The sequence below is a fragment of the Klebsiella sp. TF21-TM genome, from assembly GCF_019753495.1.
GTDB classification, from domain to species: Bacteria; Pseudomonadota; Gammaproteobacteria; order Enterobacterales; family Enterobacteriaceae; genus Klebsiella; species Klebsiella quasipneumoniae.
Map to the genome: position 1 here is coordinate 1 of NZ_JAIJYL010000015.1, position 57,671 is coordinate 57,671.

Below are 57,671 nucleotides of genomic sequence, written 5' to 3' on the forward strand. Positions count from 1 at the left end.
GCGGCGATTTTGCTGGCCGGAGCCCGGGGGTACAGGGGGCGGCGGCGACTGGCCGCCCCCTGTGCGCTCCCTGCGCCGTAAGAGACATAACGCAGAAAATTAACCGGGAGCGCAATGTGCGCTGAAGCCACAGATAACATAAATGACCACACGGCGTTGCTTCCCCTCACCCTGGCCCTCTCCCCAAGGGAGACGGAACTGTCCGGCCATCGTTTCCGTGGCCAACATATTGCCGGGTGGCGGCTGCGCCTGACCCGGCCTACGGAGTCTGAAAACGTGGTAAACCGATAACAGTCTCCACCGCCGCCAGGCAATACATCAGGCTCCGTGCCCAATATGTTGCCGGGTGGCGCTTCGCTTACCCGGCCTACATAACCATTTAATTTCAGAAGGTTAACCATCACCGTAGGCCCGCGCAAGCGCAGCGCCGCCGGGCAAAAAAGCAGCCCCAGACGCAGACAGCAGACGAAAAAAAGCCGGAGGTTTCCCTCCGGCTTTTCTCATTCACATCACGCTACGCCTTACGCCACGTCTTCGTACTGCGGCACCGGGTTGCGGAAGCTTTTGGTCACGCAGGCCAGATAGACCAGACCGATACCGGCCCAGATCAGGCCCAGAATCATCGAGCTCTCTTCCAGGTTGACCCACAGCGCGCCGACGGTCAGGGCGCCGCACATCGGCAGGAACAGATACTGGAAGTGGTCTTTCAGCGTCTTGTTGCGTTTCTCACGGATCCAGAACTGCGAAATCACCGACAGGTTAACGAAGGTAAACGCCACCAGCGCACCAAAGTTAATCAGCGCCGTCGCCATCACCAGGTCGAAGTTAATCGCCAGCAGGGCGATAGCGCCGACCAGGATGATGTTCATCGCCGGGGTGCGCCAGGTCGGGTGCACATAGCCGAAGAAGCTTTTCGGGAACACGCCGTCACGGCCCATCACGTACATCAGACGCGCCACGCCAGCGTGCGCCGCCATACCGGACGCCAGTACGGTAATGGTGGAGAAGATCAGCGCGCCAACCTGGAAGGCTTTACCTGCCACGTAGAGCATAATTTCCGGCTGTGACGCATCCGGATCTTTAAAGCGCGAGATATCCGGGAAGTACAGCTGCAGGAAGTAGGTGGCAAAGATGAAGATCAGGCCGCCGATCAGCGCGGTCAGGAAGATCGCGCGCGGAATGACGCGCTCTGCATCTTTGGTCTCTTCAGACAGGTTGCTGATGCCGTCGAAGCCGGTAAACGAGAAGCACAGGATTGTCGCCCCGGTAATCATCGGGATCACGTGCGCGTCACCGGACCAGAACGGACGGCTGCTGGTCAGCGTACCGGCGCCTTCGCCGCCAAACACGCCATAAATCACCATGCCGAGGATAACGGCAATCAGCACCACCTGCAGCACCACGATCACGGTGTTGAAGTTGGCCACGGATTTAATGCTGCGCAGGTTAAAGGCGGTCATAAAGGCGACGAGCGCGATAACAAACACCCACGACGGAATCGAAGGCACCAGCGCTTCAAAATAGATTTTCGCCAGCAGAATGTTGATCATCGGCGCGAACAGGTAGTCGAGCAGCGAGGACCAACCCACCATAAAGCCAACGGTCGGGCTGATGGATTTCTGCGCATAGGTATACGCCGAGCCGGCGGACGGGTAACGACGTACCAGCTTGCCATAGCTCAGGGCAGTAAACAGGATAGCGATTAACGCAAAGGCGTAGGCCGTCGGCACGTGACCGTCGGTCATACCAGAGACGATACCAAACGTATCGAACAGCGTCATCGGCTGCATATAGGCCAGGCCCATCATTACAACCGGAACTAACGTAAGTGTTTTACGTAATTCCACGCGAGAGGTATTTGGAGTAGCGTTATGCGACATAGTTATCCCCTTTTACGGTGAACGCCAGCGCGTAAGCAAAAAATTGCCCCATTTCTTTCTATTCCTCAGCGACAACGACTGTCGGTTTTTAGTAAATATCTATCCGGTACGAAGCCCGGCCTCTTGGTATTGAATGATGTGTCTTTCGACCAAAAAAATAACCGACACTTTAAAAAAAGCGTCGGCTAGTCTCTGGTTTTCAGGCCGCATATTTTGCAACAATATCAACGGCGTTGACAAGATGTTATGAAGTTCATTGCGTGAGCATAATTTTTAAGATGCTAATATCTATACGATTTCCGTATGATAAATTGTAAAAATAGCACTATTTGCTAATAGCGCTTCGCGCCACCATTTCCCGGCCAAACCGCAGGCGGCGTCATTCCAGGCGATCCACGCGCGCTGACGAGGCGACAGCCCGCGCACGGCCAGGCTGACCAGCTCGCCGCTCTCCAGCAGCCCCTGCACCTGATAACGCGGCAGGCAACCCCACCCCAGCCCCATGCGCAGCAGCGCCAGCTGCCCCGCGGCGTCACACACCGTCAGGGTCTCCTGATCGGCGAACAGCGCCCCACCCTCGCCGGTGGCCACCGCGCGGTAACGCCGCAGGGTTCGCCAGCTCAACGGGGCGCGGCGCGCCGCCAGAGGATGCTGCGGGGAGACCACCAGCAGCAGCTCCAGCTCGCCAAGGGGAAGATAATCATAGCCGCTCAGCGGCGGCGGCTCGCCGAGCGCCCCCAGCAAGAGATCGGCCTGCCCTTCCGTCAAGGGCCGCCAGTCCAGCAGCGAGGGGGTCAGCGTGAAGCGCAGCCGGGTGAGCGGCTGCTGTTGATAAAAGGCGGCGATCAGCGGCGAGAGTTGCGCCACGGGAAAGGTGCTGTCCACCGCCAGGCGGAGGGTATGTTCCCACCCCTGCTGCAGCTTAACCGCCCGGATCTCCAGTTCGCGGGCGATGTGCAACACTTCCCGCCCTTTCTCCAGCAGCATCTGTCCGGTGGGGGTAAAGCGCGCACGGTGGCCGCTGCGGTCGAGCAGCTGAATATTGAGATCGCTTTCCAGCCGGTGAATGGTGTAGCTCAGCGCCGAGGGCGTTTTAAAGAGCTTTGCCGACGCCGCGGCAAAGCTCCCCTCTTTTTCCAGCGCGTCGAGGATCACGAGGACATCCAGCAGTGGTTTCATCGCTACCCCCTTACGGTATGCGAATCACCGCTGGCGGATCACTCCATCGGCATCACCAGCGGATCGGGGTACTGGTACTCAAACCCCAGCTCATTGCAGATACGATTGCCATCCACAATCTTGCCCTGGCCGCCGTCCGGGCTGTCGCTGAAGACCGGCGGCGGCAGCCCCAGCTCGCGGGCCATCTGCGGATAAAAGAGGCCGCGCGCCGGATGGCGGGGCGCACATAGATTATAGATGTGCCCGCCCTTCGGAGCCTGCAGCAGCAGTTCGATGGCGGCCACCACATCCTGCAAATGCACCAGGTTGACCACGTGCTGGCCATCCGGCGCCGACTTGCCGGCGAAAAAACGCCCCGGATGGCGGGACGGCCCCACCAGCCCGGCCAGGCGCAGAATATCCACCGAGGTCCCCGGCAGATTGTGCAGCCAGTCCTCCAGCTCCTTGAGCACCTGCCCGCTGGCGGTTTGCGGCAGGCGCGGGGAGTTCTCTTTCACCGTACCGTTGGCGTTGCCATACACCGAGGTGGAGCTGGTGAAGACGATCCGCGGAATATGGTACGCCAGCGCGGTATCGACGATCTCCTGCACCGCCTGCAGATAAAACCCTTCCCCCGCCCCGGTCCGCCGGGCCGGCAGCGTGATCACCAGCGCATCGACGTTCATCAGCGCGTCGAGGTCCTCGGTATCACAGACCAGCTGCGGCTCCAGGCGCAGCGGATAGCTGTCGATCCCGCACATCCGCGCCGCCTCCACGCCATCCTGCGTGGTTTTACTGCCGGTGACCTGCCAGCCTCGCGCCGTCAACGACAGCGCCAGCGGCATCCCCAGCCATCCCAAACCGACTATCGCGACCTTTTTCATCCCAGGCTCCTGACTCTTTCGCTGTGCTGATTACAGGCTACGCCAGCCAGCGGCAACTGACAATTTCTTCGCTCAATGTGAAATGAATTAATGATAGAAAAAAGCCCTTGCTTTCTGCGGCGAAAGTGGTTTAGGTTAAAGGACATCAAATGCATAGTCATTCACAGAGAATTTTTATGAACCGCGTTCAATTTAAACACCACCATCATCACCATCATCCTGACTAGTCTTTCAGGCGATGTGTGCTGGAAGACATTTGGATCTTCCAGTGGTGCATGAACGCGCAGAGAGCCCTCGGAAGATTCACTTCCGGGGGCTTTTTTTTGGACCAAATTCGGACAGATTCAGACAGGTATTCAGAGGAAAAGAACAATGTTAGACAACACCCGTTTACGCATAGCTATTCAGAAATCAGGCCGTTTAAGCGAAGATTCACGCGAATTACTCAGCCGCTGCGGCATTAAAGTCAATTTGCACACCCAGCGTCTGATTGCGCTGGCGGAAAATATGCCAATCGACATTCTGCGCGTGCGTGATGACGATATCCCGGGCCTGGTGATGGACGGTGTTGTCGACCTCGGCATTATCGGCGAAAACGTGCTGGAAGAAGAGCTGCTCAGCCGCCGCGCCCAGGGCGAAGACCCGCGCTATTTCACCCTGCGTCGCCTGGACTTCGGCGGGTGCCGCCTGTCGCTGGCGACCCCGGTGGATGAAGCCTGGAACGGCCCGGCGGCGCTGGACGGCAAACGTATCGCCACCTCTTACCCGCACCTGCTGAAGCGTTACCTCGATCAAAAAGGTATCTCCTTTAAATCCTGTCTGCTGAACGGCTCCGTGGAAGTGGCGCCGCGCGCCGGCCTCGCCGACGCCATCTGCGACCTCGTCTCCACCGGCGCCACCCTGGAAGCCAACGGCCTGCGCGAAGTGGAAGTGATCTACCGCTCCAAAGCCTGCCTGATCCAGCGCGACGGCGAAATGGACGACGCCAAACAGCAGCTGATTGACCGCCTGCTGACCCGTATTCAGGGCGTGATCCAGGCCCGCGAGTCGAAATACATCATGATGCACGCCCCGACCGAACGTCTGGAAGAAGTGGTTGCCCTGCTGCCGGGCGCCGAACGGCCAACCATTCTGCCGCTGGCGGGCGACAAGCAGCGCGTGGCGATGCACATGGTCAGCAGCGAAACCCTGTTCTGGGAGACCATGGAAAAACTGAAGGCGCTGGGCGCCAGCTCCATTCTGGTGCTGCCGATTGAGAAGATGATGGAGTAATCGGCCAGCCGGTCACGGGACACACAGGGGAAAACAATCATGAGCTTCAACACAATCATCGACTGGAACGGCTGTAGCGCAGACCAACAGCAACAACTCTTAACGCGCCCGGCGATTTCCGCCTCCGACAGCATCAGTAAAACGGTGGCGGCGATCCTCGATAACGTCAAAGCCAACGGCGACGCGGCGCTGCGCGAATACAGCGCGAAGTTTGATAAAACCACCGTCGCCGCGCTGCAGGTGAGCGAGGCGGAGATCGCCGCCGCCGGCGAGCGCCTCAGCGACGAGCTGAAGCAGGCGATGGCGGTGGCGGTGCAAAACATCGAGACCTTCCACAACGCGCAACAGCTGCAGGCGGTGGATGTCGAAACGCTGCCGGGGGTGCGCTGCCAGCAGGTGACCCGCCCTATCGCCTCCGTCGGGCTGTATATTCCGGGCGGCTCGGCGCCGCTGTTCTCCACGGTGCTGATGCTGGCGACGCCGGCGCGCATCGCCGGCTGTCAGCAGGTGGTGCTCTGCTCGCCGCCGCCGATCGCCGATGAGATCCTCTACGCCGCGCAGCTGTGCGGCGTGAAAACCATCTTTAACGTCGGCGGCGCGCAGGCCATCGCCGCCCTCGCCCTCGGTACCGAGTCGGTGCCGAAGGTGGATAAAATCTTTGGCCCGGGTAACGCTTACGTCACGGAAGCCAAACGCCAGGTCAGCCAGCGTCTGGACGGCGCGGCCATCGACATGCCGGCCGGCCCGTCGGAAGTGCTGGTGATCGCCGACAGCGGCGCCAACCCGGACTTTGTCGCCTCTGACCTGCTGTCCCAAGCGGAACACGGCCCGGACTCGCAGGTGATCCTCCTGACCCCGGACGCCGGGATGGGCAGCCGCGTCGCCGAGGCCGTGGAGCGCCAGCTGGCCGCCCTGCCTCGCGCCGAAACCGCCCGCGTGGCGCTCTCCGCCAGCCGGATCATCGTGGCCCGCGACCTGGCGCAGTGCGTGGCTATCTCCAACCAGTACGGCCCGGAGCACCTGATCATTCAGACCCGCCAGGCCCGTGAGCTGGTGGACAGCATCACCAGCGCCGGTTCGGTTTTCCTTGGCGACTGGTCGCCAGAATCCGCGGGCGACTACGCCTCGGGCACCAACCACGTTCTGCCGACCTATGGCTATACCGCCACCTGCTCAAGCCTCGGCCTGGCCGACTTCCAGAAGCGGATGACCGTGCAGGAGCTGTCGCGCGACGGCTTTGCCGCCCTCGCCTCAACGATTGAGATCCTGGCCGCCGCCGAGCGCCTTGACGCCCACAAAAACGCCGTAACGCTGCGCGTTGCCGCCCTGAAGGAGCAAGCATGAGCATTGAAGATTTAGCCCGCGCCAACGTCCGTGCGCTGACCCCGTATCAATCCGCTCGCCGTCTGGGCGGCAAAGGCGACGTCTGGCTGAACGCCAACGAATTCCCGACCGCCGTGGCTTTCCAGCTGACCGAGCAAACGATGAACCGCTATCCGGAGCCGCAGCCGAAGGCGGTGATTGAGAACTACGCCCGCTACGCCGGGGTTAAACCGGAGCAGGTGCTGGTCAGCCGCGGCGCCGACGAAGGCATTGAGCTGCTGATCCGCGCCTTCTGCGAGCCAGGCGAAGACGCGGTGCTCTACTGCCCGCCCACCTACGGCATGTACAGCGTCAGCGCCGAGACCATCGGCGTCGAATGCCGCACCGTGCCGACGCTGGCCGACTGGCAGCTCGACCTGCCGGGCATTGAGGCAAAGCTGGACGGGGTGAAAGTGGTCTTCGTCTGCAGCCCGAACAACCCGACCGGGCAGATTATCGACCCGCAGTCGATGCGCGACCTGCTGGAGATGACCCGCGGCAAAGCCATCGTGGTGGCCGACGAAGCCTATATTGAATTCTGCCCGCAGGCGACGCTCGCCGGCTGGCTCAGCGACTACCCGCACCTGGTGGTGCTGCGCACGCTGTCCAAAGCCTTTGCCCTCGCCGGCCTGCGCTGCGGCTTCACCCTCGCCAACGCCGAGGTGATTAACGTGCTGCTGAAAGTGATCGCGCCGTACCCGCTCTCCACGCCGGTGGCCGATATCGCCGCCCAGGCGCTGAGCGCGGAAGGGATCGCCGCGATGCGTCAGCGCGTGGCGCAGATCCTCGACGAGCGCCGCTACCTGGTGGAACAGCTGCGCGGCATCGCCTGCGTGGAGCAGGTCTTCGATTCCGAGACCAACTACGTCCTGGCGCGGATAACCGCCTCCAGCGCAGTGTTTAAATCTTTGTGGGATCAGGGCATTATCTTACGTGACCAGAATAAACAACCTTCATTGAGCGGCTGTTTGCGTATCACTATCGGTACCCGTGCCGAGAGCCAGCGCGTGATTGACGCCTTGACTGCGGAGAATGTATGACCCAGAAGTATCTCTTTATTGACCGTGACGGCACCCTGATTTCCGAACCGCCGGTAGATTTCCAGGTGGACCGTTTCGACAAGCTGGCGTTCGAGCCGCAGGTGATCCCGGCGCTGCTGAAGCTGCAGCAGGAAGGCTATAAGCTGGTGATGATCACCAACCAGGACGGTCTGGGTACCGACAGCCTGCCGCAGGAGGCGTTTGATGGCCCACACAACCTGATGATGCAGATCTTCGCCTCGCAGGGCGTTAACTTTGAGGAAGTGCTGATTTGTCCGCACTTCCCGGGCGACAACTGCGCCTGCCGCAAGCCGAAAACCCAGCTGGTACTGCCGTGGCTGGAAGAAGGCGTGCTGGATAAAGCCCACAGCTACGTGATTGGCGACCGGGCCACCGACCTTGAGCTGGCGGATAACATGGGGATTATCGGTCTGCGCTATGACCGCGAGACCCTGAACTGGCCGACCATCTGCGAGCAGCTGACCCGCCGCGACCGCTATGCCCACGTCGAGCGCATCACCAAAGAGACCCAGGTGGATGTGAAAGTGTGGCTGGACCGCGAAGGCGGCAGCAAGATCCACACCGGCGTCGGCTTTTTTGACCATATGCTCGACCAAATCGCCACCCATGGCGGCTTCCGCATGGAGGTCAACGTCGGCGGCGATCTGTACATCGACGATCACCACACGGTGGAAGATACCGGCCTGGCCCTCGGCGAAGCCCTGAAGCTGGCGCTCGGCGACAAGCGCGGCATCAACCGCTTCGGCTTCGTGCTGCCGATGGACGAGTGTCTCGCCCGCTGCGCGCTGGATATCTCCGGCCGTCCGCACCTGGAGTATAAGGCGGACTTCACCTACCAGCGCGTCGGCGATCTGAGCACCGAGATGGTGGAACACTTCTTCCGCTCGCTCTCTTACACCATGGCGGTGACGCTGCACCTGAAAACCAAGGGCAAGAACGATCACCACCGCGTGGAGAGCCTGTTCAAAGCCTTTGGCCGTACGCTGCGCCAGGCGATCCGCGTCCAGGGCGATGCCCTGCCGTCTTCCAAAGGGGTGCTGTAATGAATGTGGTGATCCTTGATACCGGGTGCGCCAACCTCAATTCGGTGAAATCGGCGATTGGCCGCCACGGCTATGAGCCGGTGGTCAGCCGCGATCCGGAGGTGGTATTGCGTGCCGATAAACTGTTTCTTCCCGGCGTCGGCACCGCCCAGGCGGCGATGGATCAGCTGCGCGACCGCGAGCTGATCGACCTGATCAAAGCCTGTACCCAGCCGGTGCTGGGTATCTGCCTGGGCATGCAGCTGCTCGGCAAGCGCAGCGAAGAGAACAACGGCGTCGATCTGCTGGGCATTATCGAGGAAGAGGTGCCGAAGATGACCGACCACGGCCTGCCGCTGCCGCACATGGGCTGGAACCGGGTGTATGCCAAAGCGGGCGATCGTCTGTTCCGCGGCATTGAAGAAGGCGCGTATTTCTACTTCGTCCACAGCTACGCCATGCCGGTCAACCCGTACACCATCGCCCAGTGCAATTACGGCGAGGCGTTTACCGCCGCGGTGCAGAAAGATAACTTCTTTGGCGTGCAGTTCCACCCGGAGCGCTCCGGGAGCGCCGGGGCGCAGCTGCTGAAAAACTTCCTGGAGATGTGATGATTATTCCTGCGTTAGATTTAATCGACGGCACCGTCGTTCGTCTCCACCAGGGCGATTACGGCCAGCAGCGCGACTACGGCAGCGATCCGCTGCCGCGCCTGCAGTCCTATGCCGCTCAGGGGGCGGAAGTCCTGCACCTGGTCGACCTGACCGGGGCGAAGGATCCGGCGAAGCGCCAGATCCCACTGCTGAAATCGCTGGTCGCCGGCGTTGACGTCCCGGTGCAGGTCGGCGGCGGCGTGCGGACCGAGGCGGATGTCGCGGCCCTGCTTGAAGCCGGCGTCGCCCGCGTGGTGGTCGGCTCCACCGCGGTGAAATCCCCGGAGGAAGTGAAAGGCTGGTTTAAACGCTTTGGCCCTGAACGGCTGGTGCTGGCGCTCGACGTGCGTATCGACGCCGACGGCAATAAGCAGGTGGCGGTCAGCGGCTGGCAGGAGAACTCCGGCGTGACCCTGGAGGAGCTGGTGGAGAGCTATCTGCCGGTCGGCCTGCAGCATGTGCTGTGCACCGATATCTCCCGTGACGGCACGCTGGCGGGCTCCAACGTCTCGCTGTATGAGGAAGTCTGCGCCCGCTACCCGCAGGTGGCGTTTCAGTCATCCGGCGGCATCGGCGATCTCAATGATATTGCCGCCCTGCGCGGCACCGGGGTGCGCGGCGTGATTGTCGGTCGCGCGCTGCTGGAAGGTAAATTCAACGTAACGGAGGCCATTCAATGCTGGCAAAACGGATAATCCCCTGCCTCGACGTCCGCGACGGCCAGGTAGTGAAAGGCGTGCAGTTCCGTAATCACGAGATCATCGGCGATATCGTCCCGCTGGCCAAGCGCTATGCCGACGAAGGCGCCGACGAGCTGGTGTTCTATGATATCACCGCCTCCAGCGACGGCCGGGTGGTCGACAAGAGCTGGGTGTCGCGGGTGGCGGAAGTGATTGATATTCCTTTCTGCGTGGCGGGCGGGATCAAGTCGCTGGAAGACGCGGCGCAGATCCTCTCCTTCGGCGCCGATAAGATCTCGATTAACTCCCCTGCCCTCGCCGACCCGACGCTGATCACCCGCCTTGCCGACCGCTTTGGCGTGCAGTGCATTGTGGTGGGGATTGATACCTGGTTTGATGCAGAGACCGGCAAGTATCACGTCAATCAGTACACCGGCGACGAGAGCCGCACCCGGGTGACGCAGTGGGAAACCCTCGACTGGGTGGAGGAAGTGCAGAAGCGCGGCGCGGGCGAGATCGTCCTCAATATGATGAACCAGGACGGGGTGCGCAACGGCTACGATCTGCAGCAGCTGGCGAAGGTTCGCGCGGTGTGCCATGTGCCGCTGATCGCCTCCGGCGGCGCGGGCACCATGGAACACTTCCTCGAAGCCTTCCGCGACGCCAACGTTGACGGCGCGCTGGCGGCCTCGGTATTCCACAAACAGATTATTAATATTGGCGAACTGAAAGCGTACCTGGCGGCACAGGGCGTGGAGATAAGGGTATGTTGACTGAACAGCTGGACTGGGAAAAAACGGACGGCATGATGCCGGCCATCGTGCAGCACGCCGTATCCGGCGAAGTGCTGATGCTGGGCTACATGAACAAGGAGGCGCTGGAGAAAACCGAAGCCACCGGCAAGGTCACCTTTTACTCACGCACCAAACAGCGGCTGTGGACCAAGGGTGAAACCTCGGGCCATGTCCTCAACGTAGTGAGCATCACGCCGGACTGCGACAACGATACGCTGCTGGTGCTGGTGAATCCGATCGGGCCGACCTGCCACAAAGGCACCACCAGCTGCTTCGGCGACGCCGGCCACCAGTGGCTGTTCCTCTATCAGCTGGAGCAGCTGCTGGCCGAGCGTAAGCACGCCGACCCGGAGAGCTCCTACACGGCGAAGCTGTATGCCAGCGGTACCAAGCGTATTGCGCAGAAAGTGGGGGAAGAAGGCGTGGAGACCGCGCTGGCCGCCACGGTGAACGACCGCTTCGAGCTGAAGAATGAGGCGTCGGACCTGATGTATCACCTGCTGGTGCTGCTGCAGGACCAGGGGCTTTCATTACAAGATATTATTGCCAACCTTAAGAGTCGGCATAAATAATCTGCAGGATGAAAGAAAAAAGGCCGGAAGCTGAAAAGTTCAGCAACCGGCCTTTATATTTTCAGGTCGAATTTTTTAGCGATTCTTTTTAAATTCTGCAACCTTTTCAGCTAACAGTTTTTCACTGGCTTTTATTAACGATGTATATTGAGAGTTCTCAAAGCCCCATAATGTTGACTGTTGCTCTTCTGCGTATCCTACAAGGAAAGGTAATGTAGTCACGACGACCAGATCTTGAGCTGATTCAACATAGCGGTCAATAGTATTGGTTTCGGCATCAATATTTTTCTCATCCCACTGGCTAATAAGATCCATACCACGGCGAGAATAAATATTCATAACCATACTAGTCATTTTGTCAATGTAGATATACTCAATACCATCAATGACCTTAACATCCAGTACCTTCGTGTCCTCATGCAGATGTGCAATTATGCCAGCAAAAATATGCCATTTAGCCTCAGTACTCTGTAGATGGTTAATAATTTTATTTAATTTATTATCATAATCAACCGGGAAAATAACATCATCTTCACAGATAATCCCCATTTCCGCCTTACTGGCCAGCATGCCTGAAAGCATATATTTATAGCTCATGCCACAACCAATCCAACCAATGCGATAACGGATCCCCTCGAAAAATTGGAATCCATGGGATGGACTAGCGAAAAAAGCTTTCCGGCGGACGGGTGTTTCAGACAATGATAAACAAAGGCGTGGGACATCTCCAGTTTGAAATTGCTCAAATGAGAAAATACTTTTGTATTGTGAAAAATTGAGTTTATCAATCGACAGCAGATAACGTCGCAGATAATAATTATTTTTATTATCTACATTAGTAAAGTGCTTAATTTTTTCTTTTCTTTCGTTGTAATATTCTTTATCAGATAACAAATTCTGAATTTTCTCGACCATTGCCGGAATATCACCGATGGGGCAAAAATCGATCACATCCTGTAGGTATTCATGCTCTACAATATCTGAACTGCTTTCACTCACTACAGGCGTCCCAAGCGAAATCGTTTCATATAGACGTGTGGTTTCAAGCAACGCATTTTCATAGTAATGAATGTTGACGACGACTTTCGCATTCTTAACCATTCTGGTGAGTTTATCACCGAAAACTTCCGAAGCGACAGTGACATTAAAATGCTTCTTCAATTCCTGAAGATAGGCCTTGCGGCGCTCACAGTTTGGATCGCCATAGAATAGAACATCTGCGTGTATATCACCTTTCTGATCATCCAGTACATAACCGTTATCTGCTAAATGGGCTGGGTAATCTGGAAAGCTGGAAATCGGCATATAAAACAATTTCTGATACGGAATGCCTTTATCCAGTAAATATTCAATATTTTTCAAAGAATAATCAAAAATAGCAACTGCATTATTAAGACGAGAAAAATACTCATCGGTAAACCATCTTGAGTTGACCGACTGCTCCATCTGGAAAGCAATGTAGTTACGGGGCAGTTGTTTGAACATTTGCGGACAAACTACAATGTGCATCTGCCCCATATCCTGCTCAATGGAATAAGCAGTACTGACATGGCCCTTAATTCCGCAATCAAGCAGATTCTTTTCAATCAAATGTGCAACGAATAGGGTATGCTGAGTAGCAAGAATTCTTACCGTTCCAGTATCGACAAATGGCGTAGCTGGTGAAGAGTCGATAGCAGCTCGGCTTAAAACACGTTTAAAACCATCAACCATCCCTGACCAGTTTCCTGACAATAGAAGACGAATAGCCGTTTTATATTTCGATTTTGAAAGAAGTCCACCCGATAAAATATAGCGAGAAAAAACATTATTACCGGAATTCGTGTATTCCCTCATCATTGCTTTTATAGTGCTAAATTCACCTCGGGAAATCCTACCAGACATACGAACTGGCATGGTTAACTTCCACGACAGACTTCTGCGCATACGATCTACTTCATCTTGTTTGACTGCCAGGGCGGAAACTAATATATCCCTGTCTTTTGCTGCCAAGTCTGCCGTTTGCTGGAGTTTGGTAATCGCTGCAGCTAATTTTTCTCGCTCAGTAACCTCGGCAGCAAGCTGCGTTTTCAAATCTTCAAGTTGTTTGTTATTCTGGGCTAATGAGTTTTCTAAAATGGTTCTCATGGTGATATCTTTGGAAATCGCTTCGTTTATTAATGTTGACAGCGTATGGCTGTTTTCTTCACGCTCATCCGGCATTTTAGAATAAAATTGCAGGTGTTTACGTACGATATCCAGTTCTGCTGGATGGTCCAACCTGAATCGCAAATATTCCAGATTAAATATAAGTTCAAAGGGCACCAGATAAGCAAACAGATAAAATGCCATGGCATTTACTCTGGTGGGACCTGAGGCCTCCTCAGCGACAAAAGCATAGGAACAATCACCGAGAATATTAGTCTTTTTCTCGCATAAAAGCGCCTCTAAGCCAACGCTTGAGTTAATAGTATAAATAGAATGACATTTTTGAATAAATTCGAGGCTGTTTGCCGATGCATCAATGCTAAATATGTCATCTCGTAAACGAAACAAACTCCCGGGATGCGCCCGAACTAATATATTCTCGAGAGAATGCTGTTGACGAACATAAGAAATTAGAGATATATTCGTAAAATCATGGCTGTAAGCAATGATATTGGAATCGTCTTCTACCTGTAACACAATCCCAGCAACTTGGTTTTCACTTGACGAAGGTAATGAGATTGCTTCAAGAAAATAACGATGCAAATCATTCATTGAGCACGTAATATCAATTTCCGTCTGGCAAGATTCATAGCGTGCCCGAGCCTCGGTATTACCATTAACGCCGGTGAAATCCAGATATGCTGTATTGCGATACATCGGTGCTCGCAATGGCCCGATCTCAAGGTGTATAACCTCTTTATTTAAAGCTCTTGCGACTTTTTCAAGCGATGGACAGTTGCAGATAGAGACAAAAGCATCAACACGTTGAATTATTTCCTTTGTAAGTAAAGAAAATAACTCATTTTCAAGCTCGGAAATAGATTCGGTTAAAAATGTGGTAAATGATTTTATGGGGTCATGATGATGTTGAGCCAACATGGTTTCATACAAAGCATGATCAAGATACAGATATTCATGTCTGGCAAGGCTTTGTTCATCAGGAATAGAATATCCTAAAGATGCCATCGAGGCAGCATCAAACTCCCAACGGGAATGTTGTGTTTCATCGTTTATTACTTCAACATAATCAGGACTTGTGATAAAAAGTATCTTTTCGTTAGAACAATGCAAATACTTTAAAAAAAGCCATAAATAAGGGGCCTTCACCCCTCTGAACGGATAAGGAGGAAGAAAAACAGCAAACATGTTTTACTCTCCATTTGTAATGATTTTTAACGGAGCATGAATGACCCCGCCTAGCTCTCTGGCCGACCAAAACTTTATTTTCATCATCGGGCGACGTTGATCAAGTTCCTCTCGAGCACCGTTGCCAACCATAGCGAGGCCGCAGTGTATTAGGTAATCGCCCGAATTTATAGGCAGCGTTGCTTTATAAACGATACGCTGACTACCTGGACGAAGTGTAATTGGCGAACCTGCGCCAATATTACTATCTCCCCAAATATCCCCTCCCTGAGCTTTGGATATGGAAAGGCCAAGAGCAACATCCTTAATCTCTTCGGTAGCTAATATGGTGAAATCAAATGTAACTTCTTCACCTGATTTGATGAGTGGTTTCTCTGTCAAAGTCGTACCATCTGATTTGTAGATGGTAAGATTTTTAATAATAGCACGCGCAGTACCAAAACGTTTTTCCCCAATTTCTTCATTAGCAGTATGTAACTGAATGCTTTTGAGGTCTTCCAAACTGCAAGTTTCAGAAGAGCGGTTCTCTGCAAGTTTTGTAGGCTCTGGTTTATCGTTGGCCAGGATCATCCCTTTCTCATAGGCCAGAACTGCAGCGAGAACATCATTGGTATCACCGATTAGTTTTCCGTGTTCCATCACCAGGCAGCGATCAGCATACTCAAGGATGCTGCCTGTTGAATGAGTTACCATAATGATGGTTACACCTTTCGCACGTAATGCTTCCATCCGTTTATAGCATTTATACTGGAAGCCAATATCGCCAACAGCTAACGCCTCATCAACAATCAAAATTTCCGGTTCAACACATGCTTGAACGGCAAAGGCTAAACGGACATACATACCGCTAGAGTATGTTTTTACGGGTTGATCAATGAACTGGCCGATATCTGCAAATTCTTCAATTTCAGCAAACTTAGCCGCAATCTGCTCTTTGGTTAAACCTAATACCGAACCATTTAAATAAACGTTCTCACGACCGGTAAACTCCGGGTTGAACCCAGCACCTAATTCAAGTAATGCAGCAATACGCCCATTAACACGTACATCTCCAGCGGAGGGGGTTAGTGTGCCGCAGATAATCTGCAGCAAAGTCGACTTCCCGGCACCATTTCGTCCAATAATACCTACCGTTTCCCCTTTTTTGATACTGAAGGAAACGTCATCGAGGGCCCAAAACTCACGAAAATAGCAGTTTCGTTCTCTGCGGACCACCTGTTGAAGTTTCGGCACAAAAAACTGTTTTAGACGATCAGTTGGACGCGCATATATCTGATAACATTTACTCAGGTTTGTAACCTGAATGGCAATTTCATTAGAGGACATCAGCAAATCCCTTCCTGGTTTTCTGGAAGAAGGCAAAACCCATCCAGGCTATGACTAAGGCACCCAAAGAATATAAAAACAGACCGATAAAATTAGGCATACCACCCCAAATAAGGACCGTTCGGGCTTGTTCAATAATAAAGGTTAATGGATTGAGCATGATCCAGATATGATACTTTTCAGGCAAGGCGCTTATTGGGAAGAATACCGGTGATAAAAACATTAATACTGTAGTAATGATTACCGTAGTTTGACTTACATCTCTTAGGAATACGCCAAGTGATGCTAAGATCCACGAAATGCCAAGGCAAAAAATAATTAAAGGGAAAAAGACCAAAGGTAAAAACACTATGGTCCAATGTAAATATCCATTAAAAATGAAAAACGCCATCAGTAACACACAAAGGCTGATACAAGTATGAAATAATGCCGCAAATAAAGAGATAACAGGCAGCGTTTCCAATGGAAATATAACTTTCTTCACATAGTTTGTATTTCCCAAAATAATCAACGGTGCTTTATTTACCACTTCACTTAAAAAACCATGAACTATCATTCCGACAAATAAAATTATAGCAAACTGTGTCCTACTTTCGTCCCCACCAGTTGACCATCTGGCTTTGAATACCACGGAGAAGACAAAAGTATATACTGTTAACATAAATAAAGGGTTCAAAAAAGACCAAAGCAGGCCCATCACAGAACCTTTATATCTTCCAACAACATCACGTTTAGCCATCTGCAGAATAATACTCCAGTGAGTGGCAATACTGCGCACCACTGCTAATGGTGATGATGAAAGTTTTTGATGAGGGTTTTTCATTTTAAACTCGTATTTTATGGCAAATAATCTTAAATTATTTTTTTGGGAATTTCATATATGGCTTGCTTATTATACGCATGTCTTTTACGATCAAGAAACCATCCCCATTTATTAAAATAGGAAACTGCGGAGCGAATATGGTACCAAAGTAATAATTTGCTTTTATACGAACCTTTATTAAAGGCATGGACAATAGTTGTTCCAGGATAATAGTATATTTTGGTTAGCTGTAATGCTCGGCGACATAAATCTACATCTTCCAGATACATAAAGTATCGTTCATCAAAACCGTTAAGTTTTTGCAATAATACATTACTTAATAACATGAAACAGCCAGATACCGTTGGTGGGGAAAATATCTCATCATATGCTGCATCTTTCAGTTCATATTTAACATCGTACTTTATTGCAGTCACTGGAAAGAAACGTCTTAAAAAAAGATTACCGGGAGTAGGTAGTAGACGGCAACTATATTGTCTCTCACCATTTCTATATATTATTTGCGGGGAAACAAAACTATACTCATTTTCCCACGCAAACGAAACTAATTTATCAAGTGACTGCTTATCAAAGCTAATATCCGGATTACATATCAAAAAATAACCGTCAAAGTCTGCACTTGCTTTTATTGCAAGATTATGTCCAGCACCAAAACCACAGTTGTAAGGAGACTTGATGTAGCTCACCTTAGGTTCATTCAATGATGCCGCCCACTGACAACCACCATTATCAACGAAGATTATTTTTTCAACGCTCTCTTCATGGCATAATGAGAGGAACGTATCTTTAATATCATCATAGGAATGATTAAATAATACAATAGAAGCGATAACTTTAGGCTTCATTGCTTTATAATTCATTAATCGATTACCTTTAGGATAAAAAATTATTTATTATTATTATTTTTGATAGTAACTTGTGATATCCATTATCGAACAAGAATATTTATACTTAAGCGTAGACTTCCGCAGTGGCCAGAGTATGTGCCCGCAGGTCTTTCTCCGACAGCGACAGCACGCAGTCGCTCAGTGCCGGCCAGTCAATCCCTATCTCCGGATCGTTCCAGATGATGCTCCGTTCTGACTGCGGCGCGTAGTAGTTCGTCGCCTTATAGACAAACTGCACCGTGTCGCTCAGCGCCATAAACCCGTGGGCGAACCCTTCCGGGATCCACAGCTGACGTTTATTCTCTGCGCTGAGCACCGCTCCAACCCATTTACCAAAGGTAGGTGATGAACGACGGATATCCACTGCCACGTCAAACACCTCACCTTCCACACAGCGGACCAGCTTGCCCTGAGCGTGCGGATCCAGCTGATAGTGCAACCCGCGCAATACGCCTTTCTGGGACTGGGAATGGTTGTCCTGGACGAATTCCACCTGACGGCCCACCGCCTCATTAAACACCTTGCTGCTGAAGCTCTCAAAGAAGAAGCCCCGCGCATCACCAAACACGCGCGGTTCAAAAATCAGCACGTCAGGAATATCTGTTTTAATAATGTTCATCTTTTGCTAACCGTTTATTTGCCCAGGACTTCTGTTACCACGCGAGCCACACCCTGACGCCAGTCCGGGAGAGTCACCCCGAATGCCTGCTGGAATTTTTCATTCGACAGGCGCGAGTTGAGCGGACGCTTCGCCGGCGTCGGATAGGCCGTCGTCGGAATGCCCTTCACTTCCTGCACCGCCAGCTCGGCACCGTGCGCTCTCGCCACCTCAAACACATAGCGGGCATAGTCGCACCAGCTGGTTTCACCGCTGGCCACCAGGTGATACGTACCGGCCAGCGCCGGATTACGCAGCGTTTCACGGATTGCCGTCGCCGTGCAGTCTGCCAGCAGCTCAGCGCCGGTGGGCGCCCCGTGCTGGTCGTCAATGATGGTGAGGGTCTCTTTCTCCCCCGCCAGGCGGAGCATGGTTTTGGCAAAGTTGGCGCCGCGGGTGGCATACACCCAGCTGGTACGGAAAATCAGGTGACGCGGGTTGCCCTGCTCCAGGGCCAGCTCACCGGCACGCTTGGTTTCACCGTAGACGTTAAGCGGGCCGGTCGCTTCATCTTCCCGACGATAATGACTGCCGGCGCCGTCGAACACATAGTCGGTGGAATAGTGCACCATCAGGGCCCCCAGCTTCGCTGACTCCACCGCCAGCACCGCCACCCCTTTGTCGTTGAGGAGGTCGGAAAGCTCCCGCTCGCTTTCTGCCTTGTCCACGGCCGTGTGCGCGGCGGCATTCACCACCACATCCGGGCGGACGATACGCACGGTCTGCGCGATGCCTTCCAGGTTCGTCAGGTCACCGCACAGCTCTTTATCAAAATAATCCACCGCGACCACGTCGCCGAGGGTGGACAGGGAACGCTGCAGCTCCCAGCCCACCTGGCCATTCTTGCCAATCAGTAAAATCTTCATTCTCTTTATCCTGTCGTTGACGAAGAAGGCATTAACGCTCGTTCAGCAGGCGCTTGAGATAAGCACCGTACTCGGTTTTCTTCAGGCGTTCGGCCTGAGTCGCCACCCCTTCCGCCGACAACCATTTGTTGCGGTAACCGATCTCTTCCAGGCACGCGACCTTCATCCCCTGGCGCTTCTCAATGGTGTGAATGAACTGTGATGCGTCCATCAGGCTGTCGTGGGTGCCCGTATCCAGCCAGGCAAAGCCGCGCCCCAGCAGTTCCACATGCAGGTCACCGCGCTCCAGATACATCTGGTTGAGGGTGGTGATCTCGAGTTCCCCGCGTGCTGAAGGTTTCACGTCCTTCGCCATCTCCACCACGTTATTGTCGTAGAAATAGAGACCAGTTACGGCCCAATTTGATTTCGGCTTTAATGGTTTCTCTTCAATTGACAGCGCTTTGAAGTGCTCGTCAAACTCCACCACGCCAAAGCGCTCCGGATCCAGCACCTGGTAACCAAACACCGTGGCGCCGGAGGACTTCGCCGCCGCTGCTTCCAGCTTTTTACCGAAGCTCTGGCCAAAGTAGATATTATCCCCCAGCACCAGGGCGCAGGCATCGTTGCCGATAAACTTCTCGCCAATGATAAAGGCCTGCGCCAGACCGTCCGGCGACGGCTGAATGGCGTAGCTGAAGTTCACCCCGAACTGCGACCCGTCACCCAGCAGGCGCTGGAAGGAAGGCATGTCGTCAGGCGTGGAGATGATAAGGATATCGCGAATGCCCGCCAGCATCAGGACAGACACCGGGTAGAAAATCATCGGCTTGTCGTAGATAGGCAGCAGCTGCTTGGAGACGCCCTGGGTGATCGGATATAAACGCGTGCCGGAGCCGCCGGCCAGAACAATGCCCTTCATCTTCAGTTCCTTTTTTATTTATTCAGGCCAAGACGCTCGCCAGCATAGGAGCCGTCCAGCACACGCTGCCACCAGGTCTGGTTGTTCAGGTACCAGTGCACAGTTTTCTCAATTCCGCTCTCGAACGTTTCCTGCGGCACCCAGCCCAGATCGCGCTGAATTTTCGTGGCATCAATGGCATAACGCAGGTCATGTCCCGGACGGTCGGTGACAAAAGTGATCAGGTCAGCAAAGTGGGTGATGTTTCCCGGCTTCTGCGCCACCACCTTGTCGAGAATGGTGCAGATGGCGCGCACCACATCGATATTTTTACGCTCGTTATGACCGCCGATGTTGTAGGTCTCGCCGCTCTTGCCTTCGGTCGCCACTTTGTACAGCGCACGGGCATGGTCCTCAACATACAGCCAGTCACGGATCTGCTCCCCGTTGCCATATACCGGCAGAGGTTTACCCGCCAGGGCATTAAGGATAGTCAGCGGGATCAGTTTTTCCGGGAAGTGATACGGACCGTAGTTGTTGGAGCAGTTTGTCACCACCACTGGCAGGCCGTAGGTGCGGTTCCAGGCGCGAACCAGATGGTCGCTGCCCGCTTTGGAGGCGGAGTACGGGCTGCTGGGCGCGTACGGGGTTTCTTCGGTGAACAGGTCATCGGTGCCGTGCAGGTCGCCGTACACTTCATCGGTGGAGATATGATGGAAGCGGAAGGCCTGCTTCTGTTCCTCTCCAAGCCCGGACCAGTAGTGGCGGGCTGCCTCCAGCAGAGTGAAGGTGCCGATCACGTTGGTCTGGATGAAGGCGGCCGGGCCATCAATGGAACGGTCCACATGACTTTCTGCAGCGAGGTGCATCACGATATCCGGACGGAACTCGCTGAACTGGGCCGCCACGGCAGCGGCATCGGTGATATCGGTCTGGGAAAACGAGTAGCGTTCACTCCCGGCAACCGGCGCCAGGGATTCAAGATTGCCGGCGTAGGTCAGGCAGTCCATCACACGGACTTCGTCCAGGGTATTTTCAATGATATGACGAACCACGGCAGAACCGATAAAGCCTGCGCCCCCGGTGACAAGAATCTTCATACTCTCTCTCGTTTTTCAATGAATTACATACAATTTTCTGAAGTAGCAAACAACCGCAGGCACGCTACCGCCATTGGCTTTCGCAACCAAAATGCGTAGTGCCTGCAGTAATTTGTATATGTCATCAGCTAAAGTTAGCGGAACATGAACCACGCTCTCATTGTGCTGGAAACGGCAAGTCGGCCAAACAGCGGTCACTTTGCTTGCTTCTATGTCCTTTCGCTATCAGGACTTTCCCAAACAGCTAAAGGAATCTCTCTGAAGCAGAGAGATGTGCTCAGTGCCGGGCTATCATCCCTCTCAGCATCACTTCGGTCGTTGATATCATGGCAAAGCCGCACTATCACCATTACGAAGTGCAGCACACTCAACATCGCTTAGTACCCAACAAGGTAGCGCCGCATTATAGCGCTGGTTATACAGAATAAAAATCAAAAAGCGGTGTGAATTAATTCAAGGTATGAATGGAACACTTTTGATACAATGTTAAAACATTCAATAGCTTGCTATACATCCTTTGATTACAAGTTATCTCTGGTGACAACAACACTAATTAATTCGAATTTCACGAACAACAATACCTCTTCATTCGGAAATACATGTCATGTTTTTTCAAGATATCGAACTTGTATGGGCTGATTCCTGCAAACTGTTTTTTTCCGTGTAACCATAGTGATGGTTTGACTCGATTTCAAATGCAAATCATTTGCATTAAAGCATTTGATTTTCCCGGCCAGCTTCATGTCAACGCACACTTTGCAACTGTAAAGCAAGTGATCCCAACCGCAAGCCAGTGTAAAATCGGCACTTATGTAGAACGGGATATCCACACCCCGGAGGAAAAATATGAAGTTTTTGGTCACTGGTGCCGCAGGTTTTATCGGCTTTCATATCGCGCAGCGCCTGCTGAATGAAGGGCATGATGTTGTCGGGATCGACAACATGAACGACTATTATGACGTCAGCCTGAAGCAGGCTCGCCTGGATCGTCTGGCATCTCCGGCATTTCGTTTCCAGCAGCTGGATCTTGCTGACCGTGAGGGGATGGCGAAGCTGTTCGCCGCAGAACAGTTTGACCGCGTGATCCACCTTGCGGCCCAGGCGGGCGTGCGCTATTCGCTGGAAAACCCCTATGCCTACGCGGACGCTAACCTGATGGGGTATCTGAACATTCTGGAAGGCTGCCGCCATACCAAAGTGAAACACCTGGTGTACGCCTCCTCCAGTTCGGTTTACGGCCTTAACCGCAAAATGCCGTTCTCCACGGAGGATTCCGTCGATCATCCGGTCTCCTTGTATGCCGCCACCAAGAAAGCCAATGAGCTGATGGCGCATACCTATTCCCATCTGTACGGCATCCCGACTACCGGCCTGCGCTTCTTTACGGTCTATGGTCCGTGGGGACGACCGGATATGGCGCTGTTCAAGTTCACGAAAGCGATGCTGGCAGGGAAAAGTATCGACGTTTACAACTACGGCAAGATGAAGCGCGATTTCACCTATATCGACGATATCGTCGAGGCGGTGGTGCGCGTTCAGGATGTGATCCCGCAGGCCAATGCCGACTGGACCGTTGAGAACGGTTCCCCGGCCACCAGCTCCGCGCCGTACCGGGTCTATAACATTGGCAACAGCTCGCCGGTGGAACTGATGGATTATATCACCGCCCTGGAAGAAGCTCTGGGGATGGAAGCGAAGAAGAATATGATGCCGATTCAGCCGGGCGATGTGCTGGACACCAGTGCAGACACCCAGCCGCTGTATGACCTGGTGGGCTTTAAGCCACAGACATCAGTGAAAGAAGGCGTGAAGAACTTCGTGGAGTGGTATAAGGATTACTATCAGATCTAACCTGTCTCTGCCCTGCCGCAATCCGCTGATTGCGGCAACGGATAAGCATCCCGTATTGTCTTCCTTTATCATTCATTTCTTTACCCGAGCCTGGCACAGGCTATACTTTTTTATGCTAAAGAATAATTTTTACTGGTTTTAACGACGGTGCTGAAACCAGTTTCATCTGCCTGCCAGCGAAAAAGCCAACAACTTTAAGCCTGGTCCCCTGCTGTCACTCTTTTCAATACTATTTTTAATGGCTCCTTCAGCATTTTCTCCTGATAAATAAAAGACATTACTTTCTGTAGGAATTTTCTTAAGAACAGGATATGTTAGAGATCGCAATTCAGCGCTTCCTGGCTGACGTGTTGCTTAACATGCTAATGATTCAACCAACAAAAAGCTGTGGTAGATATTATGGAAAACCTATTTTTCTTAGTGGTCGCTGCCATACTACTTGCTGTGTCTGTTTTCTTTTTAATTTCATATCTGAAAGACAGAAAGAAAACAAAACTGACGTTTAATAAACGCAAGTGGTAAGACTCGCTCCATGTTGCATTTAGATTAAGATAATATTAAGAGATAAAAAAATGATATGACAGAATGACCGTTCATTCTGCGTTTTGGCGTGGCCTTAAGGCAAGAAAAAATAACGTTACTCGCGCCCTGTTCCTCATATTTCCCCAGGGCATAAATAACAAAAGCCTGCGTTGCAGGCTTCGTTTTACCTCCCGGCGCTTATCTCCGGCATCTACATCACAGTGACGGTAGCTCTTCACAAGGTAAGTTTAACTTATCGGACCTGTTTTCAACCCGCAACGGGTTTTGAGCAGGATCGTAATGTCCATCACAATTTATTGAGGTTAATCTGAATGTGCGAGAAATACGCGCAGTGAGGGATATAGCGGGGAGATAAAGAAGAACACTGGCGGCAGGGAACCGCCAGTCTCAGACAGGCAGAATTAATCGTTGCCAAACAGATCGCGGGTATAAACCTTGTCCGCGACATCCGCCAGCTCTTCCGCCATACGGTTAGAAATGATCACATCCGCCTCTTGTTTGAAGGCATCCAGGTCGCGCACGACGCGGGAGTTGAAGAACTCATCTTCCTGCATCACCGGTTCATAGATAATAACCGGGATACCTTTCGCCTTGATGCGCTTCATGATGCCCTGAATAGAAGAGGCACGGAAGTTGTCTGACCCGCTCTTCATGATCAGGCGATACACACCCACCACTTTTGGCTTACGGGCGAGAATAGAATCCGCAATAAAGTCTTTACGGGTACGATTGGCATCGACGATAGCCGCGATAATGTTGTTCGGGACCGATTCGTAGTTCGCCAGCAGCTGCTTGGTATCTTTCGGCAGACAGTAGCCGCCGTAGCCAAAGGACGGGTTGTTATAGTGGTTGCCGATACGCGGATCCAGGCAAACCCCTTCAATAATCTGCTTGCTGTTCAGCCCCTGGCTTTCAGCATAGCTGTCGAGCTCGTTGAAATAGGCAACGCGCAGCGCCAGATAGGTGTTAGCGAACAGTTTGATCGCTTCCGCTTCGGTGGAGTCGGTAAACAGGGTCGGGATATCCTGCTTAATTGCACCTTCTTTCAGCAGGTCTGCGAAACGTTCGGCACGCGCAGAGCGCTCACCGATGACAATACGCGACGGGTGCAGGTTGTCGTACAGCGCACGGCCTTCACGCAGGAACTCAGGAGAGAAAATAACATTATCAATCCCTAAACGTTCTTTGATGTCACGGGTGAACCCCACCGGGATGGTCGATTTAATGATCATCACCGCATTCGGGTTGATCTCGGTAACATCGCGAATAACCGCTTCCACCGTAGAGGTGTTGAAGTAGTTAGTTTTGGGATCGTAATCGGTCGGCGTGGCAATGATCACGTAGTCGGCATTACGGTATGCGTCGTGCTTGTCCGTGGTGGCCCGGAAATTTAACGGTTTTTCTGCCAGATATTCCTGAATCTCTTTATCGACAATCGGAGAGATCTTCTGGTTAAGCATATCCACTTTGGCCTGTACGATATCCAGGGCAACCACTTCGTGGTTTTGCGCAATCAGGACACCGTTCGATAAACCAACATAACCTGTACCGGAAATAGTAATTTTCATTCGATTACACTTTAATCAGTTAACTGGGTAATGGCGGATAGCCACGAATTTAAATAATGCTGTGGGCGGTTTTACGCTTTGACCAGTGGGATGTCAAAAATAAGCCATAAGGTCAATAATACGATTAAAATCTGACCCTATGGCTTCCATTATGGATAATGCATTACTTGAGAAGAGCTAAAATCTCTTCGGTTTTTGCATTCATTAACGCCGTATCCGCTCTGGACTCAACGTTCAGGCGCACCACCGGCTCCGTGTTGGACGTGCGCAGGTTAAAGCGCCACTCAGGGTATTCAATACTGATACCGTCCGTTGTGTCGATGTGTGCGGCCGCCGGCTCATACTGCGCCCGGATGCGCGCGATCGCCTCCGCCGCATTTCCCAGCTTGCGGTTGATCTCTCCCGACGCCGGGAACGCCGCCTGGCGGTCCGCCACCAGCGATTTCAGCGAGCTGTTCTTCAGGCACAGCAGCTCCGCCACCAGCAGCCACGGGATCATCCCGCTGTCGCAGTAGGCGAAGTCGCGGAAGTAGTGGTGCGCGCTCATCTCCCCGCCGTAGATGGCGTCTTCCTGGCGCATCCGCTCCTTGATGAACGCATGCCCGGTCTTCGACATCACCGGCTGGCCGCCGCTGCGGGTCACGATGTCCACCGTGTTCCACGTCAGACGCGGGTCGTGAATGATTTTCGCACCCGGCTGCTTCTGCAGGAACGCTTCCGCCAGCAGGCCGACAATGTAGTACCCCTCGATAAACGACGCCTCGTCATCGAACAGGAAGCAGCGGTCGAAGTCGCCGTCAAAGGCGATACCCATGTCTGCCTGATGCGCACGCACCGCGTCGGCGGTGTCCTGACGGCACTCCGGCAGCAGCGGGTTCGGGATACCGTTCGGGAAATGGCCGTCCGGCTGGTGATGCACCTTGATAAAGGTCACCGGCGCCCCGGCCGCCGCGAAGCGTTTCTCCACCTCATCAATCACGTGCCCCGCCGCCCCGTTGCCGGAGTTCACCACCAGCTTCAGCGGACGGGTGAAGTTCGCCAGGTCCACGTAGCCCATCAGGTGGTCAACGTACTCCTTCAGCACCGAAATCTGGCGCAGGGTGCCGCGACGCGCCGGGTCCACCGGCGGGAACTGGTTTTCCTCCGCCAGGCGCTGGATATCCCGCAGGCCGGTGTCGCCGCTGATGGGCTTCGCGTTCTCGCGCACCAGCTTCATGCCGTTGTAGTTCATCGGGTTGTGGCTCGCCGTCACCTCGATACCGCCGTCCACCCCGAGGTGGAAGGTGGCGAAGTAAATCTCTTCGGTGCCGCTCAGGCCGATATCCAGCACGTCGGTGCCGGCGTCCATCAGTCCGCGGGCCAGCGCCAGCTTCAGCGACTCGCTGGTGAGGCGCACATCGCCCCCCACCACTATCTTCCCGGGTTTCAGAAATTCGCCGTAGGCGCGGCCGATACGGTAGGCGATGTCCTCGTTCAGCTCCTCGCCCAGTTCACCACGGATGTCATAAGCCTTAAAGCATGTTAACTGTGTCATTCTGCGTTTTGTCCCGAAAAAAAATTAGCAACGACCATACTGGTCTTTAATACGAATAATGTCGTCCTCGCCGAGGTACGACCCCGACTGGATCTCCAGCACTTCCAGCGGAATGCGGCCCGGGTTTTCCAGGCTGTGCTCGGCGCCAATCGGAATAAAGGTGGACTGGTTCTCGGTCAGCAGGAACTGCTTGCCGTTGACCGTCACCTGGCCGGTGCCGGCGAGAATGACCCAGTGCTCGGCGCGGTGGTGGTGCATCTGCATCGAGAAGGCGCCGCCCGGTTTCACGGTGATACGGTTGACGTTGAAGCGCGGGGTCTGGACCACCACGTCGCAGCGGCCCCAGGGACGGTAAATCTCGCGGTGGCGCTTGTATTCGCTGCGCTGGTTCTGCTTGAGGAACTCGACCGCCTTCTTCACGTCCTGGGAACGCTCGCGGTTCATCACCAGCACGGCGTCCTTGGTGCTGACAATCACCAGATTCTCCACGCCGATGGCCGCCACCAGCTTCTCGTCGCTGTTGATGTAGCAGTTTTCGCTGTTATGCACCCACGCGTCGCCGCTGAGGACGTTGCCCTGCTCATCTTTCGGGCTGACCTCCCACAGGGCGGACCAGGAGCCGACGTCGCTCCAGTCGGCATCGAGACCGACCACCACCGCGTCGGCGGTTTTCTCCATCACCGCGTAGTCCACGGACTCGTCCGGGCACTCGCAGAAAATGTCATGCGGGATGCTGATGAAGTCGCTGCCGTTGTCGGCGGCGTTCACCGCGGCCTGGCAGGCTTCGAGGATATCCGGGCGGAATTTGGCCAGTTCGGAGAGGTATTTTTTGGCGCGGAACATAAACATGCCGCTGTTCCAGTAGTACTCCCCGGAGGCGAGGTAGGCCTCAGCGCGCTCGCGGTCCGGCTTCTCCACGAAGCGGGCCACCTGGTACGGGGTGTGGGCGCTGTCGGTGAGGGCCACGCCGCGCTGGATGTAGCCGTAGCCGGTTTCCGGGGCGTTCGGCACGATACCGAAGGTCACCAGGTGGCCTTCATCGGCATACTGCTCGGCGACGCGGATGGCGTCGTGGAAGACCGGCTGGTTATTGATGATATGGTCGGCGGCGAGAACCAGCATCAGCGGGTCGTCACCGTGGCGGGTGGCCTGAAGGGCCGCCAGAGCAATGGCCGGGGCGGTGTTGCGCCCGACCGGCTCAAGAATAATGTTGTTGGACAGCTTGTTGAGCTGGCGCAGCTGTTCGGCCACCAGGAAGCGGTGCTCTTCGTTACAGATGACCATCGGTTCATGGATTTCAAGGCCCGAGAGTCGGGTGATGGTTTCCTGCAGCATGGAGTTCTGCCCGTACAGCCGGAGGAACTGTTTCGGGTAAAGCTCGCGAGACATCGGCCAGAGACGACTGCCGGTACCACCAGCCATTATCACAGGAAGTAACATATTAATTTCCTTTAATTAAAACCCTGTTATTTAACACCCAGTAATTTACTGAGGCCAGAAGCAGATTAATATAGGCGTACAAGATAATAAATATGGCAAATTCTTAAAAAGATTAAAAAATTAGATATTGGAAATATTTTTAGAAAGGAAATGCTTAAGGTCAGTTTGCACCATTAAATATAAAATTAAAAACAGTCAGGCCAAATGGCCTGACTGTTTGAATAAATTTATTCCAGCCACTCGGTATGGAATACACCTTCTTTATCGGTACGTTTATAGGTATGCGCACCAAAATAATCACGCTGAGCCTGAATCAGGTTAGCTGGCAGAACTGCGGAACGGTAGCTGTCGTAGTAGGCAATTGCTGCAGAGAACGTCGGTACCGGAATACCATTCTGCACGGCATAAGCCACGACATCACGCAGCGCCTGCTGATAGTCATCAGCGATCTGTTTGAAGTATGGCGCCAGCAGGAGGTTAGCAATGCCCGCGTTTTGCGCATACGCATCGGTGATCTTCTGCAGGAACTGTGCACGAATGATGCAACCCGCGCGGAAAATCTTAGCGATCTCTCCGTAGTTCAGATCCCAGTTGTATTCATCAGAAGCAGCACGCAGCTGAGAGAAGCCTTGAGCATAGGAAACGATTTTACCGAGGTATAAAGCGCGACGCACTTTTTCGATAAATTCAGCTTTATCACCTGCCGGCTGAGCCTGCGGACCACTCAGCACTTTCGAAGCGGCTACACGCTGGTCTTTCAGAGAAGAGATATAACGAGCAAAAACGGACTCGGTGATCAGAGACAAAGGTTCGCCGAGATCCAGTGAGCTTTGGCTGGTCCACTTACCGGTACCTTTGTTTGCTGCTTCATCAAGAATGACATCGACGAGGTATTTACCCTCTTCATACTTCTTGGTGAAGATATCTTTGGTAATGTCGATCAGGTAGCTGCTTAGCTCACCTTCGTTCCATTCGGTGAAGGTTTGCGCCAGCTCTTCGTTGGAAAGTGCCAGACCGCCTTTCAACAGCGCATAGGCTTCAGCAATCAACTGCATGTCACCATACTCGATGCCGTTATGAACCATCTTAACATAATGGCCAGCACCATCAGCACCGATATAGGTCACACATGGCTCACCGTCTTCAGCAACCGCAGCTATCTGCTTCAGAATCGGAGCAACCAGCTCATAGGCTTCTTTCTGCCCACCAGGCATAATGGAAGGCCCTTTCAGAGCACCCTCTTCACCACCGGAAACACCAGTACCGATAAAGTTAAAACCTTCGGCTGACAGTTCACGGTTACGACGGATGGTGTCCTGGAAGAAGGTGTTGCCGCCATCAATGATGATGTCGCCTTTATCGAGGTAAGGCTTCAGGGAATCGATGGCGCTGTCGGTGCCAGCCCCGGCCTTCACCATCAACAGGATACGGCGTGGTGTTTCGAGGGATTCAACAAACTCTTGTACGGTATAGTAAGGAACCAGCTTCTTGCCTTGATTTTCGGCAATAACTTCTTCGGTCTTTTCACGGGAGCGGTTGAAAACGGAGACGGTATAACCACGGCTTTCGATGTTCAGCGCAAGGTTACGCCCCATCACTGCCATACCGACAACCCCGATCTGTTGCTTGGACATTACATACTCCTGTCAGGTGTGGTCACTGCGACATGTTCGCAGCTTTATAATAACATTATGTTAGCGTAAGATGTAAAAAACTCATAGCATAAATTATATCATTCTCTTGTAAGGGTCTTTTTTATTTAGTAAGGAATGTGTTAAGCATAATTTATATTAGAGGTTTCATTACATATCAAACTTTATACTTTTTAACTTTATCGATGCAAGACATAAGTTTGCTTACGTTTTCGTAAAAAACATTATCATTGCTTAAAAACGGTTGTCTTGTTTTGCAAGATTCTACCATTTTAACAGCAGATTCAATATATTTTAAATCAAACTTATTTAGAGTGATTTCTCCTAGAGATAATGCAATCTTATCCGGAATAGTTGATACTAACTTCTTCGCGGCCTTATTATATTTTGGCCACCATGTTTTACTTTTATATGCTCTCTTCTTATAGAAATCTGACAGCGCAGAATCTATAGTAAGATTTTTAATATAATAGTCTTCTCCATAAAACCCCAAACTACGGCTGCGAATTGATTCACGTAAACTACTACTACCTAGCACAAGTGGAGAATATTTCTCCTGAATTGTCTGAGTCCAATCCAACCATTTAAAAGTATTTATTTGCGGCGATGTTATTAAAGGGAGCCATGGAACTCGCATTGCGTCAGCGATAATAGCAGCATGCATTGCATCTGCTAAAACCATTTTTGCCCCCCGAATTTTATTTATAACAATTTTTGCATCCCATTGTGGGTTAACAAATTCAACACCAGCTTGTTCACAGACATACTGCCAGTTACCTGTTAAAAGCGCATGGTGATGTGGTATAAAAATTATGCCATTCCTTTCGTTATCGGATAAGGGTTTAAATTCCTCAAGGGTATTCAATAAGGCAGCACCATCAGTTATGTACTTGTCTTTTGGCAACCCAAGCACTTTAGCACTTAGTGGACCTCTTACCGAAAGGATATCCCATGAGTCATCACCAAAATTATCTGGAGGATTTCCATAACCCACACCACTCGAAAAAACAACCCACTTATCAGCCTTTGGCATGGCAGTGTTTATGATAGTTCCAATTCCTGACATTCTGACAGACTCATCCTGATCGAAAAAATCAGGAATTAGAGCATCCCAAAGCCAAGAATTTAAATCATCACCAAAATTACCAATAACATCTTTATAATAATACAGTTTCATTATAGCTCCAAAAAAAACCAGCCTATTGATGCAGAAAAAGCCTCAATTAATAAACTATTTCTTCATACTAAGGGCATTGTATTTTGAGATCACTGCCGAGAGAATAACTTTCTTCTCAAGATTACTTACCACAAAAACAAAAGCAAAAATCAAATAAATAAAGGAGTAAAAAGAACAAGAGAGTAACGTCAACATAATTCCTTCCGGAGAAAGCAATGTGTTAATATAATATGAAATGCTATAAGCTACACTGGCTGTAAAAATGCATGGCAAAACAATACCATAAAAATAACCAATGAAATCGAACTTTGTATATCTAGCAAGGAAGTACGACCTTAGAAGTAAATTTATAAGAGATGTTATTATTAAAGGGATATATGCGCTGAAAGGAGAAAAACCTAATTTAAAAAATAAATATGCAAAAGGCAAACTAATGAAAACAAAAAAACTAACTGTCAATTGATAGATTTTAATTTTCCCAACTGCTTGAACACCTGCGATTATGCTAGATGAAAAGCTATCGATTAACGCAACAATAATAACGAACCTGACGAATCCAATGGTGTAAGGGGGAATATTAACTAACCAAACAGACAAAAGTTCTTTGGTGCATATAAGTACAGGGCATGATATTAAGAAAAGGAACGAAAAAGTATATTTTGATCCTGAAGTCACTAAAGTGAGATATCTCTCCTCGTTCATCTCTGAATAAGACTTAAATATTTGGGGTCGAATTGCTGATACAAGAGATTGAGTTAACGAGTTAATTGCATTGAGAATAGTTGATGATAAAGCGTATGCAGCATTAACAGTGGTTGCAAAAAATATATTAATAGCAATGTTAATACCCTGTGTTCTACAAACATATGCAAAATTACCAAAAGTGTTCCAAAATGAGAACATTGTAATATCCGTGAGGATTTTTTTACTAAATTTTCCACCTTTAAATGATTGAGGGAATTTCTTGTAACAATAAACAATATATATAGTAAAGCTAATTAAGGATGACAATAAAAGCAATAAAGAATAGATAACCAGCTTATTATAAGGCAGAGCAACCAATATAAAGGCAACAATAAGCTTGGATAAAGAGTCAAATATCGTCATATATGCATAAAATGACATTTTCTCATGCGCTAATACCAGTGCATTAAAAGGCGTTTGTATAACAGAAACAAATATAGATAATAACGCAATAATATATATAGTTTTAGCTGTAGGCAGCGAATCAACATCTATTGTAAGTAAATTTTCAACTACATAGCCCCTAACTGCGATTAAAACAAGACAAAAAATCACTCCTCCCAAAAAATAGATCAGAATACTATTTCTCAATATATTACTTACTGCAGCATGATTATTACTTCCTAGGTTAATTGATATAAAACGTTGTACAGAATCATTCATTGCTGACACAATAAAAACAAAAAAAGCCACCGTTCCATAAATAACACTAAAAAGACCATAATCTGATACACCTAATTGGTGTAAAACGACTCTGGTGGTATAAAAAGCAACAAGTAAGGAAAATAAGGTTCTGATAGTTAGAAAAATAGTGTTTTTAACTATGAGTTTGTTTTTGGACATACTCTTCTCAGGTTAATTAAGATGTCATTATAAGATTGTAGAACTATAAAAACTAGTCATCTGTAAAAATTTTTTTCATATCTTCATTTGAATAAGTATTTTTTATTTGTTTATCATTTTGACTCTCCCACACATTAACATTCATTAATCCTGTGTGTTGGGTGTTGTTAATAGTAAGAAAATGGATGCTTCGGTTAGTTAGCTGCTTTATTTTATAGCCATTTTTATAAGCTACAAAATGCAACCATACATCATCAGCTTTAGGACATTTGTCTAAAAAGATCTCACCAAACGATTTCAGACAATGCTGGAAATGCAGGGGATATATAACACCAGACACGCCAGTTGCAAAATATTTAATGCTTTTATTTGTGAATACACATGGTTTCCATTTATTATATGATAAAAAAAACCCTTCTCTATCGAAAGTTATTTCATGTGCTCTATGGCAAATTATTTCCTTGCAAGAACCCTTCGCCGCACGATAAAGACTTGAAAGCCAATATTTAGGATAAATGATATCATCATCAGCAGTGACAAGAAATTCTTTCAGGACTTCCCCCGAAACATAAGGATAATATTTTGTATGAGGACCATAGTTTTTAGTCATCTTAACCTCAACCCCTCGTTTCAAGAGTCGAGTTACTGATAGTGGTAAGTTATTGAATATATTGATATCATCTAACCATAAAATTATCCTTGAAGGGACGTTCTCCCCATCAAGAATAGATTCTATGGTAATGTGAACGTTATTAATTCTTTCGCCATGAGTAGTTAAGCTAACGACTACATCTTCCAGAATATTCTTTGAATCATGAAGACAGAGATTTGATATTCTATTTTTCTTTTCTAACTGCCTCGTTTTAAGTAAAGAAAGCACAGGCTCTTGGAAATGAAAAGAATAGTAGCGATAGCATCTTTTTATAAAGCCAATATTATTCATGAGTGTATTACTCTCATTTCTTGATTGATCGAATGATTTGTTTCAATTTTTTAGCAGCTTGCACAAGATGAATGCAAATACCAGGATTGAATACATATATTTTCAGTATGATATATGCTAGTAAATATTTTTCCTTGAGTTCTTTTTTTTGTTGATTAACCATCCTTGAAGTTATTACAGGTTGAGGATTTTGCATTACAAATGCAGAGCCACAATCTAATATTGTTTTGTAAACCTGAGACAAAAAATAAATCTCTACAATAGAATTAACAGCCGAATCATGAAAATTAGTTCTTACATAGTCATAAATATATTTAGATGACTGATATCTACCTATATAAGATTGCACAGTTGGGGCAGAGGTTAAACTATTTTCTCGCAAACGATAACAATATACAATGTCACTAATTGCATTCAATCTGTTAGCACGATTTATCAATTGAAGTAAAAAGACACCATCCTCACCATAATTTGAATCTCCATAATAAAATTCCGAAGAAAAAACCTTAGCGTTAAACAACTTCCCCCATATATAGAAATTATTACTCTTAATACAATCAGTCAAGAAATCCAGACTTGAATTATACAGTTTATCATCCCACTCAAAACGCCATTCCTCGATCGCATCCCGCTCTGCTAAAAAACTGCCTGCCACAATGTCGCAACTGTTACTCACCGCTACATTGTATAACTTCTGTAACGCCCCCGGGAATAGACTATCATCACCATCCAGAAAAAGTATAAACTCTCCTTTTGCTTCTTTAATACCTAGCGGTCTGACAGTCACAACACCTCCATTAGATTTATCAATAACTTTAATTCGATTATCTTTGATTGCATATTCAGCAAGTATGCATCTGGAGGAGTCAGTACTACCGTCGTTAATAAAAATGAATTCGGAGCTTTCAAAATCTTGAGTTATAAGTGATTCTATACACGCAGCAAGGTAGCTTTCAATATTATAAACGGGGATGATAACACTTATCTTACACATTTCTAGCCCTTAGAAATAAAACAAATTCACCTGAAAATCAAAAAAGACTTGCTATTTTAATATAAGCAGAAGAAAAATATTTGTAATTATTAATAGGCGCCGTCCTTTTTCACTACTACGCCTATGGTTTTAAACAAGATGGCAATATCATTCCACATTGACCAATTCTTAACATACCATGCATCCAAGTAAACCCGCGTTTCATAATCAACATCACTTCGACCGCTTACTTGCCAGAGACCTGTCATCCCTGGTTTACCAAGCAAATAATAATCAACCTCTTCAGAATAACGCTCAAGTTCAGCATTAATGATGGGTCTTGGTCCAACTAAACTCATTTCACCTCGGAGGACATTAAATAGCTGAGGGAGTTCATCCAAGCTTGTTTTACGTAAAAATTTACCAATACTAGTTACTCTCGGATCATCTTTAAGCTTGAAAGTTGCATCCCATTCAGCCTTTGCTTGAGGATCTGATTGTAATAATTCTTCTAAAACTTCTTTCGAATTTATGACCATTGAGCGAAATTTTAAACATTTGAAAGGCTTCCCATTTTTACCAATTCGCTCGTGGCCATAAATTGCGGGACCTTTATCACTTTTAACTTTATAAGCTATGAAGGCAAGAAGTGGTGATAGAGCACATATGATTGATAACGAACCAACAATATCAAATGTACGTTTTAAAAATCGAGAAGATAGCTTTGCTAAGTTTTGATGCACACGGAATATCATAACTTCATGACTAAAAATAAAAGACATATCAGTGCTATCAAGCGGCATTCCGCGCAATGTTGGAATTACAGAAACATATCTAAAGCCATTAATCATAAAATAGCGTAGCCAAGCATTACGAATGCTACCTTGATCGGTCTCTAATGCAACAATGAATTGTGTCCTTTTATCAACATATTCCGGTAAGTTTGTAGGACTACAGCGAATGACAGGAATATTACATGTTGTCATTCTGTCATTACTCTCCTCCTCTACCGCAACGAAACTTACTACGTCGAACCCTAAATTCTTTTCACTATTTATTGCCTTCCATGCTTCAACGGCATTATCACCATTTCCGATTATAATAGCCTGGCGCTTCCATAGCCCGCATGTATCAAGAATTTTTTTCGTTAATATTCTAAACACAGGAACCAAAATGAAAACAGAAAACCATGTCACTAACCAAACAACTCTTGAAAAGTCCCAATGTGCAAATGCCATAATAGCGATTTCAATAACAGCAAAAATAGCTAATGTGCGCAGAATTTCTTTTAACTCGAACCAAAATGTTTTACGGTAAAAATAATGCCGCAACCTTATTGAATACCAAGCAACACAGCACCCACCAAGACAAACATGTAGAAATACCCAATCATTAATATGGGAATTTATAACCAATGTTTCAACATCAGAAACCGCAAATTTTGACAATGGTACAGCAAAGAAAATTGAAATCGTAAAACCGATAAAATCAGATAGGGCTAAAGATGCGCCAGTCCAGAAATTGCGGGCCAAACGAGTCATAGAACCTCACTATATGCTCTGATATAATACATGATATCATTGCATGACAAATAATAATTTAAAAACCGTTTATTCATATAACCTTTGAAAGTTTAGAATGGTGGCAAGTTAATAATTTATTTTCTTTCCTTTCTCAAACAATTCCCATTTTTCAGCAATATAATTATTAACCTCATTTTTAAAGCGGTTCTCCGAAAAACGAAGAGCATTATTCCTACAATTGATTGAAGTAAACATTAATTGATTTTGTTCAAAAAAATTAACTGCTTCCTTAATTGACATCGGTTCCTGCTCTTTGAAGAATACACCTGTAGGATTTTTCTCGCCGAAAGGTCGAATTGTTTCAAGTGCACCACCTTTTCCAAAAGCTATAACAGGCGTACCACATGCTTGAGCCTCAACAGGTGTTATTCCGAAATCCTCTTCTGCAGCAAAAATAAATGCTTTGGCTTTACGCATATGTTCTGTCATTACATCATTAGGCTGATATCCGAGAATCTCAACATTACTACCTGCCTTTTTCTTAATTTTATTCATCTCTGAGCCATCACCAATGACTACTAATTTCTTATCAGGCATCAATTTAAATGCATCGACGATGACATCAATGCGCTTGTACGGTACCATTCGAGATGCTGTGAAATAGAAATCTTCCTTATCTTCACAAAGAGAAAACCTTTCAACATCCACAGGCGGATATATAACATCGGCATGTCGTCCATATACCTTTTTTATTCGTCTGGCAATAAACTGAGAGTTTGCAACAAAATGATCTACACCATTTGCAGTGCGATAGTCCCACATACGAATTTTATGAAGCATCCATTTTGCTATTAACCCCTTAATGTTGTTAGTTAGGCCTGCTTCGCGAAGATATTGATGCTGTAAATCCCATGCATAACGTATCGGTGAATGGACATAGCTTATATGAAGTTGATCGGGACCGGTGAGTACACCCTTTGCGACTGCATGGCTACTAGATATGATAATATCGTGATTTGAAATATCAAGTTGTTCTATCGCAAAAGGCATTAGTGGAAGATATTTTTGATATTTTTTTTGAGCAAAAGGAAGGCTTTGAATAAAAGTCGTAGTTGCTTGCTTTCCATGAAAGTACTCACGGTCTTGTTTGTTTAAAAAATCAACAACCGAATATAAACTTGCCTGAGGGTAAACATTTAAAAACTCCCTTATAACTTTTTCTGATCCTGCATAAGTAACTAACCAATCAGCAATGATACCAATACTTTTGACCTTTTGCATAACAAGTTCCTGAAATTTACAAACAGTGATTTTCACTTCTCCCAGTAAGAAGTCGCATACAGAGTTGTGGTGTTTGTGTCCATATTATTTAAACAGCATTAAAAATATTATAAGTCTTTAGCTTTTAATTAAAAATTGGCATTTATACACATTTCAACCACTACTATGATTATTATTTTTGAAGCTAGAATCAGATAGTATGTACATTTAGTCTGAATTTTTACATATATTTCATTGCTCGTTTAACGACTTAATCTGTAAAGCTGAACTTTTAGGTTGCATATCTTGATAGAACATTCCAAAATTATGCTCTTTGTTAGATTTATCAGTCCCATCATCAATTAGATCATAAAGCCAGATACCCTTAATGTAATCTCTTTTTTTGATTTCAGTGATATATTCACGTATAGTGTCAGTGGCATTTTTTTCATTACTGCCACCAGGACCATTATATATAGGGACCCCATATTCAGTAATATACATTTTAATATTAATGTTATATTTATCTAAATAAGCCTGATGAAATTTATCTAGATATTTTACATTCCCCTCAGCGTTCCTTAAAGCCTTATTCCTGTTAGAAAATGAATATGTATGTATTGAAACTCCATCAATATATTTCATTATCCCTTTTTCAACTAGCAGGTCGAACCATTCAGAATCGGACATTCCAATTAACTTGCTTCGCTCATTTAATGGATTGAATGAACCAGCAAGTATGATCGCGTCGGGATCATTTTTTTTTATGGCTAAACTTGTGGCTTTCACCAAGTTATAATAATTTTCAGCGGATGGTATATTATCCCTAGCCTTTGCCATTCCTGTCCCATATATCCACTCATTCCATATTTCATAATATTTTACTCGACCCTTGAATCTTTTCGCTGTCCAAGAAGCATAATTGGCGAAACCTTTTATAGCTTCATCTGACGTTGGATATTTACCAAAATCATAATTCATGTTGCCATAGGCTAAAATTACCATACCATTGACATTATAACTTTTAGAATTCATAAAGGCAAAGTCGGCTTGTTGAAGAGTTCTATCAACCTTATATTTATTTTTAACTTTTTCAACTTTTGACCATGTATAGTCATCTCTAAACGAGGTGAAACCATACTGTTGCAACAATTTCAAATATGTAACACTATCATACTTGTATCGATCTAAATGTGTACCAACACCGATTTCAAAGGAAGCATTTGAGAAGAACGGTAATAGGATAAGCATGATACTATATTTAACTTTATTCTTTATCATTTTTTCAAGCTCTTTTATTTAAATGCTCGTTAATAATATTGTTAACTTCAAGCGCTGATTTTGACCATGAGAATCGACTGGCATTTTCTCGGCCTCTCTCAATTAGTTCGTCACGTATGTTTTTATTGTTTTCTAATTTTAATATAGCCATCACGATTTCGCTTGTTGATTCAGGATTGAAATATAATACGCTATTACCAAGCACCTCTGGCATAGAAGCTCTATCTGAAGAAATTACCGGACACCCACAATATTGTGCTTCCAAGGGAGGAATACCAAAGCCTTCATAAAGAGAAGGAAAAATAAAACCATAGGCATTTGTATATAAATTGGCCAACTCTACATCACTAACTCTTCCTAGAAACTGGATTCGATCATCATTGGACACATGTTCTATACCATTAAATGCCTGTGCTTTGTCACCTATTATTTTAAGGGAGAGACTTCCTGTATAGCCAGAAAATGCTTGAATTAAAGTATGAAAATTTTTATGGAAATTTTGTGATGAAACAGCTAATAGGTATTTATTTTCTCTGTCAGTTATTGCTGCTTGTATCTTTTTTATTTCATTTGTAACAGCATTATATACAACTGACACTTTTCCATAATCCAGATTGTAATAATTACTTATCTCCTTACGTGAAAATTCGCTAACAGTGATAATTTTCCTGCTACCTTTGATGATAAGAGGCGTTATAACCCTATATAACATTCTAAATTTCAGGGAATAACTTCGAGGGTACTTAATATATGTAATATCATGTAATGTAATAATTTTATTATGATATAAGACTGGAGCAGTATTGCATAGGTTCAATAATAGCGGATTACCTCTCCTGTAAAGGAAAAATGGCAACGTAATCTGCTCCCAAAAATGACCACAACCACCATTAGCTTCCAAAATATTAATTCCATTCAAAGACTCGATATCGACAATATCACTAATTGAAGGAACTAAAAAAATTATATCATCTCTTTGGTTTGCCAATTCTTTTGCTATTTCCCTGGCAAAACGCTGTACTCCCGTAATTTTCTGAGTAAAGAATCTAGCATTAACATATATCACAGGTTCCCCTTACACTTAGATGTGAACGCTTTAATTAGTTTTGTTGTATTTTATTCGTATTTTCTATTACTTCACAATAAGCTTTAACATAATTGTTCATTATATTTTCTTGCGTGAATTGTTTGCTGAAATTATTTGCTCTTTCTGAAAGCCTAATATATTCAGGACAACATGAGTCTGGAAGTGTTTCAACAAGAGTAGTAAGTGCACCCGCACTTTCTATATTGAATAAAAAACCGGTCTCTCCGTGTCTGATAATTTCAGCAATCCCCCCCCTACAACTTCCCAAGACAGGTATACCATATGCGTATGACTCGATAACAACCCTACCCAATGGCTCATTCCATATTGACGGAACTACAGTATAGTCAAGTGTTGGGAAAAATTTCTCTGTATCAACTAACCCTAAGAACTCTACATTTAAACATTTGTATTTATTTTGAAGATAAGCCATATAGCTTTCCTCTGCTTTGCCTGCCACTTTAATGACTATGCTCCGTTTAACCGCAATCATTTCATCTAAGAAATACTCAATTCCTTTCGCCTTTTCAACTCTACCAATAAATCCTAACACAATAGACCTTTTATTAATGACTTTGCTTGGCTTACCTGTGATTGGTATAGGATTATATATTACATATGATTTGGCATTTTTGAAATAATTATGATTTTCATGCAGCGAATAAATATAGTTACTAATACCGATAACTGCATCAACTTTCTGTGACTTTTTTTTCTTTAACCAAGAAAATGCGTAAGCTTTAAATTCCTCTGGAGATGTATTTTCCCCATTACAAAACAATGTTCCATTGGGGTTCAAAAGATAATAATCACGAGTAGTATGTATTATTTTTATTCTTTTTTGTTTGCACCACGTCCATATGGAAACTGAAAATCCAGCTAAATTATTAGTGTGTACTATATCGAATTCTTCTCCTTCAAATTGTCTTTTAACAATATACTTCATTAGAAAATTATTAATATCGATAACATGCCAAATGAATTTTGAAATGCTTTTTTTCCCTTTTTCATTGATCCAATAAATATTTTTTAAAGGGAAGCGTACAATTCTCACGCCATTTATTAACTCCTCTTTAATTCCCTTACCTTCGTGCAAAGTTGCAACCGTTACAGTATTACCATATAATACAAGAGTTTCAGCTAATAACTGAACCGACTTTTCAGCACCACCTATTCGATAAGGGTAGTATAATGAATTGAAAATTAAAACCTTCATGGGAATTTTTCTCTGCTGCTCTGTTAGATAAGCAAATCACTTTAAATTACTAATATCCTTTTGCAAATACTTCTTTTGAAAAATAACACCAACAAGAATACCTGCAAATGGTGCATAAAAAACTGATTCAAAAAGATTGTATGTAAGGCCGCCGATAAATACGCATAATGAGCACAAGTAGTACTCATTTTTTATTAAACCAGTTTCGAAGCTTGCTGAAAAATATCTAGCTAAGAAAAGAATAACTAGTATGACACTAGGAATGCCAGCAATGATATATAAATAGACAAAAGCATTATCTGCCGCATTGTAATTTTGTGCATCAAAAAAAAGCGCTGGGGTACCGATTGCGCCGAATCCCTTGCCAAAAATTAGATCTATATTATCTTCTAGCAGTCGTATAGCCGCTGGCCAAGTCTCATACATGCGCATCAAGAAAGTATTAGTAATGTAACCACCTCTGTTACCCGTTACACTAAACATGCAAATATATGTAAATATGATAGATATTAAAACAATTAGTTTTGACATTAAATTTGTTAGTACTGCTGGTAGTAGTAGTAACAAGGACAAGAAACCAAATGTTATTATTGCCGTTTTAGTTGTTGTTAAATATATTGCGTAAAAGAATAGAGGTATTAGCATTCCAAAAGGGATCCATAATTTACGCTGCACAAAATCAAATAAAACAAAAAAACCACTTATCATTATTATCGTAGCTGCATCAAACGACGCTCCTGTAAAACCAGGTATACGAGAAATACCATTAGTAGTCCAATCTCGCGAAAGAACCTTTTCATGCCCTCCAATATTTAATACTCCTCCTACCCAAGGTGCACCAAAATGATTCACATATATAACCCCCAGTGCAGATATAATCGATAAATATATAAAAAACTTATTTCCATAAAATATCTTGCTAAATAAGACATCAGCAAATGCAATACAATAAATAAAAGGAATAAATATATAGATTGCAAAGATAACTTGTATTAGCTTAGTATTTATAATTCCAATAATTAAATACAATACAAACATCATCGTTAGCATTAAGACGGCTGGCTTGCGTAAAAGTGCCCCTATCCAGCGCACGATCAATAACGCCGTCATTAATAAAACCCCACTATAGTTTATAGCTGGCAAAATCAAACCAATTGGACCGGCAAATGATTTAATTATAATAAACCAAATAAATATGGGATATGCCAATCTGATATAAAGTTTGTGCATAATTGATAGCCAGTTAAATTACTTCCTTTTTGATAATTCAAAGCACAGTAGCACACATAAAAGTTATGCTACTGCGCGCTTAATTTATTTTTTTACATCATCCGAATAAGAATATCCGTAGTGGTTATATCCATAACTGTAGTAACTACTAGCCTTTTTAACTACTCCGTTTAAAATACAGCCTTTGACGTTAACTCCACTTTGCTCAAAACGTTTAACACTCACTTCAATTTCTTTTACTGTATTTTGCTCAAATCGAGCAACAAGTAAGGTAGTGCCTGCATAATTACCGATAATTGCAGCATCTGTTACAGCCAAAATTGGAGGCGTATCTAATATGACAAAATCATATAGTTTGCTAACTTGCAATAATATCTCACCAAAACGTTTGTGCATCAATAATTCTGCTGGGTTTGGTGGTACCATTCCTCTTGGAATAAAATCAAAACCTGCGGATTCAACTTTTTTTATAGATTGTTCAATACTCGTTTTTCCCGATAAAAGGTCCGACAATCCATGGTCATTATTCATATTAAATAGTTTATGAGTATATCCTTTGCGCAAATCTGTATCAATAAAAAGAACTTTTTTTCCAGTTTGGGCAATCACCGCTGCAAGGTTAGAACTTACAAACGTTTTTCCTGCATTCGGGCTTGCTCCGGAGATCATTAACACATTATTTCTTGCTTCCATCATGGCGAAATGAAGACTTGTTCGCAATCCTCTAATAGCTTCTACGGCAAGATCAGCAGGATTATCGACTGCAAGAAATCCATTTATTTCACTTTGTTGCTTCTTACGCCAACCATGTGATTGAGCTATATTTTTAGAAAATGTTTCGGAAATAGGAATACTTGCATAGACATTTATTCCTAAATCTTCCAATTGTTCTGGCGATTCAATTCCACGGCGTAAAAACACGCGCAATACTACCAACCCTACTGCAATCATAGAGCCTAGTACGATCCCAATTAAAACAATCAACACTTTTTTTGGCTTGACCGGTTTAGGCTGTGTTACCGCATTATCAATGATTCTTACATTACCAATAGCACTAGATTTAGCGATATTTAATTCTTGCTGTCTATTAAGTAACTGCATGTAGACAGCTTGACCAGATTCAACATCCCTGCTCAACCTTAATATTTCTTGCTGGGTCTCGGGCATTGCCGAAACTCGTTTGTTCAACTTCGCTCTTTCATCTTGTAAAGTCTTTCTTTTTTCCATCAATGCCCGATAAGTAGGATGCTCTTTTGTATATAACTGAGAAATCTCTGACTCACGAAATGTTAATTCATTAAGTTGATTATCGACATTGACAATCTGATCTAGTACTGACTTCGCCTCAAGGGACAAATCGACTGAGTCACTTTTACGCCTAAACTGGTTCAGTTTATCTTCTGCAAGATCCAAATCACTACGAACCTTTGGAAGTTGCTGATTTAAAAAATCTAAGCTTTTCGCATCTTGTGCCGCTTGTCGAGATATATTTTGAACAAGATAGTTATCACTTATACTATTGATTATTTTTTCAATTAACTGTGGGTTTTCCCCAGTAATCGAAAGGCTTAATATTCCAGTATCTTTTCCTTGATCTGATACAACGAAAGCTTCTTGTAAATTTTTGATGGCCTGAAGATGGCTAACGTAACTTACTGAGAATTTTGTTCCCGGAGATGCATCAATACTATCGACTTTAAGAGTAACACCTTTTGCATTTAATAAATCACCCGTTTTAGCTTCTAAATCGAATGAATCTGACGACAAACGATAATGATTTTTATCTTTAACCGTGAGTGTTAACTCTGGTATATTTTCATCTTTATCATCTATATATAAGCGAGAAATAACAACCGAACCTGGTTTATCCCCCTTCAGTCTCTCCCAACCACGCCCAAAAATAGGGAAATATTGCTGCTCAACATCAACCTGAAGATTAAGATCATCAACAGTTTTTCCTAGTACCATTCTTGATTGCAATAAAGCAATTTCGGGAGCTGACTGGGGCTGACTATCAGGAAGCATTTGACTTAAATTGCTTAATATTGCATTCGCTTGCTTTTGCTCTACTTGTATCAATGCATCGGCTTGATATACTGGAGTAGCGAATAATGCATAAATAAGCGCTATAAGAGTAAACAATGATGTAACCGATATAATCAATTTTCGATGATCAATTAACTCACCAATTAATCGCCCAAAATCTACTTCATCAGACTCTTTCACAATGTTTTTTTGTTTTAACAATGACATGCCTTATTTCCTGATAATTATGCACCCAGTTTTTCAGCCCAAAGCTTACCGGCCTGTTCAATCAACTGATATACCGAAGCAAAAGCTTCTTCGCTTTTGCGATAAGGGTCAGGTATTTCCCGTTGTTCAAGCCAATGTCCGAATAACATTGTTTTCCCACGAGCCTCAGGTGCAATTTTGCTGATCTGTTCGATATGCCCTTTTTCCATTACTAATATTAGATCATATTTACGCGCTAAGGATGGTGTGAGTTGCCTTCCTAAATGGCCATCCAATGAAATCCCATGCTTGGTTGAAATATAAATAGCACTTTCATCAGCTGCATGCCCTACTAACGCGCCCGTTCCAGCTGAGTCTATTTTTTTGTGTGGCAACGCTTTGCGTAAATATCGCTCGCCTATTGGCGAGCGACAAATATTTCCGGTACATACGATCAGAATTGAATCAAACATAATTATGGCCATGTCCTGATAAATTTAACTGTTTCTGTCATATCATGTACACCGCTTATAGTCGGTACAAGTTGCGACACAACCCTATTCCAACGAACAACAGGTGCCGTTGTAACATAAACAATGTCATATGGCTGTAATTGGAACTCAGTACCAAGGACCATTGCTGAAGCATCTTGGGCATTCAACTGGTAAATATTTGCGATTTTTCCTTGTTTATCTCCTCTCAACTGGCGGATAACAAAGACGCCAGTCGCATCACTCATTGCCTGCGACATTCCTTCTGCATTTCCTAATGCTTCAGCTAGTGTCATTCCGCTACGATCCATTTTCATCGTACTCTGCTTCATGACTTCGCCCATAACAAAAACTTTTAGATCATCATTGCGAGGAACAAAAAGAATGTCACCAGGATAAAGTAAATGGTTTTGTGTCAAGTCTCCTTTCTGCATTAATGCATACAATGAGACTTTTGTGTCTTTTCCGTTATGAGTTAGTATTACATTTCGCCAGTCAGCATCAGGAGCCAGTCCACCTGCAGCGTTAATAGCGTCCATTACAGTTAAAGGAATGTTCGTTATAGGCTGTTGTCCTGATTTTGCCACCTCACCAGTCACATAGACTTTTTGCGAACGAAACGCTGCAACACTGACATCAACCTGCGGGCTTTCAATATAAGTGGTCAAGCGGCTGGCTATATCCTGGCGTACCTGGCTCAGTGTTTTCCCCGCCACCTGCACCTTACCGATATATGGGTAGAAAATGGTGCCATCGGAGTTGACCCAGTTACCAGTGTCGCTGGCGCTACGGTATTGCCCTGCAGGTGTTGTCAGCTCCGGGTGATCCCAAACAGTAACCATCAATACATCGCCAACACCAATGCGATATTCATAACTGCGCAGTAAATTATCCAATTGTGGGTTTGGACGAGCAAGAACGGTCTCTGGACGAAGCTGATCGATCAGCCCCGGAGTCATAGGATACACATTGACCAGTTTATCCAGATCGTAGTCACTGTCCGGAAGCTCAACCACATTCTTACGCAGGCTATTTAATCCTTGTCCTGGAATAATGGTACAACCCGATAAAAACCCAATTGCCAACGCTAATGCCGAAAATCTAACAAGTTTTTTCTTCATAATGTCACATCATTAGTAAAACAAGATTTGCCAATTCCTGAGCAGCTGTCATAGCCGTTGCTTCCCTGCCGGCCTATGGAGAGATAAAAGCTGACTGCATCCTGCAGCGCTACCACTCCCTCTCCCCTGTTTTCAGCATTCAGCCTTATAAACTAAACGGTATCTCTATCCCTGCACTGGCCCCAACGTCGTCGCTGTCACTGTTGTTAGCGTTGGTGTACCACAGGGAGGTATTCAGACGTACCGACTGATAAACGTCTCCACTCCAACCAAGCTGAACACCTTTAAGCGTGTCAGAATGAGGAAATGCTTTGTTAATTGTTTGCTCTTTAGGATTGACTTTGGCATAAACCAGACGTGTGCTCCAGCGTTGGTTATCCTCAGTAATCAGTTCAACCTTGCCAGCGAACAATTGACCATCCCCCCCCATCGCATCACCCAGCGGATACCCTTGTTGGTAGTAACCGTCTTTATAGATGTGGTGGGTATAGCTGTAATTGGTCCGGCTCATATTTGTACGCGTATCATGCGCTTCCAGGTACCAGTTTACGGCATCTTTTCCCCAGCCGTGGTGCCCTTCAATCCCGCCGAGGAACATATTTGCCGATGGCAGGTAACCAGCCTCATCTTCACCGATCATTTGCCCGTAGAAACTGACCGGCCAGCCGAGAGTTGGTTCGAGTTTAAATTTAAAATCAAATCCGGCCAGCTGGTTCCCCGGCTCATTATCGGTACCGGTATTATCCTGCCCAGTAAAACCATCCCAGAAGCTGCTAAGGGATTGCGGTCGCCCTTCCCCTCCCCACTGCATTATCCGCGATGCACCTAATTCCAATGACTGGAACGGCGTAAAGGTGAAACGACCGCCGATAATTTTAGTGTGTGGGACAGCAGTGTACTGATTCATTTGGCTGGCAGAGATCTGGTACTGCCATGGGCCTATCCAGCGTAACCACCATGTTTCCGGCGCCGCCTGCTCTGCCCGCTGCATCAGGAAGCCGGTCATCGGCCGCATCGCGTCCCCGCGGATCAGACTCCCTTCATACCCAGGCCCCCACCACTGCGGAACCTGACCAAAGGAAAGCCACTGATTCCAGAACTTCACCGCGCCGTAGGCGCCGTTGGCGTTGAAGCGAGAGCCGTTGCTGATCCGCTCTCCCCCTTCGACGTTACCCTGCAGGTGGACATCCCACCACTCGCCGCTATTGTTAAACGCCAGGCCTAACGAGTTATCTGCCGGCTGCGTCTGGCCAAACCCCTGCGGGGTGCCCGGCTGGTCGGTCGAGGTATAACCGGTGACGCGGAAATCGGCTTTTAAAGCAGACAGTCGCTGGTTGATACGGGCCAGAACTACTTGCTCAGATGAATAGGACGGTTTGGCCTTTTTTAGCGCCCGGGCGATCTCTTCCTGACTCAACGGCCAGGTCGACAGGCTCAGATGGATGACCCCGCGATCGGAAAGCCAGGCAAGGTCGTTACGCAGATCGTTATCATTTACCACTAACCCGGCCGCGTAAGCCTGGGCTCCCAGGGAGGAAAGCAAACCCAGCGTCACGGCAATGCGCGCAATTTTTATCATTGTACAAGATCCATTTTCAGCCCCGCTGTCGTATCTCAATGAGAATGAGGGGAATAGCAAGATAGAAAGCGCTCGCGGCACCAGCTGACTTCACTGTGCAACACCGGCGAGGCAAGTACAGTTACCCTAAGCTGCTCGTAACCATTATCACATCCACCAAGCTCACAATGTAGGCGAATTTTACCCTACAGGCTATCGATGAGATGGGAAAATTAATGTCCAGGTGATATCAGCAGCCGCTCCTGACCAACTTCTGAGGATATCCGTGGAAGATGGATAGATAATCTGATGAGGGTATTCATCCTGACTAGGTCGATTTTTACAGCCGTTGAACAGGAGCCATTGTACAGCAGCAAGCGGCTTCAGCGACGCTACCGCCCCTGGCTTCACAGCTACCAGCGCACTGACTACCTGAACGACTTATTTTATCGACCTGTGGATGAATAATTGGTCAGGCCTTTATTTTTTGCGGCGTTAAGTTTACGGGATTTCGGTCACAATTGGGAGTCTTGTTACCGAATATCTGCCATTTAATACCGCCTGCTCTTTTATTGGCAAAAATAAGCGGTCAACACTTAAGATTATTCACTAAGTTAAACGGCCAGACAGCGTCCCGTTGTTGCTAACCTATCAAGGATGAAGCTAACCATCTGTAAAAAAAGATCTTTTACGTTAATGTCGCGTCATTCAAAAATCAGATGATGGCGTCTAAGTCAACTACAATTTCTAATAGTTTCCTGGTAACGGAATATTCAGCAGACGTGCTCCAGGTTCTTTCTCAGCGCATTTAAGAAACGTCTGAACACGGCTATATCCAGGCAAATATGCAATAGCAATGTAGTAGCACTTCATTATTTCATAAATATGAATTATCAATTGCCCGGCATATAGTAGATTATTTTCTTATTTGACTAATTTACCAGCGAAAACTTAATTTCCCCTGTAAAACAAATGGCATTTACCAGGCCTGCTTGTGCAGATCGTTTCGGGTAAAGGGTTTATCCAGCGGCCCAACCGCGGTGGCGATTTCCCCCAGCAGGGACTGGGTCGGCGCTTTATTGCCGCTATGTAACAGGATAAGCGGAACCATCACCAGGCACGCGACGCCGCCCCAGGAAATATTCACGCTATCCGAATGGGTGGTACGTTTTTGCAGCAGCAGGAACAAAGCGCTGCCGGCAGCACCCAGCAGCAGGCCAGCGATCACTTCCGAGACGGAATGCGCATGGATGACCAGCCGTGAATACCCCACCACCGCGGCTAAAACATAGCCAGTGGCGACCGCTGCTTTTTGCACACCCGCCGAAAAACGAGCACTGAGCAGCCATAAGAAGATAGGCCAGAAGGCCGCGGAGAGCGCTGAGTGGCCGCTGAAGCCGGTGTAATCCAGCTCACGAATACCCAGTCCCCAGCCCATAAAGGCCAGTTTGGAGGCGCAGACGATGGCGCCGGTGATGCCGAACAGCAAACTCCACTGCCACGCCAGCAACCGCGACGTTTTACGCAGCATCAGGACAATAAACAGCGCCGCTGCGCTGGGCAGCAAAACGGTGCTATCGCCAAAAAATGAGATGAGTTGCCAGTTCATATACCTGTGATCCTTCGATGATGTCCACTGCCGTGCTCAGGGATTATCCATAATGTCTGTACCAGCTCGCATGCCAATTCATTTCACATTTTTATGCATGCAAGTGAGATGTTTAAAGCGGAAACATGATCGCAGTCAAGTTTTATTTTTGGCTGACGTTGACCGCTTTCCCTGCACTTTAGGAATTGTCGCACTAAGTGACTATTCATAAAGCATTATTGCCGCTACTCCGACCATTGCACCACAGAGGCCAGAGACAAACTACCAGAAGTCTCCGAAGCCATACGTTTCTTTACAATCGTTATAACATTCACGTTATGAATAAATTCTGCATAACGTTATGAGCGGCAAGACGGATGTTCAGAGCCTGCCGCTCGGTCTCAGGCTGGCGTTCAGGCCAGCAGTTTTTTGATGCTTTCGCGGAATTTGGCGCCCTCTTTCAGGTTACGCATTCCGTAGGTGACGAAGGCCTGCATATAGCCCATTTTCTTACCGCAGTCATAGCTTTCGCCAGTCATCAGCATCGCGTCGACGGACTGCTTCTTCGCCAGCTCGGCAATGGCGTCGGTCAGCTGGATGCGCCCCCAGGCGCCCGGCTCGGTGCGCTCCAGTTCGGCCCAGATATCTGCCGACAGCACGTAGCGGCCCACCGCCATCAGGTCGGAGTCCAGAGTCTGCGGTTCGTCCGGTTTTTCAATAAACTCGACGATACGGGCTACCTGCCCTTCCGCCACCATCGGCTCCTTGGTCTGGATCACAGAGTATTCGGAGAGATCCCCCGGCATGCGTTTCGCCAGCACCTGGCTACGGCCGGTCTCGTTAAAGCGGGCGACCATAGCGGCGAGGTTATAGCGCAGCGGGTCAGCGGTGCCGCCGTCGAGAATGATATCCGGCAGGACCACCACAAACGGGTTGTCCCCGACGACCGGGCGGGCGCAGAGGATGGAGTGGCCCAGACCCAGCGGCTGCGCCTGGCGCACGTTCATGATGGTTACGCCCGGCGGACAAATGGCCTGGACTTCCGCCAACAGCTGGCGCTTCACGCGCTGCTCAAGCAGGGCTTCCAGCTCGTAGGAGGTATCAAAGTGGTTTTCCACCGCGTTCTTCGAGGAGTGCGTCACCAGAACAATCTCTTTGATCCCGGCGGCGACGATTTCGTCAACAATGTACTGAATCATTGGCTTATCAACGATCGGCAGCATCTCCTTTGGAATTGCCTTTGTGGCCGGCAGCATATGCATGCCTAGTCCTGCGACCGGAATAACCGCTTTCAAATTCGCCATATTCATCTTCACCTGTTTGGTTGCAAAACACGCGGTTTTGCAAAATTGTACATGTCACAAATCCATTGAAACTGATAATACACGGATACTGCCCGGGCATCTGCCCGCCAAATTCTTAAATTCACTGTCACGTAAAAGAATACACATAACTCCCTTTTACCAACAGTTAGAAGTGAGAATAATCTTATTCTCGATCAGGTTATTCAGCGGCGCGTTTCTCTGCGCTGTGCAAAGTGGCCGAGATCCCCGCCCACAGGGCGCGGCAAGGCGCCAGGGCTGCCGTGCCGCACCTATGCCCGCAAAGAATAGGTATAGATAATAAATTTACCCACGCAATATATTTCAGCATTTACCGCTGGACAGGTCGCTATACAAGCCATAATCGGCGGAATAAAACCAGGAGCCGCCCTATTCTGCGCCCCCTTTATGAGTTGAATTATGCCGATTTTGCGAGGGATTACGCTCTTCCCCCATAGCGTAAGCATCACCTCTCGCTGCGACGAGCTGTGTCACAACGCCGCTTTTGCGCCCTGTCGGAAACCCAGCGGCAGACGTTCTGATATTGGCCCGCTTATTCCAGGGCAACCGCCATGGTGTTATTTTTTCACTGTTCTTTACCGGAACATAATTCTTATCGGTTCGCTTAATCTGCTGGAAATATATCCACCCATGGCAGGGCGCTATCCGCGTCGTTATTGCATTTTATACTCATCTTATCCATGATCGTGGTAACACATACCGCAGTCGTACAGGTTTTAATACATATGGAATGGATTGCCGATCCGTCAATCTGGGCAGGTCTCGTCACGCTGGTCGTGATCGAACTGGTGTTAGGTATCGATAACCTGGTCTTTATCGCTATCCTCGCTGAGAAGCTCCCGCCCGCCCAGCGCGACCGCGCGCGGATCACTGGCCTGATGCTGGCGATGGTGATGCGTCTCCTGCTGCTGGCCTCTATCTCCTGGCTCGTCACCCTGACCAAACCGCTGATTGTTTTTCACGACTTCAGCTTCAGCGCCCGCGATTTAATTATGCTGTTCGGCGGCTTGTTCCTGCTGTTTAAAGCGACCGTCGAGCTTAATGAGCGGCTGGAGGGAAAAGACAGCGATAATCCCACCCAGCGCAGAGGGGCCAAATTCTGGGCCGTGGTGGCGCAGATCGTGGTGCTCGACGCTATCTTCTCGCTCGACTCGGTGATCACCGCGGTCGGCATGGTCGACCACCTGGCGGTGATGATGGCCGCCGTGATCATCGCTATCAGCCTGATGCTGATGGCCAGCAAGGCGCTGACGCGCTTCGTTAACAGCCACCCGACCATCGTGATCCTCTGTCTGAGCTTCCTGCTGATGATCGGCTTCAGCCTGATTGCTGAAGGCTTCAGCTTTATTATTCCGAAAGGCTATTTATATGCGGCAATTGGCTTCTCGGTGATGATTGAAGCCCTTAACCAGCTGGCGCTGTTTAACCGCCGTCGCTTTCTCTCCGCCAATATGACGCTGCGTCAGCGCACCACCGAGGCGGTAATGAATCTTTTGAGCGGGCAGAAAGAAAAAGCTGAACTGGATGCTGACACGGCGTCGCTGGTCGCCGATCAGGACCATCATCCGTTGTTTAATCCGCAGGAACGGCTGATGATTGAGCGGGTGCTGAACCTGAATCAGCGCAGCGTCAGCAGTATTATGACCTCCCGCCATGATATCGAGCGCATCGATCTCAGCGCGCCGGAGGAAGAGATCCGCAGCCTGGTGGAAAAAAATCAGCACACCCGCCTGGTGGTCACCGGCGGGAAAGATAATGAAGACCTGCTGGGGGTGGTGCATGTTATCGACCTGCTCCAGCAGTCCCTGCGCCAGGAGCCGCTGGATCTGCAGGCGCTGGTGCGCCAGCCGCTGGTCTTTCCGGAGGGGTTACCGCTCCTCTCCGCCCTTGAGCAGTTTCGTCAGGCCCGCACCCATTTTGCCTTTGTGGTGGATGAGTTTGGCTCCGTCGAGGGGATTGTGACCCTGAGCGACGTGATGGAGACCATTGCCGGTAATCTGCCCAACGAGGTGGAGGAGATCGACGCCCGGCACGATATTCAGCACCATCCGGACGGTTCGTGGACGGTCAACGGCCATATGCCGCTGGAGGATCTGGTGCAGTATGTTCCGCTGCCGCTGGATGATAAACGTGAGTACCACACTGTTGCCGGTCTGCTGATGGAGTATCTGCAGCATGTGCCGCAGGTGGGAGAGACCATTGAGATTGACGGTTATACCCTGCGTACGCTGCAGGTCGACAGCCATCGGGTGCAAAAGGTGCAGATCGTTCCGCCGGCAAAGCAGGATGAGCTGGATTATGAGGTGTAATCGTCAGGCATAAAACGGCCCGGGGTATCCCGGGCGGTGGGACGGCTAATCAAACCCATGCCTGATGGCGCTTCGCTTATCAGGCCTACGGGATGGCGACACAAACCGGGGGATTACCTCCCGCTGCACATCCCAGGCCGGGTCAGGCGTAGCCGCCGCCCGGCATCAATGTGACATCACACCTGGACGACATGCTCACATCACAGGGAATTGATGCTCTACAGCCGCCATACTGCCTGATGGCGCTTCGCTTATCAGGCCTACGGGATAGCGACACAAACCGGGGGATTACCCCCGCCGCACAACCCAGGCGGGGTCAGGCGTAGCCGCCGCCCGGCATCCACGCGACATCACACCTGGACGACATGCTCACATCACGGGGAATTGATGCTCTACCGCCGCCACACTGCCTGATTGCGCTTCGCTTATCAGGCCTACGGGATGGCGACGCAAACCGGGGGATTCCCCCCTGCCGCACAACCCAGACTAGGTCAGGCGTAGCCGCCACCCGGCATCAACGTGACATCACACTTTTACGACATGCTCACAGCCCGGTAGTCCCGGGCTGCTAGTCTGGACGATTACAGCTTATCGAGCAGCTTTTTGGCGTCTTTGCTCTCTTTGCTGCCTTTATTACGTTCGACCCAGTCGTTGAGGCGCTGCTTCGCTTCATCCTGCAGCTGTTTACGCAGGATCTGGTCCACCTGCAGGCTGTAGCTCAGCGACTGCCAGTCGCCATAGATGCGCAGCGGGATGGCGGTCTGCTTCAGGCGGTCGATAAGCTTGCCCTCACCTTTCCAGCCGCCGAGCACGCGCACGTTAAAGCGCATATCGCAGTTCTCTTTCTGCAGATCGAGCTGTCCTTCGCCGGTCATTGCCATCACGTCGGACTGCCCCTGCACGCGGTTCAGCGTCACCAGCCCGTTATCCAGCGTCAGCTCGCTGCTCACGGCATCCAGCCGGGTGGCGTTGTCATAGTTTTCCTGCGCCCGCACGTTGGTGCTGCGCTCCACGGCCTGCTGCACCAGCTGCTGGAAGTTAAGCCCTTCGGTACGGGTATCCGTCATCTGGATCTGCGCCTGGCCCTGCCAGCGACGGCGGAAATCATTCGCGTCAATGCGCGCTCCGGAAAACTCGCCGGTCAGCGACAGCTTGCCGGTCAGGCTTAAGGAATAGTTGAAGGCTTTGATCAGTGAACCGATCTCCACGTTCTGCAGCGCCGGCTGGAACGTCGCCTGCGGCGTGTCGCCGCGGGCATCAAGGGTGCCGGGGAGGGAAAGCTGGCCGCCGTCGAGGTTGCCCTGCATTTTGCTGACCGTCAACAGACCCTGCTTATTGCTGATCTCGCTCTGCACCTGGGTGAAGTTCAGGCCGCGCCACTGCAGCTGGTCGGCGCTCAGGGCCATCCGGCCGGTAAAGCCGCGCAGGCTCTGGTAATCTTCGCGCTCATCGCTGTCGGCGATCACCGGACGCAGCGGGCGCGTCTGGCTCTGGCCCTGCTGGCTGGCGCTGCTGTCGGTCGCCGGCGAAGAGGACGCCAGCAGACTGTCGAGATTCAGGGTGGTGGCGTGCAGATCCAATGACCAGTCCGGGCGGTCTCCCAGCACCACGCTGCCGTTGCCGGTGAGGGTGCTGCCGCTGGCCATCAGGTTCAGATTATCAAAGCGCAGGGTCTTGCTATCTTCCTGCCAGCTGGCCTGCAGACTCCCCTGACCATTGATGCCGTCGGGGGGCAGCTCGGCGCCGCGCAGCTGCCAGCTGAGCTGGCTAAAGTCGGCTTTTAACGAATGCGGATAGTCGCCGCCCTGCACGGTGGCGGAGAAGTTCAGCGCCAGGTCGCGCTGGTCGCGGTTGACGCGGCCGGAGAAATCGACGGTGGCCCGGTGGTTCTCATCCTGCTCCATCTGCAGGCGGATATCGCGCACGGTCACCTGCTCGCCGTTTTCATGCTGGAAGAAGAGCACGCTGTCGGCCACCTGCAGCTGTCGCACGTCGTAGGACCATCCGCGGTCCTCCGGGGCCAGCGGCAAAGTATTGTCATGCGGCACCACTGGCGCCGCGCTGTCGCGAACCGCCTCGGTTTTCGGGGTCAGCTGGATCACCGCCCCCTTGAGCATCACCTGCTTCACCTGCAGCTGGTGCGAAAGCAGCGGCAGCAGCGCCACGTCGAGGCGCATGTTGTCGGCGCGGATCACCGGCTCTTCAGCGCCTCTGGCGGTCAGCGTCATGCGCCCGCTGAGAATGCTGAGCTGCGGCCAGACGTGCCAACGCAGCGGGCCATCGAGTTCAAGCTGATAACCGCTGCGCTCTGCCACCTCATGCACCATATAGGCGCGAAAATCGTTGGGATTGACCAGCAATACCAACGAGGTAAGCCCGGCGACAATGACCGCCAGCAGGATCATCAGCGTTGTCAGTATTCGTCTCATGGCACCCTCAGCAACACCCCGTTGACGTTATCAATCCTTGTCGATTCGGCTCGCCACCGCGCCCTGCTGGTCGCGATATTTGGCGTCTTCACGGCGGTTATATGGCCGGGCCGCCGGGCCCGATAATGGTTCAAAGCTCAGCGCGCCGATGGGCATCCCCGGGCGCAGCGCCAGCGGCAGCTTGCCGGAGTTGTAGAATTCCAGCACGATGCAGCCGGACCAGCCCGGGTCGATGCGGTGCGCGGTCACGTGCACCATCAGCCCCAGGCGCGCCAGCGAGGAGCGCCCGTCAAGCCAGCCCACCAGGTCGGCAGGCAGGGTGACCGACTCATAGGTCACCGCCAGCGCCAGTTCGCCCGGATGCAGGAAAAAGGCCTCCCCTTCCGGCAGAACGATCTCTTCGCTCATCACGCGGTCCAGCGCGGCGCTCACCTCGGCCTTCGGGCCGCTTAAATCGATAAACGGCGCCGTGTGGCCGCGGAAGGTGCGGAATTTATTACCCAGCCGTACATCAACCGTCGCGCCATTAATACGCTCAACGGGCGGGCGCGGATTGATGGCCAGTCGCCCTTCATCCAACCAGGCTTCGATATCTCGGTCACACAGACGCATGGGCTTTCTCCTTATAAGGCTGCTTCCCGCACGCTTCGCGGCGGAGAGGGCAACAGGGCTACTCTTTGCACGTTACACAATTCGGCCAGGTTATTCAAAGAACTGACTGATTTTGGCCTTCAGAATATCAATCGCGATGCGGTTTTTGCCGCCGCGCGGCACGATGATGTCGGCATACTGCTTCGACGGCTCAATAAACTGCAGGAACATCGGACGCACGGTCTTCTGATACTGGGCCATCACCGAGTCCATGGAGCGGCCGCGCTCGTTAACGTCGCGCTTAATGCGGCGCATCAGGCAAATATCGAGCGGGGTGTCGACGAAAATAGAGAAGTTGAGCTCGTTACGCAGGCGCGCATCGGTCAGCAGCAGGATCCCTTCAAGAATAATCACCTTCTTCGGCTCGACGTGAATGGTGTTCGGCGTGCGGGTATGCTCGACGTAGCTGTAGACCGGCAGTTCAATCGGCTGGCCGCTTTTCAGCATCTGCAGGTGCTGGAACAACAGACTGTGGTCCATTGAGCTCGGGTGGTCATAGTTAGTTTTGACGCGCTCTTCCATCGACAGATGACTTTGATCTTTGTAATAGCTGTCTTCTGGAATGACGCCAATATGTTCGTCGCCAACTTGTTCACGCAATTCGCGATAGAGAGTACTGGCAATAAGACTTTTGCCAGAAGCCGATGCGCCGGCGATGCCTACAATGACGCACTGATGGGACATATCAGTCATAAATTTTTGCGACCTGATTAACCTGGATAGAGATGGAGGGTGGCGGCGGACCGCCAAACGCGGCAATTATAGGGATTTCAGCGCCCCGATACCAGTGGTATGCGCCCCGGACGGCTATTCCGCCGCCGGCCCCCAGTCATCGGTATACCAGATATGCAACAGCGCATAAGATCGCATCGGCTGCCAGCGGCGAGCATAGCGGGCGATGGCGGCCGGGGTCATTCCCGGAAAGCGCTGTTTAATCAGGTAGTCGTCCGGCAAAAAGATATCCTTCGCCTGCCAGCCGCGCAGGGCAAAATAACTGGCCGTCCAGCGGCCAATCCCGGGCAAAGCCTGCAATTGACGCAGCCCGGCGTCGAGATCCGCCGGCGCGGTCAGGGGCAGCTCGCCGCTGAGCGCCGCCCGGGCGAGGTGGATCAGCGCCTCCGCGCGGCGAAGCGGCATCCCCAGCGCCTTCAGCGCCTGCGCATCGGCCCGGGAAAGCGCCTCCGGCGTGGGGAATAAAACATAGCCGGGGGCGTCCGCCAGCGGTTCGCCCCAGCCGGCCGCCACTTTGGCGGTGAGCCGGGCGGCCATCGCCACGCTCACCAGCTGGCCGAGCACCGCGCGCACCGCCTGTTCGAAAGCGTCCAGCGCCCCGGGCAGGCGCAGCCCCGGCCGCGCCTGCGCCAGGTCGCCCAGCGTACGAGCGACCTGCTGCGGGTCGCAGGCCAGATCAAACAGCTGGCCAATTCGCGCATAGCAGATCTCCGCCACCGGCTGCAGCCCCGGGGAGAGCGTCACCCGCAGGCCCTGCGCCTCCTCGTCCGGCGCCAGATGAATCAGCCCGCCGTGGCCTGCTACGCGAAAGCTGCGGCTGTAGCCTCCGTCATGAAAACGCTCGACGCCGGCGACCGCGCGCGCCTGCAGAAAACCAACCATCCACCCCCAGTCGTAGGGCGGGGTCCAGGGTAACAGCACCATAAGCTCTCCTTTATATAGCGTTTCAATGATAGTCGCCCTACACCGTCAGCGCCTTGCTTTTAAATTCCGGTTGTCGGCATGACGGCGATCCGCTAAAGTCGCCCCCCTTCTTCACCGGCATGGGGATTTTGCAGACGATGTTTATTGGTTTTGACTACGGCACCGCCAACTGTTCGGTGGCCGTGATGCGGGAAAACAAGCCTCAGCTGTTGACGCT

General features: G+C 49.0%; 48 protein-coding genes, 2 pseudogenes and 1 other annotated feature (1 of these 51 running past the window's edge). Of the genes and pseudogenes, 14 read left to right on the forward strand and 36 right to left on the reverse strand.

Going from position 1 to position 57,671, the window contains the following annotated elements; all coding sequences use genetic code 11:
- Window positions 1-521 precede the first annotated feature (521 nt).
- From plaP to K5R89_RS15400, 4 genes are all read right to left on the reverse strand, one after another.
- Window positions 522-1,880, reverse strand: coding sequence for an APC family permease (plaP, locus tag K5R89_RS15385; RefSeq protein ID WP_217259297.1), 1,359 nt, complete (start codon window positions 1,878-1,880; stop codon window positions 522-524).
- Entirely contained in the window at window positions 1,870-1,932 is a 63-nt protein-coding gene (gene yoeI, locus K5R89_RS27855) for a membrane protein YoeI (protein ID WP_096335043.1), read from the reverse strand. The genes plaP and yoeI overlap by 11 nt, the downstream gene beginning before the upstream one ends.
- A 236-nt stretch (window positions 1,933-2,168) precedes the next feature.
- Entirely contained in the window at window positions 2,169-3,059 is an 891-nt protein-coding gene (locus tag K5R89_RS15395; RefSeq protein WP_048297860.1) for a LysR family transcriptional regulator, read from the reverse strand.
- A gap of 38 nt (window positions 3,060-3,097) precedes the next feature.
- Complete coding sequence (locus K5R89_RS15400; protein ID WP_023290355.1) at window positions 3,098-3,922, reverse strand: SDR family oxidoreductase; 825 nt, start codon at window positions 3,920-3,922, stop codon at window positions 3,098-3,100.
- Between the two features lie 176 nt (window positions 3,923-4,098).
- On the opposite strand from K5R89_RS15400, the gene hisL reads away from it, so the two are divergent.
- The 9 genes from hisL to hisIE all read left to right on the forward strand — a co-directional run bounded on the left by hisL (window position 4,099) and on the right by hisIE (window position 11,338).
- Window positions 4,099-4,149: a his operon leader peptide gene (gene hisL / locus K5R89_RS15405; protein ID WP_004899375.1), complete on the forward strand. Its 51-nt coding sequence runs from the start codon at window positions 4,099-4,101 to the stop codon at window positions 4,147-4,149.
- Window positions 4,125-4,247 (forward strand) — a sequence feature (His leader region). It overlaps the preceding gene by 25 nt.
- A 47-nt stretch (window positions 4,248-4,294) precedes the next feature.
- The gene (gene hisG, locus K5R89_RS15410) at window positions 4,295-5,194 is read left to right on the forward strand and encodes an ATP phosphoribosyltransferase (protein ID WP_023290356.1); all 900 of its coding nucleotides are present in this window, start codon (window positions 4,295-4,297) and stop codon (window positions 5,192-5,194) included.
- 39 nt (window positions 5,195-5,233) lie between these two features.
- Window positions 5,234-6,538 (forward strand): histidinol dehydrogenase, encoded by a 1,305-nt coding sequence (gene hisD / locus K5R89_RS15415; RefSeq protein WP_023290357.1) that lies wholly within the window; start codon window positions 5,234-5,236, stop codon window positions 6,536-6,538.
- Window positions 6,535-7,596: a histidinol-phosphate transaminase gene (gene hisC, locus K5R89_RS15420; protein ID WP_044524105.1), complete on the forward strand. Its 1,062-nt coding sequence runs from the start codon at window positions 6,535-6,537 to the stop codon at window positions 7,594-7,596. The genes hisD and hisC overlap by 4 nt, the downstream gene beginning before the upstream one ends.
- Complete coding sequence (gene hisB / locus K5R89_RS15425; RefSeq protein WP_017899706.1) at window positions 7,593-8,660, forward strand: bifunctional histidinol-phosphatase/imidazoleglycerol-phosphate dehydratase HisB; 1,068 nt, start codon at window positions 7,593-7,595, stop codon at window positions 8,658-8,660. The genes hisC and hisB overlap by 4 nt, the downstream gene beginning before the upstream one ends.
- The gene (gene hisH, locus K5R89_RS15430; RefSeq protein WP_002912227.1) at window positions 8,660-9,250 is read left to right on the forward strand and encodes an imidazole glycerol phosphate synthase subunit HisH; all 591 of its coding nucleotides are present in this window, start codon (window positions 8,660-8,662) and stop codon (window positions 9,248-9,250) included. The genes hisB and hisH overlap by 1 nt, the downstream gene beginning before the upstream one ends.
- Window positions 9,250-9,987, forward strand: coding sequence for a 1-(5-phosphoribosyl)-5-[(5-phosphoribosylamino)methylideneamino]imidazole-4-carboxamide isomerase (gene hisA, locus K5R89_RS15435; RefSeq protein ID WP_004200373.1), 738 nt, complete (start codon window positions 9,250-9,252; stop codon window positions 9,985-9,987). The genes hisH and hisA overlap by 1 nt, the downstream gene beginning before the upstream one ends.
- Entirely contained in the window at window positions 9,969-10,745 is a 777-nt protein-coding gene (gene hisF / locus K5R89_RS15440; RefSeq protein ID WP_032453444.1) for an imidazole glycerol phosphate synthase subunit HisF, read from the forward strand. Before hisA ends, hisF begins: the two co-directional genes overlap by 19 nt.
- Entirely contained in the window at window positions 10,739-11,338 is a 600-nt protein-coding gene (hisIE, locus tag K5R89_RS15445; RefSeq protein WP_110237421.1) for a bifunctional phosphoribosyl-AMP cyclohydrolase/phosphoribosyl-ATP diphosphatase HisIE, read from the forward strand. The genes hisF and hisIE overlap by 7 nt, the downstream gene beginning before the upstream one ends.
- Window positions 11,339-11,413: 75 nt before the next feature.
- Here the strand turns inward: hisIE and K5R89_RS15450 are convergent, their stop codons facing one another.
- The 8 genes from K5R89_RS15450 to rfbB all read right to left on the reverse strand — a co-directional run bounded on the left by K5R89_RS15450 (window position 11,414) and on the right by rfbB (window position 21,211).
- Complete coding sequence (locus K5R89_RS15450; protein ID WP_217259298.1) at window positions 11,414-14,671, reverse strand: hypothetical protein; 3,258 nt, start codon at window positions 14,669-14,671, stop codon at window positions 11,414-11,416.
- 3 nt (window positions 14,672-14,674) lie between these two features.
- The gene (locus tag K5R89_RS15455; RefSeq protein WP_023318679.1) at window positions 14,675-15,997 is read right to left on the reverse strand and encodes an ABC transporter ATP-binding protein; all 1,323 of its coding nucleotides are present in this window, start codon (window positions 15,995-15,997) and stop codon (window positions 14,675-14,677) included.
- On the reverse strand, window positions 15,987-16,820 hold the full coding sequence (locus K5R89_RS15460; RefSeq protein ID WP_072657389.1) for an ABC transporter permease: 834 nt from the start codon (window positions 16,818-16,820) through the stop codon (window positions 15,987-15,989). Before K5R89_RS15460 ends, K5R89_RS15455 begins: the two co-directional genes overlap by 11 nt.
- 29 nt (window positions 16,821-16,849) lie before the next feature.
- Window positions 16,850-17,680: a glycosyltransferase gene (locus K5R89_RS15465; RefSeq protein ID WP_023318681.1), complete on the reverse strand. Its 831-nt coding sequence runs from the start codon at window positions 17,678-17,680 to the stop codon at window positions 16,850-16,852.
- 91 nt (window positions 17,681-17,771) lie between these two features.
- The gene (rfbC, locus tag K5R89_RS15470; RefSeq protein ID WP_072657387.1) at window positions 17,772-18,326 is read right to left on the reverse strand and encodes a dTDP-4-dehydrorhamnose 3,5-epimerase; all 555 of its coding nucleotides are present in this window, start codon (window positions 18,324-18,326) and stop codon (window positions 17,772-17,774) included.
- A 14-nt stretch (window positions 18,327-18,340) separates the two neighbouring features.
- A complete protein-coding gene (gene rfbD, locus K5R89_RS15475) occupies window positions 18,341-19,231 on the reverse strand; it encodes a dTDP-4-dehydrorhamnose reductase (protein WP_023318683.1) in 891 nt (296 codons plus the stop codon).
- Between the two features lie 31 nt (window positions 19,232-19,262).
- On the reverse strand, window positions 19,263-20,132 hold the full coding sequence (gene rfbA, locus K5R89_RS15480; protein ID WP_072657385.1) for a glucose-1-phosphate thymidylyltransferase RfbA: 870 nt from the start codon (window positions 20,130-20,132) through the stop codon (window positions 19,263-19,265).
- Between the two features lie 14 nt (window positions 20,133-20,146).
- Window positions 20,147-21,211, reverse strand: a complete 1,065-nt coding sequence (rfbB, locus tag K5R89_RS15485; protein WP_080841665.1) for a dTDP-glucose 4,6-dehydratase — start codon at window positions 21,209-21,211, stop codon at window positions 20,147-20,149.
- 846 nt (window positions 21,212-22,057) lie between these two features.
- On the opposite strand from rfbB, the gene K5R89_RS15490 reads away from it, so the two are divergent.
- Complete coding sequence (locus K5R89_RS15490; protein WP_217259299.1) at window positions 22,058-23,062, forward strand: NAD-dependent epimerase; 1,005 nt, start codon at window positions 22,058-22,060, stop codon at window positions 23,060-23,062.
- Between the two features lie 399 nt (window positions 23,063-23,461).
- The gene (locus K5R89_RS15495) at window positions 23,462-23,584 is read left to right on the forward strand and encodes a small membrane protein (protein ID WP_000429184.1); all 123 of its coding nucleotides are present in this window, start codon (window positions 23,462-23,464) and stop codon (window positions 23,582-23,584) included.
- Window positions 23,585-24,006: 422 nt separating this feature from the next.
- Here K5R89_RS15495 and ugd read toward each other — a convergent pair whose 3' ends face one another.
- The 18 genes from ugd to K5R89_RS15585 all read right to left on the reverse strand — a co-directional run bounded on the left by ugd (window position 24,007) and on the right by K5R89_RS15585 (window position 47,499).
- Complete coding sequence (gene ugd, locus K5R89_RS15500; RefSeq protein WP_000704907.1) at window positions 24,007-25,173, reverse strand: UDP-glucose 6-dehydrogenase; 1,167 nt, start codon at window positions 25,171-25,173, stop codon at window positions 24,007-24,009.
- Window positions 25,174-25,336: 163 nt separating this feature from the next.
- Entirely contained in the window at window positions 25,337-26,707 is a 1,371-nt protein-coding gene (gene rfbK / locus K5R89_RS15505) for an O9 family phosphomannomutase RfbK (protein ID WP_004899416.1), read from the reverse strand.
- A 24-nt stretch (window positions 26,708-26,731) separates the two neighbouring features.
- A complete protein-coding gene (locus K5R89_RS15510) occupies window positions 26,732-28,147 on the reverse strand; it encodes a mannose-1-phosphate guanylyltransferase/mannose-6-phosphate isomerase (RefSeq protein ID WP_012967599.1) in 1,416 nt (471 codons plus the stop codon).
- Window positions 28,148-28,374: 227 nt separating this feature from the next.
- On the reverse strand, window positions 28,375-29,781 hold the full coding sequence (gene gndA, locus K5R89_RS15515) for an NADP-dependent phosphogluconate dehydrogenase (protein WP_217259300.1): 1,407 nt from the start codon (window positions 29,779-29,781) through the stop codon (window positions 28,375-28,377).
- A 175-nt stretch (window positions 29,782-29,956) separates the two neighbouring features.
- Window positions 29,957-30,976: a polysaccharide pyruvyl transferase family protein gene (locus tag K5R89_RS15520; RefSeq protein ID WP_153668614.1), complete on the reverse strand. Its 1,020-nt coding sequence runs from the start codon at window positions 30,974-30,976 to the stop codon at window positions 29,957-29,959.
- Window positions 30,977-31,030: 54 nt separating this feature from the next.
- Entirely contained in the window at window positions 31,031-32,563 is a 1,533-nt protein-coding gene (locus tag K5R89_RS15525; protein ID WP_217259301.1) for an oligosaccharide flippase family protein, read from the reverse strand.
- A 52-nt stretch (window positions 32,564-32,615) separates the two neighbouring features.
- Window positions 32,616-33,506: a glycosyltransferase family 2 protein gene (locus tag K5R89_RS15530; protein WP_217259302.1), complete on the reverse strand. Its 891-nt coding sequence runs from the start codon at window positions 33,504-33,506 to the stop codon at window positions 32,616-32,618.
- Window positions 33,507-33,519: 13 nt separating this feature from the next.
- Complete coding sequence (locus K5R89_RS15535; RefSeq protein ID WP_217259303.1) at window positions 33,520-34,500, reverse strand: glycosyltransferase family A protein; 981 nt, start codon at window positions 34,498-34,500, stop codon at window positions 33,520-33,522.
- An 89-nt stretch (window positions 34,501-34,589) separates the two neighbouring features.
- A complete protein-coding gene (gene wbaP, locus K5R89_RS15540; protein WP_153668606.1) occupies window positions 34,590-36,020 on the reverse strand; it encodes an undecaprenyl-phosphate galactose phosphotransferase WbaP in 1,431 nt (476 codons plus the stop codon).
- 108 nt (window positions 36,021-36,128) lie between these two features.
- The gene (locus K5R89_RS15545; protein WP_217259304.1) at window positions 36,129-37,283 is read right to left on the reverse strand and encodes a glycosyltransferase family 4 protein; all 1,155 of its coding nucleotides are present in this window, start codon (window positions 37,281-37,283) and stop codon (window positions 36,129-36,131) included.
- Between the two features lie 231 nt (window positions 37,284-37,514).
- Window positions 37,515-38,543, reverse strand: a complete 1,029-nt coding sequence (locus K5R89_RS15550) for a cellulase family glycosylhydrolase (RefSeq protein WP_217259305.1) — start codon at window positions 38,541-38,543, stop codon at window positions 37,515-37,517.
- Between the two features lie 4 nt (window positions 38,544-38,547).
- A complete protein-coding gene (locus K5R89_RS15555; protein ID WP_072016612.1) occupies window positions 38,548-39,609 on the reverse strand; it encodes a glycosyltransferase family 1 protein in 1,062 nt (353 codons plus the stop codon).
- Window positions 39,610-39,643: 34 nt separating this feature from the next.
- Window positions 39,644-40,846, reverse strand: coding sequence for a glycosyltransferase family 4 protein (locus K5R89_RS15560; RefSeq protein ID WP_217259306.1), 1,203 nt, complete (start codon window positions 40,844-40,846; stop codon window positions 39,644-39,646).
- Between the two features lie 36 nt (window positions 40,847-40,882).
- Window positions 40,883-42,076 (reverse strand): hypothetical protein, encoded by a 1,194-nt coding sequence (locus K5R89_RS15565; RefSeq protein WP_153668597.1) that lies wholly within the window; start codon window positions 42,074-42,076, stop codon window positions 40,883-40,885.
- Between the two features lie 84 nt (window positions 42,077-42,160).
- Window positions 42,161-44,329, reverse strand: coding sequence for a polysaccharide biosynthesis tyrosine autokinase (locus K5R89_RS15570; RefSeq protein ID WP_153668595.1), 2,169 nt, complete (start codon window positions 44,327-44,329; stop codon window positions 42,161-42,163).
- 17 nt (window positions 44,330-44,346) lie between these two features.
- Complete coding sequence (locus K5R89_RS15575) at window positions 44,347-44,781, reverse strand: protein-tyrosine-phosphatase (RefSeq protein ID WP_047681705.1); 435 nt, start codon at window positions 44,779-44,781, stop codon at window positions 44,347-44,349.
- A gap of 2 nt (window positions 44,782-44,783) precedes the next feature.
- Window positions 44,784-45,920 (reverse strand): polysaccharide export protein, encoded by a 1,137-nt coding sequence (locus K5R89_RS15580; protein WP_217259307.1) that lies wholly within the window; start codon window positions 45,918-45,920, stop codon window positions 44,784-44,786.
- Between the two features lie 145 nt (window positions 45,921-46,065).
- Window positions 46,066-47,499, reverse strand: coding sequence for a capsule assembly Wzi family protein (locus tag K5R89_RS15585; protein WP_217259308.1), 1,434 nt, complete (start codon window positions 47,497-47,499; stop codon window positions 46,066-46,068).
- A 288-nt stretch (window positions 47,500-47,787) separates the two neighbouring features.
- Between K5R89_RS15585 and K5R89_RS15590 the strand changes: the two are divergent.
- A pseudogene (locus K5R89_RS15590) lies at window positions 47,788-47,914 on the forward strand (hypothetical protein).
- 543 nt (window positions 47,915-48,457) lie between these two features.
- On the opposite strand, the gene K5R89_RS15595 reads toward K5R89_RS15590, so the two are convergent.
- Window positions 48,458-49,087, reverse strand: coding sequence for a phosphatase PAP2 family protein (locus K5R89_RS15595; protein WP_217259309.1), 630 nt, complete (start codon window positions 49,085-49,087; stop codon window positions 48,458-48,460).
- A 360-nt stretch (window positions 49,088-49,447) separates the two neighbouring features.
- Window positions 49,448-50,376, reverse strand: a pseudogene (galF, locus tag K5R89_RS15600) (GalU regulator GalF).
- Between the two features lie 758 nt (window positions 50,377-51,134).
- Between galF and K5R89_RS15605 the strand changes: the two are divergent.
- A complete protein-coding gene (locus tag K5R89_RS15605; RefSeq protein ID WP_023290384.1) occupies window positions 51,135-52,718 on the forward strand; it encodes a TerC family protein in 1,584 nt (527 codons plus the stop codon).
- A gap of 581 nt (window positions 52,719-53,299) precedes the next feature.
- Here the strand turns inward: K5R89_RS15605 and asmA are convergent.
- The 4 genes from asmA to alkA form a co-directional block, all read right to left on the reverse strand.
- A complete protein-coding gene (gene asmA / locus K5R89_RS15610; protein WP_217259310.1) occupies window positions 53,300-55,147 on the reverse strand; it encodes an outer membrane assembly protein AsmA in 1,848 nt (615 codons plus the stop codon).
- Between the two features lie 30 nt (window positions 55,148-55,177).
- Entirely contained in the window at window positions 55,178-55,759 is a 582-nt protein-coding gene (gene dcd / locus K5R89_RS15615; RefSeq protein WP_004151145.1) for a dCTP deaminase, read from the reverse strand.
- 90 nt (window positions 55,760-55,849) lie between these two features.
- Window positions 55,850-56,491: a uridine kinase gene (gene udk, locus K5R89_RS15620; protein WP_002912442.1), complete on the reverse strand. Its 642-nt coding sequence runs from the start codon at window positions 56,489-56,491 to the stop codon at window positions 55,850-55,852.
- A 114-nt stretch (window positions 56,492-56,605) separates the two neighbouring features.
- Window positions 56,606-57,454: a DNA-3-methyladenine glycosylase 2 gene (gene alkA, locus K5R89_RS15625; RefSeq protein WP_217259311.1), complete on the reverse strand. Its 849-nt coding sequence runs from the start codon at window positions 57,452-57,454 to the stop codon at window positions 56,606-56,608.
- A gap of 137 nt (window positions 57,455-57,591) precedes the next feature.
- Between alkA and yegD the strand changes: the two genes are divergently transcribed.
- Window positions 57,592-57,671: the 5' end (the start) of a molecular chaperone gene (yegD, locus tag K5R89_RS15630; protein WP_217259312.1), read on the forward strand. 1,273 nt of this gene lie beyond the right edge of the window; only the first 80 of its 1,353 coding nucleotides appear in the window; its start codon is at window positions 57,592-57,594; its stop codon lies off the right edge, out of view.

Coding starts and splice junctions, on each gene's coding strand:
- hisD (WP_023290357.1), top strand. CDS start 5,234: ATGAGCTTCAACACAATCATCGACTGGAACGGCTGTAGCGCAGACCAA.
- K5R89_RS15495 (WP_000429184.1), top strand. CDS start 23,462: ATGGAAAACCTATTTTTCTTAGTGGTCGCTGCCATACTACTTGCTGTG.
- K5R89_RS15520 (WP_153668614.1), bottom strand. CDS start 30,976: ATGAAACTGTATTATTATAAAGATGTTATTGGTAATTTTGGTGATGAT.
- K5R89_RS15570 (WP_153668595.1), bottom strand. CDS start 44,329: ATGTCATTGTTAAAACAAAAAAACATTGTGAAAGAGTCTGATGAAGTA.
- K5R89_RS15565 (WP_153668597.1), bottom strand. CDS start 42,076: ATGCACAAACTTTATATCAGATTGGCATATCCCATATTTATTTGGTTT.
- ugd (WP_000704907.1), bottom strand. CDS start 25,173: ATGAAAATTACTATTTCCGGTACAGGTTATGTTGGTTTATCGAACGGT.
- K5R89_RS15535 (WP_217259303.1), bottom strand. CDS start 34,500: ATGTGTAAGATAAGTGTTATCATCCCCGTTTATAATATTGAAAGCTAC.
- hisA (WP_004200373.1), top strand. CDS start 9,250: ATGATTATTCCTGCGTTAGATTTAATCGACGGCACCGTCGTTCGTCTC.
- K5R89_RS15455 (WP_023318679.1), bottom strand. CDS start 15,997: ATGTCCTCTAATGAAATTGCCATTCAGGTTACAAACCTGAGTAAATGT.
- plaP (WP_217259297.1), bottom strand. CDS start 1,880: ATGTCGCATAACGCTACTCCAAATACCTCTCGCGTGGAATTACGTAAA.
- K5R89_RS15605 (WP_023290384.1), top strand. CDS start 51,135: ATGGAATGGATTGCCGATCCGTCAATCTGGGCAGGTCTCGTCACGCTG.
- K5R89_RS15545 (WP_217259304.1), bottom strand. CDS start 37,283: ATGCAAAAGGTCAAAAGTATTGGTATCATTGCTGATTGGTTAGTTACT.
- dcd (WP_004151145.1), bottom strand. CDS start 55,759: ATGCGTCTGTGTGACCGAGATATCGAAGCCTGGTTGGATGAAGGGCGA.
- K5R89_RS15510 (WP_012967599.1), bottom strand. CDS start 28,147: ATGTTACTTCCTGTGATAATGGCTGGTGGTACCGGCAGTCGTCTCTGG.
- asmA (WP_217259310.1), bottom strand. CDS start 55,147: ATGAGACGAATACTGACAACGCTGATGATCCTGCTGGCGGTCATTGTC.
- K5R89_RS15460 (WP_072657389.1), bottom strand. CDS start 16,820: ATGAAAAACCCTCATCAAAAACTTTCATCATCACCATTAGCAGTGGTG.
- hisF (WP_032453444.1), top strand. CDS start 9,969: ATGCTGGCAAAACGGATAATCCCCTGCCTCGACGTCCGCGACGGCCAG.
- K5R89_RS15585 (WP_217259308.1), bottom strand. CDS start 47,499: ATGATAAAAATTGCGCGCATTGCCGTGACGCTGGGTTTGCTTTCCTCC.
- rfbA (WP_072657385.1), bottom strand. CDS start 20,132: ATGAAGGGCATTGTTCTGGCCGGCGGCTCCGGCACGCGTTTATATCCG.
- K5R89_RS15465 (WP_023318681.1), bottom strand. CDS start 17,680: ATGAATTATAAAGCAATGAAGCCTAAAGTTATCGCTTCTATTGTATTA.
- K5R89_RS15400 (WP_023290355.1), bottom strand. CDS start 3,922: ATGAAAAAGGTCGCGATAGTCGGTTTGGGATGGCTGGGGATGCCGCTG.
- hisG (WP_023290356.1), top strand. CDS start 4,295: ATGTTAGACAACACCCGTTTACGCATAGCTATTCAGAAATCAGGCCGT.
- wbaP (WP_153668606.1), bottom strand. CDS start 36,020: ATGACTCGTTTGGCCCGCAATTTCTGGACTGGCGCATCTTTAGCCCTA.
- hisB (WP_017899706.1), top strand. CDS start 7,593: ATGACCCAGAAGTATCTCTTTATTGACCGTGACGGCACCCTGATTTCC.
- hisIE (WP_110237421.1), top strand. CDS start 10,739: ATGTTGACTGAACAGCTGGACTGGGAAAAAACGGACGGCATGATGCCG.
- rfbC (WP_072657387.1), bottom strand. CDS start 18,326: ATGAACATTATTAAAACAGATATTCCTGACGTGCTGATTTTTGAACCG.
- rfbD (WP_023318683.1), bottom strand. CDS start 19,231: ATGAAGATTTTACTGATTGGCAAGAATGGCCAGGTGGGCTGGGAGCTG.
- udk (WP_002912442.1), bottom strand. CDS start 56,491: ATGACTGATATGTCCCATCAGTGCGTCATTGTAGGCATCGCCGGCGCA.
- K5R89_RS15560 (WP_217259306.1), bottom strand. CDS start 40,846: ATGAAGGTTTTAATTTTCAATTCATTATACTACCCTTATCGAATAGGT.
- gndA (WP_217259300.1), bottom strand. CDS start 29,781: ATGTCCAAGCAACAGATCGGGGTTGTCGGTATGGCAGTGATGGGGCGT.
- K5R89_RS15575 (WP_047681705.1), bottom strand. CDS start 44,781: ATGTTTGATTCAATTCTGATCGTATGTACCGGAAATATTTGTCGCTCG.
- rfbK (WP_004899416.1), bottom strand. CDS start 26,707: ATGACACAGTTAACATGCTTTAAGGCTTATGACATCCGTGGTGAACTG.
- K5R89_RS15395 (WP_048297860.1), bottom strand. CDS start 3,059: ATGAAACCACTGCTGGATGTCCTCGTGATCCTCGACGCGCTGGAAAAA.
- hisH (WP_002912227.1), top strand. CDS start 8,660: ATGAATGTGGTGATCCTTGATACCGGGTGCGCCAACCTCAATTCGGTG.
- K5R89_RS15595 (WP_217259309.1), bottom strand. CDS start 49,087: ATGAACTGGCAACTCATCTCATTTTTTGGCGATAGCACCGTTTTGCTG.
- K5R89_RS15530 (WP_217259302.1), bottom strand. CDS start 33,506: ATGAATAATATTGGCTTTATAAAAAGATGCTATCGCTACTATTCTTTT.
- K5R89_RS15580 (WP_217259307.1), bottom strand. CDS start 45,920: ATGAAGAAAAAACTTGTTAGATTTTCGGCATTAGCGTTGGCAATTGGG.
- hisC (WP_044524105.1), top strand. CDS start 6,535: ATGAGCATTGAAGATTTAGCCCGCGCCAACGTCCGTGCGCTGACCCCG.
- K5R89_RS15450 (WP_217259298.1), bottom strand. CDS start 14,671: ATGTTTGCTGTTTTTCTTCCTCCTTATCCGTTCAGAGGGGTGAAGGCC.
- K5R89_RS15550 (WP_217259305.1), bottom strand. CDS start 38,543: ATGATAAAGAATAAAGTTAAATATAGTATCATGCTTATCCTATTACCG.
- alkA (WP_217259311.1), bottom strand. CDS start 57,454: ATGGTGCTGTTACCCTGGACCCCGCCCTACGACTGGGGGTGGATGGTT.
- K5R89_RS15525 (WP_217259301.1), bottom strand. CDS start 32,563: ATGTCCAAAAACAAACTCATAGTTAAAAACACTATTTTTCTAACTATC.
- K5R89_RS15490 (WP_217259299.1), top strand. CDS start 22,058: ATGAAGTTTTTGGTCACTGGTGCCGCAGGTTTTATCGGCTTTCATATC.
- rfbB (WP_080841665.1), bottom strand. CDS start 21,211: ATGAAGATTCTTGTCACCGGGGGCGCAGGCTTTATCGGTTCTGCCGTG.